Source organism: Cupriavidus necator (assembly GCF_040578825.1).
Classification (GTDB): Bacteria; Pseudomonadota; Gammaproteobacteria; order Burkholderiales; family Burkholderiaceae; genus Cupriavidus; species Cupriavidus necator_E.
Genome location: NZ_JBEFLI010000049.1, coordinates 1 through 55100, shown reverse-complemented (window position 1 = coordinate 55100; position 55100 = coordinate 1). Strand labels below are relative to the sequence as shown.

At 68.1% G+C, this 55100-nt stretch carries 56 protein-coding genes and 1 riboswitch (1 of these 57 running past the window's edge); of the genes, 21 read left to right on the top strand and 35 right to left on the bottom strand.

Annotated elements, in window-relative coordinates:
* The 5 genes from AB1I47_RS22440 to thiC form a co-directional block, all read right to left on the bottom strand.
* On the bottom strand, positions 1-571 hold the 5' portion of the coding sequence (locus AB1I47_RS22440; protein WP_354685916.1) for a thiamine phosphate synthase. The gene continues 566 nt to the left of window position 1, outside the view; 571 of the gene's 1137 nt are visible here — the first part of the coding sequence; the start codon lies at positions 569-571; the stop codon falls past the left edge of the window.
* Positions 568-1404: a thiazole synthase gene (locus AB1I47_RS22435; RefSeq protein WP_354685915.1), complete on the bottom strand. Its 837-nt coding sequence runs from the start codon at positions 1402-1404 to the stop codon at positions 568-570. The genes AB1I47_RS22440 and AB1I47_RS22435 overlap by 4 nt, the downstream gene beginning before the upstream one ends.
* Before the next feature lie 3 nt (positions 1405-1407).
* On the bottom strand, positions 1408-1605 hold the full coding sequence (gene thiS, locus AB1I47_RS22430) for a sulfur carrier protein ThiS (RefSeq protein WP_354685919.1): 198 nt from the start codon (positions 1603-1605) through the stop codon (positions 1408-1410).
* A gap of 12 nt (positions 1606-1617) precedes the next feature.
* The gene (locus tag AB1I47_RS22425) at positions 1618-2820 is read right to left on the bottom strand and encodes an FAD-dependent oxidoreductase (RefSeq protein ID WP_354685914.1); all 1203 of its coding nucleotides are present in this window, start codon (positions 2818-2820) and stop codon (positions 1618-1620) included.
* A 136-nt stretch (positions 2821-2956) separates the two neighbouring features.
* Positions 2957-4837, bottom strand: coding sequence for a phosphomethylpyrimidine synthase ThiC (gene thiC, locus AB1I47_RS22420; protein WP_354685913.1), 1881 nt, complete (start codon positions 4835-4837; stop codon positions 2957-2959).
* A 101-nt stretch (positions 4838-4938) separates the two neighbouring features.
* Positions 4939-5040, bottom strand: a riboswitch (TPP riboswitch).
* A gap of 216 nt (positions 5041-5256) precedes the next feature.
* On the opposite strand from thiC, the gene AB1I47_RS22415 reads away from it, so the two are divergent.
* A complete protein-coding gene (locus AB1I47_RS22415) occupies positions 5257-6918 on the top strand; it encodes an acyl-CoA dehydrogenase family protein (RefSeq protein ID WP_354685912.1) in 1662 nt (553 codons plus the stop codon).
* Between the two features lie 81 nt (positions 6919-6999).
* On the opposite strand, the gene AB1I47_RS22410 is transcribed toward AB1I47_RS22415, so the two are convergent.
* The gene (locus AB1I47_RS22410) at positions 7000-8679 is read right to left on the bottom strand and encodes a GMC family oxidoreductase (RefSeq protein WP_354685911.1); all 1680 of its coding nucleotides are present in this window, start codon (positions 8677-8679) and stop codon (positions 7000-7002) included.
* A 354-nt stretch (positions 8680-9033) separates the two neighbouring features.
* On the opposite strand from AB1I47_RS22410, the gene AB1I47_RS22405 reads away from it, so the two are divergent.
* Positions 9034-10440, top strand: a complete 1407-nt coding sequence (locus tag AB1I47_RS22405; protein ID WP_354685910.1) for a coniferyl aldehyde dehydrogenase — start codon at positions 9034-9036, stop codon at positions 10438-10440.
* A 21-nt stretch (positions 10441-10461) separates the two neighbouring features.
* Here the strand turns inward: AB1I47_RS22405 and AB1I47_RS22400 are convergent, their stop codons facing one another.
* Both AB1I47_RS22400 and metK read right to left on the bottom strand, forming a co-directional pair.
* On the bottom strand, positions 10462-11418 hold the full coding sequence (locus AB1I47_RS22400; protein ID WP_354685909.1) for a Kdo hydroxylase KdoO: 957 nt from the start codon (positions 11416-11418) through the stop codon (positions 10462-10464).
* 172 nt (positions 11419-11590) lie between these two features.
* Positions 11591-12754 (bottom strand): methionine adenosyltransferase, encoded by a 1164-nt coding sequence (gene metK / locus AB1I47_RS22395; RefSeq protein ID WP_029047350.1) that lies wholly within the window; start codon positions 12752-12754, stop codon positions 11591-11593.
* Between the two features lie 343 nt (positions 12755-13097).
* Between metK and AB1I47_RS22390 the strand changes: the two genes are divergently transcribed.
* The 4 genes from AB1I47_RS22390 (at position 13098) to AB1I47_RS22375 (ending at position 16701) form a co-directional block, all read left to right on the top strand.
* On the top strand, positions 13098-13985 hold the full coding sequence (locus AB1I47_RS22390) for a lysophospholipid acyltransferase family protein (protein WP_354685908.1): 888 nt from the start codon (positions 13098-13100) through the stop codon (positions 13983-13985).
* Entirely contained in the window at positions 13982-14875 is an 894-nt protein-coding gene (locus tag AB1I47_RS22385) for a lipid A biosynthesis lauroyl acyltransferase (protein WP_354685907.1), read from the top strand. The genes AB1I47_RS22390 and AB1I47_RS22385 overlap by 4 nt, the downstream gene beginning before the upstream one ends.
* 42 nt (positions 14876-14917) lie before the next feature.
* Complete coding sequence (dapF, locus tag AB1I47_RS22380) at positions 14918-15784, top strand: diaminopimelate epimerase (protein ID WP_354685906.1); 867 nt, start codon at positions 14918-14920, stop codon at positions 15782-15784.
* 107 nt (positions 15785-15891) lie between these two features.
* Positions 15892-16701 carry a polyphosphate kinase 2 family protein gene (locus tag AB1I47_RS22375; RefSeq protein WP_354685905.1) on the top strand — a complete coding sequence of 270 codons (810 nt, stop codon included), beginning with the start codon at positions 15892-15894 and terminating at the stop codon, positions 16699-16701.
* A 15-nt stretch (positions 16702-16716) separates the two neighbouring features.
* Here the strand turns inward: AB1I47_RS22375 and AB1I47_RS22370 are convergent, their stop codons facing one another.
* Together AB1I47_RS22370 and pyrE are read right to left on the bottom strand one after the other, a co-directional pair.
* Positions 16717-17991 (bottom strand): patatin-like phospholipase family protein, encoded by a 1275-nt coding sequence (locus AB1I47_RS22370; protein ID WP_354685904.1) that lies wholly within the window; start codon positions 17989-17991, stop codon positions 16717-16719.
* Positions 17992-18165: 174 nt separating this feature from the next.
* Positions 18166-18858 (bottom strand): orotate phosphoribosyltransferase, encoded by a 693-nt coding sequence (pyrE, locus tag AB1I47_RS22365; protein WP_407935883.1) that lies wholly within the window; start codon positions 18856-18858, stop codon positions 18166-18168.
* A gap of 30 nt (positions 18859-18888) precedes the next feature.
* Here pyrE and AB1I47_RS22360 point away from each other — a divergent pair, with 30 nt between their 5' ends.
* Complete coding sequence (locus AB1I47_RS22360) at positions 18889-19665, top strand: exodeoxyribonuclease III (RefSeq protein WP_011614408.1); 777 nt, start codon at positions 18889-18891, stop codon at positions 19663-19665.
* A gap of 9 nt (positions 19666-19674) precedes the next feature.
* Here the strand turns inward: AB1I47_RS22360 and AB1I47_RS22355 are convergent, their stop codons facing one another.
* Positions 19675-20076 carry a type II toxin-antitoxin system MqsA family antitoxin gene (locus AB1I47_RS22355; protein WP_354685902.1) on the bottom strand — a complete coding sequence of 134 codons (402 nt, stop codon included), beginning with the start codon at positions 20074-20076 and terminating at the stop codon, positions 19675-19677.
* Between the two features lie 31 nt (positions 20077-20107).
* Complete coding sequence (locus tag AB1I47_RS22350; protein WP_354685901.1) at positions 20108-20404, bottom strand: type II toxin-antitoxin system MqsR family toxin; 297 nt, start codon at positions 20402-20404, stop codon at positions 20108-20110.
* A 184-nt stretch (positions 20405-20588) separates the two neighbouring features.
* Here AB1I47_RS22350 and argC point away from each other — a divergent pair, with 184 nt between their 5' ends.
* The gene (gene argC, locus AB1I47_RS22345) at positions 20589-21536 is read left to right on the top strand and encodes an N-acetyl-gamma-glutamyl-phosphate reductase (RefSeq protein ID WP_354685900.1); all 948 of its coding nucleotides are present in this window, start codon (positions 20589-20591) and stop codon (positions 21534-21536) included.
* Positions 21537-21620: 84 nt separating this feature from the next.
* Here argC and AB1I47_RS22340 read toward each other — a convergent pair whose 3' ends face one another.
* Positions 21621-22583, bottom strand: coding sequence for a M48 family metallopeptidase (locus AB1I47_RS22340; RefSeq protein ID WP_354685899.1), 963 nt, complete (start codon positions 22581-22583; stop codon positions 21621-21623).
* Between the two features lie 98 nt (positions 22584-22681).
* On the opposite strand from AB1I47_RS22340, the gene AB1I47_RS22335 reads away from it, so the two are divergent.
* Entirely contained in the window at positions 22682-23941 is a 1260-nt protein-coding gene (locus AB1I47_RS22335; protein ID WP_354685898.1) for a muropeptide transporter, read from the top strand.
* Between the two features lie 12 nt (positions 23942-23953).
* On the opposite strand, the gene AB1I47_RS22330 is transcribed toward AB1I47_RS22335, so the two are convergent.
* Both AB1I47_RS22330 and AB1I47_RS22325 read right to left on the bottom strand, forming a co-directional pair.
* Entirely contained in the window at positions 23954-24796 is an 843-nt protein-coding gene (locus AB1I47_RS22330; RefSeq protein WP_354685897.1) for an acyl-CoA thioesterase, read from the bottom strand.
* 104 nt (positions 24797-24900) lie between these two features.
* Positions 24901-25791 (bottom strand): DMT family transporter, encoded by an 891-nt coding sequence (locus tag AB1I47_RS22325; RefSeq protein ID WP_354685896.1) that lies wholly within the window; start codon positions 25789-25791, stop codon positions 24901-24903.
* 112 nt (positions 25792-25903) lie between these two features.
* Between AB1I47_RS22325 and AB1I47_RS22320 the strand changes: the two genes are divergently transcribed.
* Positions 25904-26818 (top strand): LysR family transcriptional regulator, encoded by a 915-nt coding sequence (locus tag AB1I47_RS22320; RefSeq protein WP_354685895.1) that lies wholly within the window; start codon positions 25904-25906, stop codon positions 26816-26818.
* Position 26819: 1 nt separating this feature from the next.
* Here AB1I47_RS22320 and AB1I47_RS22315 read toward each other — a convergent pair whose 3' ends face one another.
* On the bottom strand, positions 26820-27407 hold the full coding sequence (locus tag AB1I47_RS22315) for a TetR family transcriptional regulator (protein ID WP_354685894.1): 588 nt from the start codon (positions 27405-27407) through the stop codon (positions 26820-26822).
* Between the two features lie 95 nt (positions 27408-27502).
* Here AB1I47_RS22315 and AB1I47_RS22310 point away from each other — a divergent pair, with 95 nt between their 5' ends.
* Positions 27503-27931, top strand: coding sequence for a VOC family protein (locus AB1I47_RS22310; protein WP_354685893.1), 429 nt, complete (start codon positions 27503-27505; stop codon positions 27929-27931).
* Between the two features lie 10 nt (positions 27932-27941).
* Here the strand turns inward: AB1I47_RS22310 and metW are convergent, their stop codons facing one another.
* From metW to argB, 5 genes are all read right to left on the bottom strand, one after another.
* Positions 27942-28553 carry a methionine biosynthesis protein MetW gene (gene metW / locus AB1I47_RS22305; RefSeq protein WP_354685892.1) on the bottom strand — a complete coding sequence of 204 codons (612 nt, stop codon included), beginning with the start codon at positions 28551-28553 and terminating at the stop codon, positions 27942-27944.
* A complete protein-coding gene (metX, locus tag AB1I47_RS22300; protein ID WP_354685891.1) occupies positions 28550-29731 on the bottom strand; it encodes a homoserine O-succinyltransferase MetX in 1182 nt (393 codons plus the stop codon). Before metX ends, metW begins: the two co-directional genes overlap by 4 nt.
* Positions 29732-30006: 275 nt before the next feature.
* Positions 30007-30675, bottom strand: a complete 669-nt coding sequence (gene slmA, locus AB1I47_RS22295; RefSeq protein WP_354685890.1) for a nucleoid occlusion factor SlmA — start codon at positions 30673-30675, stop codon at positions 30007-30009.
* The gene (locus tag AB1I47_RS22290) at positions 30672-31610 is read right to left on the bottom strand and encodes a pyrimidine 5'-nucleotidase (protein ID WP_354685889.1); all 939 of its coding nucleotides are present in this window, start codon (positions 31608-31610) and stop codon (positions 30672-30674) included. Before AB1I47_RS22290 ends, slmA begins: the two co-directional genes overlap by 4 nt.
* A 72-nt stretch (positions 31611-31682) precedes the next feature.
* On the bottom strand, positions 31683-32600 hold the full coding sequence (gene argB / locus AB1I47_RS22285) for an acetylglutamate kinase (RefSeq protein ID WP_080745243.1): 918 nt from the start codon (positions 32598-32600) through the stop codon (positions 31683-31685).
* A gap of 357 nt (positions 32601-32957) precedes the next feature.
* Between argB and AB1I47_RS22280 the strand changes: the two genes are divergently transcribed.
* Positions 32958-33188, top strand: a complete 231-nt coding sequence (locus AB1I47_RS22280) for a cysteine-rich CWC family protein (RefSeq protein ID WP_354685888.1) — start codon at positions 32958-32960, stop codon at positions 33186-33188.
* On the opposite strand, the gene AB1I47_RS22275 is transcribed toward AB1I47_RS22280, so the two are convergent.
* A complete protein-coding gene (locus AB1I47_RS22275; protein ID WP_354685887.1) occupies positions 33161-33709 on the bottom strand; it encodes a DMT family transporter in 549 nt (182 codons plus the stop codon). The two genes, AB1I47_RS22280 and AB1I47_RS22275, sit on opposite strands and share 28 nt — an antisense overlap.
* A 95-nt stretch (positions 33710-33804) precedes the next feature.
* On the opposite strand from AB1I47_RS22275, the gene AB1I47_RS22270 reads away from it, so the two are divergent.
* Complete coding sequence (locus AB1I47_RS22270; RefSeq protein ID WP_354685886.1) at positions 33805-34740, top strand: LysR family transcriptional regulator; 936 nt, start codon at positions 33805-33807, stop codon at positions 34738-34740.
* Between the two features lie 195 nt (positions 34741-34935).
* Here AB1I47_RS22270 and AB1I47_RS22265 read toward each other — a convergent pair whose 3' ends face one another.
* Positions 34936-35427: a copper chaperone PCu(A)C gene (locus AB1I47_RS22265; RefSeq protein ID WP_354685885.1), complete on the bottom strand. Its 492-nt coding sequence runs from the start codon at positions 35425-35427 to the stop codon at positions 34936-34938.
* A 182-nt stretch (positions 35428-35609) separates the two neighbouring features.
* Between AB1I47_RS22265 and AB1I47_RS22260 the strand changes: the two genes are divergently transcribed.
* Positions 35610-37004: an ATP-binding protein gene (locus tag AB1I47_RS22260; RefSeq protein WP_354685884.1), complete on the top strand. Its 1395-nt coding sequence runs from the start codon at positions 35610-35612 to the stop codon at positions 37002-37004.
* Complete coding sequence (locus AB1I47_RS22255; RefSeq protein ID WP_354685883.1) at positions 37001-37612, top strand: response regulator transcription factor; 612 nt, start codon at positions 37001-37003, stop codon at positions 37610-37612. Before AB1I47_RS22260 ends, AB1I47_RS22255 begins: the two co-directional genes overlap by 4 nt.
* A 139-nt stretch (positions 37613-37751) precedes the next feature.
* On the opposite strand, the gene AB1I47_RS22250 is transcribed toward AB1I47_RS22255, so the two are convergent.
* The 5 genes from AB1I47_RS22250 to AB1I47_RS22230 all read right to left on the bottom strand — a co-directional run bounded on the left by AB1I47_RS22250 (position 37752) and on the right by AB1I47_RS22230 (position 42600).
* Positions 37752-38060: a hypothetical protein gene (locus AB1I47_RS22250; protein ID WP_354685882.1), complete on the bottom strand. Its 309-nt coding sequence runs from the start codon at positions 38058-38060 to the stop codon at positions 37752-37754.
* Between the two features lie 209 nt (positions 38061-38269).
* Entirely contained in the window at positions 38270-39601 is a 1332-nt protein-coding gene (gene hslU / locus AB1I47_RS22245) for an ATP-dependent protease ATPase subunit HslU (protein ID WP_354685881.1), read from the bottom strand.
* Between the two features lie 56 nt (positions 39602-39657).
* Complete coding sequence (hslV, locus tag AB1I47_RS22240) at positions 39658-40194, bottom strand: ATP-dependent protease subunit HslV (protein WP_022533259.1); 537 nt, start codon at positions 40192-40194, stop codon at positions 39658-39660.
* Positions 40195-40423: 229 nt separating this feature from the next.
* A complete protein-coding gene (locus AB1I47_RS22235; RefSeq protein ID WP_354685880.1) occupies positions 40424-41410 on the bottom strand; it encodes a tripartite tricarboxylate transporter substrate-binding protein in 987 nt (328 codons plus the stop codon).
* Positions 41411-41700: 290 nt separating this feature from the next.
* Complete coding sequence (locus tag AB1I47_RS22230; protein ID WP_354685879.1) at positions 41701-42600, bottom strand: alpha/beta fold hydrolase; 900 nt, start codon at positions 42598-42600, stop codon at positions 41701-41703.
* A 179-nt stretch (positions 42601-42779) separates the two neighbouring features.
* On the opposite strand from AB1I47_RS22230, the gene AB1I47_RS22225 reads away from it, so the two are divergent.
* The 6 genes from AB1I47_RS22225 to AB1I47_RS22200 all read left to right on the top strand — a co-directional run bounded on the left by AB1I47_RS22225 (position 42780) and on the right by AB1I47_RS22200 (position 49744).
* Entirely contained in the window at positions 42780-43286 is a 507-nt protein-coding gene (locus tag AB1I47_RS22225) for a Fur family transcriptional regulator (protein ID WP_354685878.1), read from the top strand.
* 31 nt (positions 43287-43317) lie between these two features.
* Entirely contained in the window at positions 43318-44427 is a 1110-nt protein-coding gene (locus AB1I47_RS22220) for a CobW family GTP-binding protein (RefSeq protein ID WP_354685877.1), read from the top strand.
* Positions 44428-44765: 338 nt separating this feature from the next.
* A complete protein-coding gene (gene dksA / locus AB1I47_RS22215) occupies positions 44766-45452 on the top strand; it encodes an RNA polymerase-binding protein DksA (RefSeq protein WP_354685876.1) in 687 nt (228 codons plus the stop codon).
* A gap of 275 nt (positions 45453-45727) precedes the next feature.
* Complete coding sequence (locus AB1I47_RS22210) at positions 45728-46993, top strand: GTP-binding protein (RefSeq protein WP_354685875.1); 1266 nt, start codon at positions 45728-45730, stop codon at positions 46991-46993.
* Positions 46944-47384 carry a hypothetical protein gene (locus AB1I47_RS22205; protein ID WP_354685918.1) on the top strand — a complete coding sequence of 147 codons (441 nt, stop codon included), beginning with the start codon at positions 46944-46946 and terminating at the stop codon, positions 47382-47384. The genes AB1I47_RS22210 and AB1I47_RS22205 overlap by 50 nt, the downstream gene beginning before the upstream one ends.
* A gap of 161 nt (positions 47385-47545) precedes the next feature.
* A complete protein-coding gene (locus AB1I47_RS22200) occupies positions 47546-49744 on the top strand; it encodes a TonB-dependent receptor (RefSeq protein ID WP_354685874.1) in 2199 nt (732 codons plus the stop codon).
* A gap of 132 nt (positions 49745-49876) precedes the next feature.
* On the opposite strand, the gene AB1I47_RS22195 is transcribed toward AB1I47_RS22200, so the two are convergent.
* The 7 genes from AB1I47_RS22195 to AB1I47_RS22165 all read right to left on the bottom strand — a co-directional run.
* A complete protein-coding gene (locus AB1I47_RS22195) occupies positions 49877-50833 on the bottom strand; it encodes an MBL fold metallo-hydrolase (protein WP_354685873.1) in 957 nt (318 codons plus the stop codon).
* On the bottom strand, positions 50803-51063 hold the full coding sequence (locus AB1I47_RS22190) for a DUF1289 domain-containing protein (RefSeq protein WP_354685872.1): 261 nt from the start codon (positions 51061-51063) through the stop codon (positions 50803-50805). The genes AB1I47_RS22195 and AB1I47_RS22190 overlap by 31 nt, the downstream gene beginning before the upstream one ends.
* A complete protein-coding gene (locus AB1I47_RS22185; protein ID WP_354685871.1) occupies positions 51056-51490 on the bottom strand; it encodes a thioesterase family protein in 435 nt (144 codons plus the stop codon). The genes AB1I47_RS22190 and AB1I47_RS22185 overlap by 8 nt, the downstream gene beginning before the upstream one ends.
* On the bottom strand, positions 51487-51987 hold the full coding sequence (locus tag AB1I47_RS22180) for a YbaK/EbsC family protein (RefSeq protein WP_354685870.1): 501 nt from the start codon (positions 51985-51987) through the stop codon (positions 51487-51489). Before AB1I47_RS22180 ends, AB1I47_RS22185 begins: the two co-directional genes overlap by 4 nt.
* A 31-nt stretch (positions 51988-52018) precedes the next feature.
* Entirely contained in the window at positions 52019-52954 is a 936-nt protein-coding gene (locus tag AB1I47_RS22175; RefSeq protein WP_354685869.1) for a hydroxymethylglutaryl-CoA lyase, read from the bottom strand.
* A 37-nt stretch (positions 52955-52991) separates the two neighbouring features.
* Positions 52992-53933: a 2-hydroxyacid dehydrogenase gene (locus tag AB1I47_RS22170; RefSeq protein WP_354685868.1), complete on the bottom strand. Its 942-nt coding sequence runs from the start codon at positions 53931-53933 to the stop codon at positions 52992-52994.
* 133 nt (positions 53934-54066) lie between these two features.
* Positions 54067-55100 (bottom strand): biotin/lipoyl-containing protein (locus AB1I47_RS22165; RefSeq protein ID WP_354685867.1); only part of this gene is annotated, 1034 nt, incomplete at its 5' end.

Sequence of the window (55100 nt, the reverse complement as noted above, 5' to 3'; positions counted from 1 at the left end):
CGTTCAGCGGTGCCAGCCGCTCGATCCACTCCGCAGTCGGCACCACCACATACAGGCCCAGCGGGGGGCACGGCGCGAACGGCGCGACCGTTTGCTCCGGCGCGACCAGCGCGGGGTGCCGCACGTGCGGGAACCGGGCAAAGTCCGACGGCCAGTCCGCCGAGCCGGGCTCCCACGCGCGCGCCAGGCACAGGGCGTCGTGCGCCGGGAAATGCAGCGACAGGCAGGCCAGCAGTACCGCGACGAAGGCGGGCGAATGCGGCTGGTCGGTATCGGCCCTGACGCTGAACACCCACGTGCCCATCGGCGAGCGCACGGTGTCGACCCACTGCCCGCCTTCGCGATCGGTTTCGATCAGCGTGGCGCCGGTGGCGGCAATGCGCTCGATCGCCGCCTCGTTCGGTTCGCCGTCGGCCAGCAGCACGTCATGCGCGCCGGGATGCTCCGGCGCATCCTCCAGGCGCCAGGCCTGCCACGGCTTGTCGTCGATGCCGTAGGTCTCGCCATAGTGTTCGAGTACCGCCTGGCGCAGCGGGCCGTCACTGGCGGCATGCACGGGGCGGCGGGTCATGCTCGCTGCTCCGTGCTGTCGGCGTGCCAGAACGGCATGCCGACCACTGGCGTGCTGGCCTGCGCCACCTCGCGCTCGGGCATCGGTCCGGCCAGGTAGGCGGTGCGGCCGGCTTCGACGGCCTGCGCGAAGGCGCGCGCCATGTTGACCGGATAGGCGGCCTGCGCCACCGCGGTATTGAGCAGCACGCCGTCGTAGCCCCACTCCATCACCTGCGCCGCGTGCGACGGCAGGCCCAGGCCAGCGTCAACGATCAGCGGGGTATCGGGCAGGCGCTCGCGCAGCACGCGCATCGCATGCGGGTTGACCGCGCCGCGGCCGGTGCCGATCGGTGCGGCCCATGGCATCAGCGCCTGGCAGCCGACGTCGAGCAGGCGGCGGCACAGCACCAGGTCTTCGGTGCAGTACGGCAGCACCTTGAAGCCTTCCTTGATCAGCGTCTCGGCCACCGACGGCAGGTTGAGCGTATCGGGCTGCAGCGTGTAGTCGTCGCCGATCAGCTCGAGCTTGATCCACGGGGTCTCGAACACTTCGCGCGCCATCATCGCGGTGGTGATGACCTCCTGCGCGGTGAAGCAGCCAGCGGTGTTGGGCAGCACCGGCACGTTCAGCGCCTTGAGCATCTGCCAGAAAGCCTGGCCGCCTTCGCCGTTGCCCACCGCGCCCTGGCGGCGCAGCGCGACGGTGATCATGGCGGGCGTCGACGCCTGCACCGCGGCTTCCAGCGTAGCGGGCGACGGATAGCGCGCGGTGCCCAGCAGCAGGCGCGAGCCGAACGACTCGCCATACAGCACGAACGGATCGCGCAAGGTCTCGGAAGGTTCGAATGTCATGGGTCAGCCTCCCGTTACGGGTTGCACGAGGTCGATGCGGTCGCCGGCCGCAAGGGGGGTGTTGGCGTGCGCGGCGCGCGGCACGAACTGGCCGTTGACCGCCGCGGCAAAGGGGGGCGCGATCTGCGCCGCGGTCACCGCGTCCGCCAGCGTGGCGGAATCGGTGAGGGCGAGCGGTCGGCCGTTGAGCAGGATATCCATGTCAGTCATGCGTTAGTGCAGCAGCCCGCCGGGGGCGGCAACGGTGGCGACCCGCGTTTCGCCGGGCGCTTCGGTCACGGCCTCGATCATGCCAGGCCAGCGCAGCGCGGCCGGGACCGCATGCGCGGCGGGATCGCCCTTGAGCAGCGCATTGACCACCGCGCACGCGGCCTCGGTCACCGCCGGCGCGATCAGGAAGCCGTGGCGGTACAGGCCGTTGACGCGCACCACGCGGGTACGCTGGTCGACGCGGATCGCCGGCAGGTGGTCGGGCCGCGTCGGGCGGCGCTGCACGTTCAGTTCCAGCACGCGCGCCTCGCCGAAGGCGGGATGCAGCGAATGCGCCGCCGACAGCAGCTCCAGCGCGGAACGCACGCTCATCGGCGACTCGTCCTCGCTTTCCAGTTCGGTGGCGCCGATCACGTACAGGTCATTGGGCTTGGGCGCGATATAGATCGGGTAGCGCGGATGCAGCAGCCGCACCGGCCGGTGCAGCTTGACGTCGGGCGCATGCACGCGCACCACTTCGCCACGCAGGCCGCGCAGGCCCGGCTTGTCGCCGCCCGGCTGCGCGGGCCAGGCCGAGCGCGCCCCGAGGCCGCGGCAATCCAGCACCACGTCGGCGCGGATGCCGAGCCTGGGCAACGTCCCGGCATCGACTTCACCGGCTTCCCAGACGCAATGCACGCCTTCGCTGACCGCGCACGACAGCAGCGCGCGCAGCACGCCGCGGTTGTCGAGCTGGCCTTCGCCCGCCAGCAGCAGGCCCTGCGGGAAACGCCCCGCCAGCGCGGGCTCGACTTCGCCCACGCCCTTGCCATCGAGCGTGTGCAGGCGCTGCGCCACCAGTTCGGGCGGCGCCACCGCGCGCACGCGGCTGGTAAACAGCGACATCTCGCCGCGGTCGCGCGCATGCCAGACCACCAGCGTGCCGTCCTGCTGGAAGAAGACCGGCTCCGGCAGTTCGGCCAGCCACGCGCGCCACAGGTCGACGCTGGCGATGCCGAGGTCGACGATACGGCGCTCGGCAATGGCCGATTCCGCCAGCGGTGCCAGCATGGCCGCGGCCACATAAGCGGCCGAGCCCGCGCCGTCCGGCCCGGCCCGCTCCACCAGCGCCACGCGGGCGCCGCCGCGTACCAGTTGCCAGGCGGCCAGGCGGCCGGCAAGACCGGCCCCGAGGATGGCGACGTCAAACGACTGCACTGCTGTCATGAGGGGTGTTGTGCCGGACGGGGCGTGCGGCCGCGCCGGCCTCCTTGTTATCGGTGCCGCCGCGCGAGGCGCTGCGCGGCGGCGAAACACGAGCGGGCATGGGTGCGAAGCCATGCCCGTACTGCCAGTCACTGCATCACGAGTAGATCTTGCTGCCCTTCTTCAGGAACTCGATCGACTTCTCTTCCATGCCCTGCTGCGCTTCCTTGGGCAACGACGCCGCGTAGTCGCGCACTTCCTGCGTGATCTTCATCGAGCAGAACTTCGGCCCGCACATCGAGCAGAAGTGGGCGATCTTGGCGCCCTCGGCCGGCAGCGTGGCGTCGTGGTACGAACGCGCGCGTTCCGGATCGAGGCCCAGGTTGAACTGGTCTTCCCAGCGGAACTCGAAGCGTGCCTTGGACAGCGCGTTGTCGCGCAGCTGCGCGCCGGGCCACCCCTTGGCAAGGTCGGCAGCGTGGGCCGCGATCTTGTAGGTGATGATGCCTTCGCGCACGTCTTCCTTGTCCGGCAGGCCCAGGTGCTCCTTGGGCGTGACGTAGCACAGCATGGCGGTGCCCATCCAGCCGATATTGGCCGCGCCGATGCCGCTGGTGATGTGATCGTAGCCGGGGGCGATGTCCGTCACCAGCGGTCCCAGGGTGTAGAACGGCGCCTCGTAGCAATGCTTGAGCTCTTCGTCCATATTGGCCTGGATGCGCTGCAGCGGCACGTGGCCCGGGCCTTCGATCATCACCTGCACGTCGTGCTTCCACGCCTTGGCGGTCAGTTCGCCCAGCGTGCGCAGTTCGCCGAACTGGGCGTCGTCGTTCGAGTCGGCGATGCAACCCGGACGCAGGCCGTCGCCGAGGCTGAACGACACGTCATAGGCCTTCATGATCTCGCAGATCTCGTCGAAGTGCGTGTACAGGAAGTTTTCCTTGTGATGCGCCAGGCACCACTTGGCCATGATCGAACCGCCGCGCGAGACAATGCCCGTGACGCGGTCGGCGGTCAGCGGCACGTAGCGCAGCAGCACGCCCGCGTGGATGGTGAAGTAGTCCACGCCCTGCTCGGCCTGCTCGATCAGCGTGTCGCGGAACATCTCCCAGGTCAGGTCCTCGGCGATGCCGCCGGTCTTGTCCAGCGCCTGGTAGATCGGCACCGTGCCGATCGGTACCGGCGAGTTGCGCAGGATCCATTCGCGCGTTTCATGGATGTGCTTGCCAGTGGACAGGTCCATGATGGTGTCGGCGCCCCAGCGGATCGACCACACCATCTTTTCCACTTCCTCGGCCAGCGACGAGGTCACCGCCGAGTTGCCCAGGTTGCCGTTGATCTTGACGCGGAAATTGCGCCCGATCGCCATCGGCTCCAGTTCGGTGTGGTTGATGTTGGCGGGAATGATGGCGCGGCCGGAGGCGATTTCCTGGCGCACGAATTCCGGCGTGATGTCTTCCGGACGCAGCGGCAGGCCGGCGCCCAGCGCGTTGCCGGGGTGCTGGCGCAGCAGCGCCTTGTATTCGGGCTTGTCGTACAGCGCCTGCAGGTTCAGCGATTCGCGCAGCGCCACATATTCCATTTCCGGCGTGATGATGCCCTTGCGCGCATAGTGCATCTGCGAGACGTTGGCACCGGCCTTGGCGCGGCGCGGATTGGTCAGCTGGGCAAAGCGCAGGTGCGCGGTGGCGGGGTCGTTGGCACGGTCGCGGCCGTATTCCGACGACAGGCCCGGCAGCACTTCGGTGTCGCCGCGCTCCTCGATCCACTTCGCGCGAACCGGCGGCAGGCCTGCCTTCAGGTCGATATGCACGTCAGGGTCGCTGTACGGGCCCGAGGTGTCGTACACCGGGATCGGCGGATTCTGCATCTCGCCCTTATCGGTGCGCGTGGACGTCTGCAGGATCGTGCGCAGCGGCACGCGGATATCCGGGCGGCTGCCGGTCAGGTAGGTCTTGCTGGAAGCCGGGTAGGCGAATTTCTGGTCGAGATCGCTTTCAAGCGATTCGAAGGAAGCTGCGGGGGCAGTACGGGCCATGGGTGTCGTCCTCTCTCTTGCGGGGTGGACGAAACCAGGAGCCCTGTGAGCGCCGCCACGGCCACGGGGCCGGAGGAAGCGAGTCCCGGAGGGACAAGAGGCTTGGTCTTGCTGAAACTTCCCACGCCGGTACTAACCGGATCGGGTTCGAAGGGACTCTCTCAGCCGCACGGCCCATCCGTACGGCACCCCTGTTTCATCCAACGGGGTGAATTTAAGCACAAGCCCAAAGTGGGCGCCACCCCTAATTCGGTCGCAAGTGCCGTGCGGCAAGGTATCCAATGCAGCATGCTGCAATGCGTCATGCCGCGCGCGCCGCAGCTAAGGGCATCCCCCGGCACTCAAACGCGCGTCACGTGCTCTACCATGCAGTAACACGTGCTTGCCTCCAACGCCAGAACAGCCTGCAGGAATCCGCCATGACCGAAGCCGCCACCCACCGCGTATTCAACCAGGTGCCCGATCTCGCGCACTACAACCTGTTCGCCACCGATGCGGCGCTGCGTGGCGCGCTGCAACGGCTGGGTGGCGACTGGCACGCCGAGGCACTCGGCCAGTTCGGCGCGCGCCTGGGCGAGCCAGAAGTCCAGCAGTGGGCCGCGGACGCCAACCGCTACACGCCTGAGCTGCATACGCACAGCCGCACCGGCGACCGCATCGATCTGGTGGGTTTCCATCCGAGCTGGCATGCATTGCTGGGCCTGCTGCGCAGCCAGCAACTGCAGTCCCTGCCCTTTGCGCAGCCGCGCGCGGGCGCGTGGGTGGCGCGCACCGCCGGCTACTTCCTGCAGGCGCAGGTGGAATCCGGATCGCTGTGCCCGCCTACCATGACCTTCGCCAGCATCCCGGTACTGCGCAAGGAAACCGCACTGTTTGCCGAGTTGGAGCCGCGGCTGTACTCGGCCGAACACGATGCGCGCGACCTGCCCTGGCGCAACAAGACGGCGATCATGATCGGCATGGGCATGACCGAGAAACAGGGCGGCTCCGATGTGCGCGCCAACACCACCGTGGCGCGCGCGGTGAACGGCGAAGGCCGCGGCGCGGCATACGCGCTGACCGGGCACAAGTGGTTCTTCTCCGCGCCGATGTGCGATGCGCACCTGGTGGTCGCGCGCATGGGCGCCGAGGACGGGCCGCTGTCGTGCTTCTTCGTGCCGCGCTTTCGCGATGACGGCAGCAAGAACCCGATCCTGATCCAGCGCCTGAAGGACAAGCTCGGCAATCGCTCCAACTCGAGCAGCGAGGTCGAGTTCCGCGACGCCACCGGCATCCTGATCGGCGAGGAAGGCCGCGGCATCCCGACCATCATCGAGATGGCCACCAGCACGCGGCTGGATTGCGTGATCGGCAGCGCGGCGATCCTGCGCGCGGCCTTCGTGCAGGCGCTGCACCATACGCGCCATCGCAGCGCCTTCGGACGCCTGCTGGCGGACCAGCCGCTGATGCGCAACGTGCTGGCCGACCTGGCACTGGAATCCGAAGCGGCCACGCTGCTGATGATGGAACTGGGCCACGCCTTCGAGCACGCCGACGATGATCCGCTTGCCGCCGCATGGAAGCGCGTGGTCACGCCCGCGGCCAAGTTCTGGGTGTGCAAGCGCACGCTCGAAGCCACCGGCGAAGCGATGGAGGTATGGGGCGGCAACGGCTATGTCGAGGAAGGCCCGATGGCGCGGCTCTATCGCGAGGCCCCGGTCAACTCGATCTGGGAAGGCTCGGGCAACATCATGTGCCTGGACGTGCTGCGCGCGATCCAGCGCAATCCCGACGATGCCGCGCGGCTGCTGCAGGACCTGTCGCGCCGCGCCGGCGGCCATCCGGCGGTACGCGCCGAACTGGCGTCGCTGCAGGCGATGCTGCGCGAAGCGCCCGAGCACCTGGAGACGCATGCGCGCCGCTTTGCGCAGGGCCTGGTGCTGACCGCGCAGGCGGCGCTGATGCTGGCGCATGCCGAGGCAGAGAATGCGGAGCTGTTTGTCGCAAGCCGGCTCGGGCGGCAGCATGGGCGGGTATTCGGCACGCTGGATGCGGATGCCGATACGATGAAGCGGGTGTTTTCGCGCGGCTTCGAAGGCTGACCGGCGAGGCGCGGGAACGACAAGCCTTAACGCGCGTGATCCCCGCGAAAGCGGGGATCACGTGTCTTTCAAAGTCGCCCCTCAGGCCTCCATCGACTCCAGCACCCGCAACATCACGCGCGGCGCATAGCGGATCAGATCGTGCGCGCGCTCGCCGATCATGATCGCGGGCGCATTGGTATTGCCGCCGATCAGCGTCGGCATGATCGACGCATCGACCACGCGCAGGCCGTGCACACCGCGCACGCGCAGCTGCGGGTCGACCACCGCCATCGCATCCATGCCCATGCGGCAGGTGCCCACCGGATGGTAGATGGTGTCGGCGCGTTCACGGATCATCTCGCGCACGTCGGCGTCGTCGCTGCCGTCGGCGCGCAGGTGGGCGGAATAGAGCTCGCGCCCGCCGAAGCATGCCAGCTGCGGCTGCGCGAAGATCCGGCGAACAATGCGCACGCCGGCCACCATGTCGTCGAGGTCGCGCACATCACTCAGGTAGCGCGGGTCGATCAGCGGCGCGCGCCGGATATCGGCCGAGGCCAGGCGCACTTCGCCGCGGCTGCGCGGACGCAGCACGCACACATGGCAGGAATAGCCATGGCCGGCGTTGAGCCGGCGCATATGGTTGTCGCACATGCCGACCACGAAATGCAGTTGCAGGTCGGGCTCGGGCAAATCCGGGCGGGTGCGCACGAAGCCGCCGGCTTCGGCGAAATTGCTCGACAGCATGCCGGTGCGCTCGCGCCGGTAGCGCAGCATTTCCGACAGCAGCCGCGCGAGGCCGCCGAACGACACGCCGAACAGCTCGGGCGCGGCCACGCGCTTGTGCAGCACGATGTCGAGATGGTCCTGCAGGTTGGTGCCCACGCCAGGGAGGTCATGCACCACGCCGATGCCGAGCTCGCGCAGTTGCGCCGCGGGCCCGACGCCCGACACCATCAGCAGTTGCGGCGAGCCGAACGCGCCGGCGCAGACGATCACGTCGCGGCGCGCGCGCAGCAAATGCTGGCGGCCGTCGCGTACGACCAGCACGCCGGCCGCATGGCGGCCTTCGAACACGATGCGCAGCGCCTGCGTGCCGGTCAGCACATGCAGGCGCGCGCGGCCGCCGTTGCAGGCCTTGTCGCGCACGTTGCCGCCGTGCAGGTAGGCGCGCGCCGCGTTCCAGCGCTCGCCCGCATGCTGCGTGACCTGGTACCAGCCCACGCCCTCCTGCTCTTCGCCGTTGAAATCGTCGTTGCGCAAAAAGCCCGCCTGCTGCGCGGCCTCGATAAAGCGTTCGCCGAAGGGGTTGGGCGTGCGCAGGTCGGATACATGCAGCGGGCCATTGCCGCCGTGCAGCGGATCGTCGTCGCTGCCGGCCAGCCGTTCATTGCACTCGGCGCGGCGGAAGTACGGCAGCACGTCGTCCCACGACCAGCCGTCGCAGCCGGCCGCAGCCCAGTCGTCGTAGTCGGCGGGCCGGCCGCGCGTGTAGATCATCGCGTTGGTGGACGAGCAGCCGCCCAGCCCGCGTCCGCGCGGCTGGTAACCGCGGCGGCCGTTCAGGCCTGGCTGCGGTACCGTCTCGTAGGCGTAGTTGCGGGCTCCCGCGCGCCCCAGCATTGCGGCAACACCGGCGGGTGTGCGTACCAGCACATGATGGTCGTGGTGTCCGGCCTCTATGAGGGCAATGGTGTCGTCGCCGCTGTCGGCGAGCCGTCCGGCCAGCGCACAGCCAGCCGAGCCCGCGCCGACGATGACGTAGTCATAGGTGGTTTCCATCTGTCTCCCCGCGAGTCCGCAGGCGGCGCGCATGCGTGAGCCGGACGGGGCCAAGCCGGCCGGCCGCGCGCGCCCTGTCCGTCCAGCGGATGGCAAGCCGTGAAATCCAGTGTAGGCGCTAGCCGCAGGCGTGGAGAAGGACGTAGGGATGACCCGCAATGCCATGCGGACGGCCGTTTGAATCGGCCCGCTGGTAGGAAACTTCCATTGCCACGGCCGGCGCGCTACCTTATCGTGCGCGGGAACACGCGAATCGCATCCGATTGCGCCGGCTTGCGCGGCAAGGCGCGCGCGCTTGCGCAGCGGCCCGGCGAGATCCGACTCAATCCCCCTCAGGCTCCCAGGAACGCAGCGATGCGAGAAGTCCCCGATCTGTCTTCCGTCTTCGGCGCGATGCATGCGGCATCGCGGCGCGACCAGTTGCCGCCATGGACCGTGCGCGCCGACCGGCTGCAGCGCCTGCGCCGGCTGGTGATCGAGCACCAGGCCGCCATTGCCGGCGCGATCCACGACGATTTCACCAACCGGCCGCGGCAGGAAACCGCGCTGCTGGAGGTCTTCCCCAGCATCGCCGGCATCGATGACGCACTGCGCCACGGCAAGCGCTGGATGCGCGTGCGCCGTGCCGCCACTGGCTTCTGGTTCCGCCCGGGACGCTCACGGCTGGTGCCGCAGCCGCTGGGCGTGGTGGGCATCGTGGTGCCCTGGAACTACCCGCTGTACCTGACCATCGGGCCGCTGGCCGGCGCACTGGCCGCCGGCAACCGCGCCATGGTGAAGCTGTCGGAATACACGCCGCGCTTTGCCGCGCTGCTCGCGAAACTGGTACTGCAGCACTTTGCGCCGGACGAGATCGTGGTGGTCAACGGCGATGCCGAGGTGGCCAGCGCCTTTACCGCGCTGCCTTTCGACCACCTGCTGTTCACCGGCTCGACCGCGGTCGGCCACCATGTGATGCGCGCGGCGGCCGCCAACCTGACGCCGGTGACGCTGGAGCTGGGCGGCAAGTCGCCGGCCATCATCGGCGCCGGTGCGGACCTGCCGCGTGCGGTCGAACGCATCCTGGTGGGCAAGCTGATGAACGCCGGCCAGACCTGCATCGCGCCTGACTATGTGCTGGTGCCGGAAGACATGCGCGATGCCGTGGTGCAGGCCGCGCGCCAGTGCGTGAACCGGCTCTATCCCGAGCTGGCGCGCAACCCGCCGGACTACACCAGCATCATCAGCCCGCGCCATTTCGCGCGGCTGGCCGGGCTGGTCGACGAGGCCGCGGCGCAGGGCGCGACCGTGGTGCCGCTGTCGGATGCGCAACCTGACGCGCAGGCGCGCCGCCTGCCCCCGGTGCTGCTGCTGGATGCGCCCGGGAGCGTGACCGCGATGCGCGAGGAGATCTTCGGGCCGGTGCTGCCGGTGGTGACATACCGCACGCTGGACGAGGCGATCGACTACATCAATGCGCGCCCGCGCCCGCTGGCGCTCTATCTGTTCGAGCGCGACCGCGGCGCGATCGGCCATGTGATGCGCCAGACCGTTGCCGGCGGCGTCACCATCAACGACACGCTGTTCCATATCGCCCAGGACGGGCTGCCGTTCGGCGGCGTCGGCGCGAGCGGCATGGGCGCGTATCACGGCCAGGCGGGCTTCGACACCTTCTCCAAGCTGAAGCCGGTATTCCACCAGGCGGCGCTGAACGGCGCCGGCCTGCTCAAGCCGCCCTATGGCAAGACCTTCGAGACGATGCTGAAGCTGCTTCTGCGCTGATCGCGTGCTGATCGGCGCCGATCAGGACACCAGCATCGGCCGTCCGAGCATGCGCGACAGCACCGCCTCGGGCGAATGCGTATGGTCGGAGATCGCCTGCGGTTCGAGGTAGATGGTCTGCTCCATCATCGCGCGGCCGCGCATGGCGGCGTGCAGCAGCTGGTCGCTGAACACGATCCAGGTCGAACCCGGCGGGAAGTGGAATTCCTGCTGCGGCACGTCGCGCTGATAGTCCAGGTCGGCCTTGGCCAGGTCATGCAGCTGCAGCATGCGGTGGTCGTATTCCGAGCGCTTGCGCTTGGTGATATGCAGCAGCTTCATCAGCGACGCCTGTCCCGGCCACATGCCGTGCGTCTTCGGCACGAACTTCTGCGCAAAATCGGCGAACGGCTCGCCCACGCGCCACACCCGCGGCGCGGCCGGATCGATATTGTGGAACACGCGCAGCAGGCGCCTGCCCAGCATCGGGTTGGACGGGAACGAGTCGACGTGCAGGCGCGTGTCGTCCTTGCGCCAGCTCACCGGGCGCCCGGCGATCTCGCTGGGGCGCAGCGAGGTGCCGGCGCGCGTCATGTGCGGGATGTACTCCGGGAACAACGTCCGCACCAGCGTCTCGCTGTTGTCGGCGTAGCGGCGGATCAGCCTGTACAGGTCGGCCAGGTCCTGGGGCGTGCCCTGGGCGCCGCGCACCGCGGTGTCGTCGGCGCGCAGGTTGATGTTCTTGGACTTGCCGTCGGAATAGCGGCTGTCCAGGAAGCGCTCTTCGCCGGACTCGAAGCGGAATTTCAGGTCGGGGAAGTAGAGCACGGCGCCCTGCTCCAGCTCGCGGCGCAGCGTGGCGCGTTCCTCGGCCGTGACCTGCGGCGCCCAGTCGGTGTAGGGCTGCGGGCGGATCAGGTTGAGCTGGCTGGTGGAAGCCGATTGGGCAGCCGGTTGGCTCGACGATGCGGTGGTGGCAATGGCAGGCGCTTCGGGCATGGCATCCTCTGAAACAGTTACCCAGCACGTGGGTCGGCCGCCGGTGTGGCGGCACGGGATGGCGCGATTTTACTCCCTGCGGCTTACCGTGGCGCCGGCGTCACGCGAGCAAGAAAAAACCCCGCGGGCCCGGAGGGCCGGCGGGGTTTCTGTGCTGCGGGCTCAGCGTGGATTACAGGCCGGCCGCGGCGCGCAGCGCTGCCGCCTTGTCGGTGGCTTCCCACGAGAATTCCGGCTCTTCGCGGCCGAAGTGGCCGTAAGCGGCGGTCTTTTCGTAGATCGGGCGCAGCAGGTCCAGCATCTGCACGATGCCCTTCGGGCGCAGGTCGAAATGCTCCTGCACCAGCTCGGCGATCTTGGCGTCGGGGATCTTGCCGGTGCCTTCGGTGTAGACCGTCACGTTGATCGGGCGGGCCACGCCGATGGCGTAGCTCACCTGCACCTGGCACTGGCGCGCCAGGCCCGAGGCCACCACGTTCTTGGCGACGTAGCGCGCGGCGTAGGCGGCCGAGCGGTCGACCTTGGACGGGTCCTTGCCCGAGAACGCGCCGCCGCCGTGCGGCGAAGCGCCGCCGTAGGTATCGACGATGATCTTGCGGCCGGTCAGGCCGCAGTCGCCCTGCGGGCCGCCGATGACGAAGCGCCCGGTCGGGTTCACCAGGTACTTGGTTTCCTTCAGCATCTCGGCCGGCAGCACCGGCTTGATGATCTCTTCGATCACCGCTTCGCGGATCTGGGCCTGGGTGATATCGGGCGAATGCTGGGTCGACAGCACCACGGTGTCCACGCTGTGCGGCTTGCCGTCGACATAGCGCACCGTGACCTGCGACTTGGCGTCCGGGCGCAGCCAGGGCAGGCGGCCGTCGCGGCGCAGCAGCGACTGGCGCTCGACCAGGCGGTGGGCGTAGTAGATCGGGAACGGCATCAGCTCCGGGGTCTCGTCGCAGGCGTAGCCGAACATCAGGCCCTGGTCGCCGGCACCCTGGTTCAGGTAGTCGTCGGAAGCGCGGTCGACACCCTGGGCGATATCGGGCGATTGCTTGTCATAGGCGACCAGCACCGCGCAGCCCTTGTAGTCGATGCCGTACTCGGTATTGTCGTAGCCGATGCGCTTGATCGTGTCGCGCGCAATCTGGATGTAGTCGACGTTGGCGGTCGTGGTGATTTCCCCGGCCAGCACCACCAGACCGGTGTTGCAAAGCGTCTCGGCCGCCACACGCGCGTACTTGTCCTGCGCCAGGATGGCGTCCAGGACGGCGTCGGAAATCTGGTCGGCGACCTTATCGGGATGGCCTTCGGAGACGGATTCCGAAGTAAAAAGGAAGTCGTTTGCCACGAACTTATTCTCCAGGTTGGCTATTGCGTGCCAGCCTGTTCGGTTCATGGCGGCGACGCTTTAGCGGTATTTCAAGCTGCCCGGTGAGAGCGGCATCGCCCCGCAAGTTGTCAGTTAACTCGGCGATACACGCTATTATACGCGCCTGCCGGGCTCGTTGCAGCGCGTCATAGGGAACCAAACGGGACCAAAGCCACACAATGCCGCCCGTACCGGGCCGGTTCCACGATGACGGCACGTTGCGCGCGGAACTGAATACCGAAATCGAAAAAACGCTTGTTTGCCCGTCTGCTCCCCGGCACGGACCCGCGACGGACTCGCTACAGATTCGTTTTTAGCGCTGATGACCTTTCTTTTCTGGCTGATCTCCCGCCTTCCGCTGGGCCTGCTGCAAGCAGTCGGCGGCGCGCTCGGGCTGCTGGCGGGGCGGCTCCCCGGCCGCTATGGCCAGCGCCTGCGGGAAAACTTCCGCCACGCCTTTCCCGATGCCACCGACGCGATGATCGACGAAGCCGCGCGCTCGGCCGGACGCATGATCGTCGAGATGCCCTACTTCTGGAGCCGGCGCAAGATCGGCGCGCGCCTGTACGGCTTTGACGACTACATGTGGCCCGAGCTGGAACAGCTGCAGTCGCGCGGCAAGGGCCTCATCATCCTGACCCCGCACCTGGGCTGCTTTGAAGTGCTGCCGCAATCGCACGCACTGCTGCGCCCCGTCACCGCGCTGTTCAAGCCGCCGCACCAGCCCTGGCTGCGCGACTGGATCGAGAAGATGCGCACCCGCCCCAATATGCATATGGCGCCGGCCACCCCGCGCGGGGTGCGCATGCTGGTCAAGGCGCTCAAGCGCGGCCAGGCGGTGGGCATCCTGCCGGACCAGGTGCCCAGCGGCGGCGAGGGCCACTGGGCGCCGTTCTTCGGCAAGCCCGCCTATACGATGGCGCTGGTGCACCGGCTGCAGCAACTGACCGGCGCGCCGGTGGTGGCGGTGTTTGCCGAGCGGCTCCCGCGCGGCGCCGGCTATCGCGCCCACCTGCGCGTGATCCACGGCGGGGGCATGCTGCCGGACGATCCCGCCGAAGCCGCCGCGGTCATTAACCAGACCATTGAGGAGCTGGTGGCGCTGTGCCCGACGCAATACCTGTGGGCCTACAACCGCTACAAGCATCCCGCCGGTGCGGGCGCTCCCGGCGACAGCGCCGTGCCGGCCACTGATCAATCGATTTCATGAGCCGTTTGTTCACGTGGCTCGGCATCGGACTGCTGACGGTGCTGGGCAAACTGCCATATCCGTTTGTCGCCCGCTTCGGCGAGGCCCTGGGCAGCCTGCTCTACCTGGTGCCAAGCGGGCGCCGCGGCGTGGTGCGGGCGAACCTGCGCCTGTGCTTTCCGGACCGGACCGAGGCCGAGATCGACGCGCTGACGCGCCAGAGCTTCCGTACGCTGTTCCGCAGCTTTGCCGAGCGCGGCATCTTCTGGACCGGCAGCGAGGCGCAGATGCGCCGCTGGGTGCAGATCGACGACCAGGCCGGCCTGGTGGCGCTGGACGGCACCCCGCATATCCTGGTGACGCTGCACCTGTCGGGCGTGGAAGCCGGCGCCATCCGGCTGACCATCCATCTGCGCGAGCACGTCGGGCGCTCCGGCGCATCGCTCTATACGAAACAGAAGAACGACCTCTTCGACGTCTTCCTCAAGCACGCGCGCGGGCGCTTTGGCGCCAACATGATCTCGCGCAACGACAGCGCGCGCGACATCCTGCGCTGCCTGAAGAAGGGCGAGGCGCTGCAGCTGATCGCCGACATGGACTTCGGCGAGCGCGATTCTGAGTTCGTGCCGTTCTTCGGCGTGCAGGCGCTGACACTGACCTCGGTGTCGCGGCTGGCGCGGCTGACCGGGGCTAAGGTGGTGCCGATCTATACCGAGATGCTGCCCGACTACCAGGGCTACGTGCTGCGCATCCTGCCGGCCTGGGACGGCTATCCCGGCGAAAGCGTCACCGACGACACGCGCCGCATGAACGCGTTCTTCGAGGACTGCATCCGCCCGCGCGTGCCGGAATACTACTGGGTGCACAAGCGCTTCAAGCACCGCCCGCCGGGCGAGCCCGAGATCTACTGAGCGCGCCGGCACGTCCGGCGCCCCACGGCTACAATCCCCCTCATGAAACTCCAGTTCACCAAGATGCATGGCGCCGGCAACGACTTTGTCGTGCTCGACGGCATCCACCAGCAGATCGACCTGACGCCCGCGCAGTGGCGCGCGCTCGCCAGCCGGCATTTCGGCGTGGGCGCCGACCAGATGCTGGTGGTCGAGAAGCCCTCGCGCGCGGATGTCGATTTCCGCTACCGCATCTTCAATGCCGATGGCAGCGAGGTGGAGCACTGCGGCAACGGCGCGCGCTGCTTCGTGCGCTTTGTCACCGACAAGGGCATGACCGACAAGCGCTCGGTGCGCGTCGAGGTGATGAACGGGGTGATCACGCTGACGCTGCAGGACGACGGCCAGGTCACGGTCGACATGGGCGCGCCCGAGCTGGAACCGGCGCGCGTGCCGTTGCGCGCTGAAGGCCTGCCGACCCGCACGGAAGGCGCCGACACGCTCTACGGTCTGGAAGTCAACGGCCGCAGGGAATGGATCTCGGCGGTGTCGATGGGCAATCCGCACGCGGTGCAGGTGGTGGCCGATGTGGAAAACTTCCCGGTGCTGCAGGATGGCCCGGTGATCGAACACCATCCCGCCTTCCCCAACCGCGTCAATGCCGGCTTCATGCAGGTCGAGGACCGCCACACCATCCGCCTGCGCGTCTTCGAGCGCGGCGCCGGCGAAACGCTGGCCTGCGGCACTGGCGCGTGCGCGGCGGTCGTGGCAGGCATCCGGCGCGGGCTGCTGGACTCGCCGGTGCGGGTGCACACCCACGGCGGCGAACTGAGCATCGCCTGGGATGGCGGTTCGGAGCCGGTGCGCATGACCGGTCCGGCGACCACCGTGTTCGAAGGCAGCATTGACCTGGCAGCCCTGCCGGCCTGACCATAGGGGCTGCGCGCCCCGGTCACATTCCTTAGCTTTCCTCGCAACGGAAGATCCGCGGGGCGCCCAATCCCTTTGATCGTGCAGGTCAGACCGATGGAGCGCCCATGCCGCTGGACGATTTCCGCATCACCTCGGACAAGCACTTCCGCCTTGCCGACTTCGACGCCGGCAGCAAGCCGCTGTCGTGCGGCAACAAGGAAGAAGATCTTGCCCGCCTGACCGAACTGAGCAACGCCCTCGACGCGCAGCAGGACATCTTCTATGCCGAGCACCGCCGCAAGCTGCTGGTGGTGCTGCAGGGCATGGACACCAGCGGCAAGGACGGCACCGTGCGCGGCGTGTTCCGCAGCTTCGATCCGCTCGGCATCCGCGTGGTCGGCTTCAAGGCACCGTCGCCGGAAGAGCTGGCGCGCGACTATCTGTGGCGCATCCACCTGCAGGTGCCCAGGGCGGGCGAGATCGTGGTGTTCAACCGCAGCCATTACGAGGACGTGCTGATCACGCGCGTGCATGGCTGGATCGACAATGCCGAGGCCGAACGGCGCTTCCGCCAGATCCGCGCATTCGAGACGATGCTGACCGAGACCGGCACCACCATCGTCAAATGCTACCTGCATATTTCGCGCGACGAGCAGAAGGAACGGCTGGAAGCGCGGCTGGCCGACCCGGAAAAGCACTGGAAATTCGACACCACCGACCTGGCCGAGCGCAAGCACTGGAAAGCCTATATGGACGCCTACGAGGCGGCCATCATGGCCACCAGCACACCCGAATGCCCGTGGTACGTGGTGCCGGCCAACTCCAAGACGCACCGCAACCTGATGGTCGCGGAGATCCTGACGAAAGTCTTCGAGGACCTGAAGCCGGCCTATCCGCCGGCGCGGCCGGAGCTGGCGAAGGTGAAAGTCGAATAAGGCTGTCGGGTTGGCTCAGCCGCCGTTGCCGCGGTGCACGTCGTGCGTGACGAAGGGCTTTTCCCGGCTGGGCATCGCCAGCCATTGCGGGTGGCGCAGCGTCTGGCGGATATCGTCCAGCCCGCTGGTCCAGTGCTCCTGCATGGTCAGCGCGCTGAACTGGTAGTCCTTGGCCATGTTCTCGAACGACTTGTCGCGGTAGATCAGCTGGATCACGTTGCGGCGCGCGTCGCAGGCCTGCTCGGCGGCGCGGCGGTACTGCTCGTGGTCGCGCTTTGACGGCGGCACCAGCGCCATCACTTCATTGAGCATGCGGCGCATGTTCTGCTGCTCGCGCATGTAGTCGGTAATGGCGCGCGTGCGGCTGGAATAGCGGATCTCCTTCTCGCGCTCGGCCACGTCGATCAGGTCGTGCGGCAGCTTGCCGCGCGCGCTCCACAGGTCGACCTGGAAGATCAGCGCGTCGCGCCGCGGCTGCGCGGTCAGCACCTCGGCCAGCGGCGTGTTCGAGACCAGGCCGCCGTCCCAGTAATACTCGCCGTCGATCTCCACCGCCGGGAAGCCAGGCGGCAAGGCGCCCGAGGCCATGAAATGCTCGGGGCAGAGCTTGTCGCGGGTGTTGTCGAAATACGCGAAGTTGCCGGTGCGCACATTGACCGCGCCCACCGACACACGCATCAGGTCGGGCCGGTGGTTGATCAGGTCGAAGTCGGCAAAGCGCTCCAGGGTCGCCTTCAGCGGCGTGGTGTCGTAGAAGCTGGCGCGGGTGGGTTCGGCATAGCGCGACAACAGCTCGGGCCAGCTGCGCGGCTGGTAGAAGCCGCGCTGGCCTTCGAACATCGCGCGCGCGGCGTGCAGGCCGTCGAACCAGATGCGCAGCGGCTCGGGCCAGCGTTCGGCATCGTCGGTGAGCCAGTCAGGCGCCAGGGCAGGCAGCCACGGCTGCGCGCAGATGTGCTTCCAGAAGGCGCATAGCTGCTCGACGCGCCGCTCGGGGGGGTTGCCGGCGATCACCGCGGCGTTGAGCGCGCCGATGGAAATGCCGGCGACCCAGTTCGGGTAGATGCCGCCTTCGGCCAGCCCCTGGTACACGCCGGCCTGGTAGGCGCCAAGCGCGCCGCCGCCCTGCAGCACCAGCGCGCGCACGGCATAGGCCTCGTGCGGCGGCCGGTCCGGAGCCTTGGCGGCTTCGCGCACCGGCTTGCGCGGCCGCACCTGGGCGCCACGCTCGGCCAGGGAATCGGCATTGGCGCCGTTTTCGGCTTTGGCCTGCGTTGGCTGCCGTGCCATCTGCCGTGCAGTCTTTTCCTGCCGCTCTTGCGGCACTTGCCGTTCTTGCCGCTCCTGCCGTTCTTTTTCCGCCACGCCGCGCTCCCTGCCGTTTGGAAAGTCCGCCTGCCCTGCCGCCTGTCCGCTAAACGCGGAACGGGCGCCGGTTGGCGGCGCCCCTTGTCATCAACGGTTTCAGACGCCGTAGCGCTGACGATAGGCCGCCACCGCTTCGCGCGAAGCCGACAGCGCGGGGTCCTGCGACGCATCGAGGTAAGCCAGCAGGTCCCTCAGGCTGGCGATGGCGATCACCGGGATGCCGTATTCCCGCTGAACGTCCTGCACGGCCGAATGCGTGCCGACCTGCTCGGCGGTGCCGCTTTTTTCCATACGGTCCAGCGCGATCAGCACCGCAGCCGGCTCGGCGCCGGCGGCGCGGATCAGGTTCACCGACTCGCGCACCGAGGTGCCGGCCGAGATCACGTCATCGACGATCACGACCTTGCCCTGCAGCCTGGCGCCGACCAGCGTGCCGCCCTCGCCGTGGTCCTTGGCTTCCTTGCGGTTGTAGGCGAAGCCGACGTCACGTCCCATGCCCGCCAGCGCCACCGCGGTGGCCGACGCTAGCGTGATGCCCTTGTACGCGGGCCCGAACAGCACGTCGAACTGCACGCCCGAGGCCAGCAGGGTTTTCGCATAGAATTGCGCCACCTGGCCGAGCATCGCGCCCTGGTTGAACAGGCCGGCGTTGAAGAAATACGGCGACTTGCGGCCGGCCTTGGTGACGAACTCGCCAAACGACAGCACGCCGGCATCGAGCGCAAAGCGGATAAAGGTCTGGCTGAGGTCGGCGCCCTCTTGCGTGCTTCCAGGCGTGTTCTGCGTCATCATTTCTCTCTGAATTCAAAATTTCCCGAGATGTTACGGATTATCAGCGCCAACCTCAACGGCATACGCTCCGCCTCAAAGAAGGGCTTTTTCGACTGGATGGGCAAGCAGGATGCGGACATGGTCTGCGTGCAGGAACTGAAGGCCCAGGAGGCCGACATGACCGAAGCGTTCCTGGCGCCACATGGCTACCACGGTTTCTTCCATTACGCCGAGAAGAAGGGCTACAGCGGCGTGGGCCTGTACACGCGGCACAAGCCGGAGCGGGTGGTCACTGGCTTCGGTAATTCCGAGTTCGACAGCGAAGGCCGCTACGTCGAAGTGCAGTATCCGCACCTGGCGGTAATCTCGGTCTACGTGCCGTCGGGTTCCAGCGGCGAGGAACGCCAGCTTGCCAAGTTCCGTTTCATGGAAGCGTTCCTGCCGCACTTGTTGCAACTCAAGGCGAGCGGGCGCGAGATCGTGCTGTGCGGGGACGTCAACATCGCGCACAAGGAAATCGACATCAAGAACTGGAAAGGCAACCTGAAGAACTCAGGGTTCCTGCCGGAGGAGCGCGCCTGGATCGGCGAATTGTTCGACGTCCATGGCTATGTGGACGTGTTCCGCAAGCTGGATCCGCGCCCCGAGCAGTACACGTGGTGGAGCAACCGCGGCCAGGCCTATGCCAAGAACGTGGGGTGGCGGATCGATTACCATCTCGCCACGCCGAAGATTGCCGACACGGCGCGGCTGTGCTCGATCTACAAGGATGAGAAGTTCAGCGACCACGCGCCGCTGTCGATCGATTACGACTACCCGCTCTGAGCGCAGCCATCAGGCCGCCCGGACTTCCTCGAGCAGTTCCGGGTGGCGGTCCAGCAGCTTGAGCAGTTTTACCAGCGCAAGCGGCGGCTTGGTCCGGCCAGTCTCGTAGCGCGAGAATGCATTGACCCCGCCGCCGAAGATCTCTGCGGCTTCGCGCTGGTCGAGGTGGAGTTTCTTGCGGACTTGCATAATGTAAGTCGGATCGACAAGCGAGGCGTTGACTTGCTTGTTGAAGGCGAGCGCCAGCGGTCCGATCCGCTCTTCCTCTTCCTGACCCAGCACACCTTCCCCGCACTGAGGACACCAGTCGGCTAGGACCGCTTCGATTACCGTGGACTCGCCACGGTAGGTATAGACAAAGTCCTTCCGCCCCCTTTCGAGTTCGGCGCCTCCACATACTGGGCATCGCATAGAGAGCTCCTCTGGCAAGGCGGCGCACGCGCTAGCGTGCCTTGAACGACACAATCAGGACTTCCTCGGTCACCGTCAGCTTGAGGTAGATCGCTCCATACGATGTACATGGGCGATACACATCCTGCCAGACGGTATGGTCGACGTAGGTCGTCATGCTTTTGTAGAAGTCGGCGGACTGGATCCTGGCGACTACATCAAGGACGTCGCCGCGCGTGAGACACCTGTTCCTGGCGCCCTGGAACGCTGACATCGTCAAGCTGACCCGCCCTGCCGCAATCAACTCCCGGACCCGCCACAGCGGGTAATGCGCCGTTCCCTTCTCCATGCAAATTAACCTACTTGGTTAGATGCTGCAAGCGCTGAACTGTGCCAAATCGCAATAATCCAATCCGTACAAACCCCTGCGACCGGCCCCCATCCCCGCTACAATGCAGGTTCCCCACAGCGCCCGGCAGGGGAGATTTCTCATATCCAAAGCATTCCCCCGCACTTCATTGAGTGAGTCCGCCATGGTTTTCAAAGTGTTCGTCGATGGTCAGGAAGGCACTACCGGTCTCCGGCTGCTTGACTATCTTTCCGGTCGTTCCGACGTGGAACTGCTGCGCATTGCCGATGACAAGCGCAAGGACCCGGCCGAGCGAGCACGCTTCCTGAACGCGGCCGACGTTGCCTTCCTGTGCCTGCCCGACGTGGCCTCGCGCGAGGCGGTGTCGCTGGTGACCAACCCCAATACCTGCGTGATCGACGCCAGCACGGCGTTCCGCACTGCAGACAACTGGGCCTACGGCCTGCCCGAGCTGGTGCGCGGCCAGCGCGAGAAGATCCGCGCCAGCAAGCGCATCGCGGTGCCGGGCTGCCATGCCAGCGCCTTCGTGATGGCGGTGCGCCCGCTGGTGGACGCTGGCGTGCTGCCAGCCGACTACCCGCTGAGCGCGTTCTCGCTGACCGGCTACAGCGGCGGCGGCAAGAAGATGATTGCCGAGTTCGAAGCCGGCGGTAACCCGAAGCTGGAAAGCCCGCGTCCGTACGCGCTCGGCCTGGAGCACAAGCACCTGCCGGAAATGCGCGTGCAGGCAGGCCTGGCGCAGGCGCCGATCTTCAACCCGATCGTCGGCAACTTCCTGAAGGGCCTGGCAGTGACGGTGCCGGTGTTCGCGGACCGGCTGGCGCGCAAGGTCAGCCCGGACCAGATCCTGGAGATCTACCGCAAGCACTATGAAGGCGAGCAGTTCGTGCGCGTGCTGCCGTACAACAGCGACGACAACCTCGACGGCGGCTTCTTCGACGTGCAGGCCAACAACGACACCAACCGCGTCGACCTGTTCGTGTTCGGCAATGCCGAGCGCCTGAACCTGGTGGCACGCCTGGACAACCTGGGCAAGGGCGCGGCCGGCGCGGCGGTGCAATGCATGAACGTGCATATCGGCGCCGACGAGGCCACCGGGCTGCGCGCCTGACGGGTCAGGGTCAGGTACCGCTGAAGGTGAAAAAGCCGGCAATTTGCCGGCTTTTTTTTGGTGCCTGTTTTCGCGATGGCGCCGTCAGCGCTTCAGCGGTTTCTGTTTGTCGTCGTCGCCGCTGTCCACCGGCGCACCGCCCAGGCCTGCCACATTGGTCCGGTACGGCGGCAGCTTGTCCACGGTGGTGTTGATGGCCCGCGCGTAAAGCGGCAGCACCTCGGGCAGGTGCTTCTCCAGGTCGGCGATCCGGCTGCGGCCGGACGGGTGCGTCGACAGGAACTCGGCGCCGGACTGCGACACCTTGCCCATCTTCTGCCACAGCGTCACCGCGGCGCGCGGATCATAGCCGGCGCGTGCGGCGACATCCATGCCGATCAGGTCCGCTTCGGACTCATCCGCGCGCGAGAAGCGCAGCGTCAGCAGGTGCGCGCCGGTGCCCAGCGCCATATTGCCGAGGTTGCCGAAGCCGAACAGCTGCGAAATCACGTTGGCGCCCAGGTTGGTGATCTCGGATTTGGCGGCGCGCTCGCGCGCGTGCTCCTGCAAGGCGTGCGCGATCTCGTGACCCATCACCATCGCGACCTCGTCGTCGGTCAGCTTGAGCTGGTCGAGCAGGCCGGTAAAGATCGCGATCTTGCCGCCGGGCATGCAGAAGGCATTGACCTGCTTGGAGCCGATCAGGTTGATCTCCCACTGCCACTGCCGCGCACGCTCGTTCCAGCGGCCGGTCTGCGGCAGCAGCCGCTTGCCGATGGCGCGCAGGCGGATCAGTTGCGGGTGGCTGTCAGGGGCGAGGGCGCGCTTGGCGATGGCCTCCTGCTTGAGCTGCTCGTATTCCTGCGTGGCCTGCTGTTCGATGGCCTCGGCCGGCACGATATTGCGCACCGCGGAGCCGCCCGGGTTCAGCCGGATGCCGCCGGCATCGCTGTTCTGCGCCTGCGCCGGCACGCCCCAGCCAAGCGGCAAGGCTACCGCGGCCAGCGCCAGCGCGCGGGCCAGCCGGAGACGGGTGGGACGCTGAACACCTTGCAGGCGGCGGAGCATGTGCGGTTCCTCGGGCGCAATCAGGGAATGGGCAATCAGGTGATGCAATAATACACGGCGCCCGCGCAGCCGCGCGGCGGCACACGCCTGCCCCGTCCATGAATTTCCAGACCTATCTCGATATCTTCCGCAACCGCCGCATCGGCGCCATGCTGATGCTGGGCTTTGCCTCCGGCCTGCCGCTGGCGCTGACTTCGGGCACCTTGCAGGCGTGGATGACGGTCGAGGGGCTCGATATCAAGACCATCGGCTTTTTCTCGCTGGTCGGCCAGGCCTATATCTTCAAGTTCCTGTGGGCGCCGCTGATGGACCGCTACACGCCGCCGCTGATGGGGCGCCGCCGCGGCTGGCTGCTGGTGACGCAGATTGCTCTGGTGCTGGGCATTGCCGGCATGGCCTTCTGCCCGCCGCGCGAGGCGTTGTGGACACTGGCCGCGCTGGCCACGCTGGTGGCCTTCCTGTCGGCTTCGCAGGACATCGTGTTCGACGCCTACAGCACCGACGTGCTGCGCCCGCCCGAACGCGGCGCCGGCGCGGGGGTCAAGGTGCTGGGCTACCGGCTCGCCATGCTGGTGTCGGGCGGCCTGGCGCTGTGGCTGGCCGACCGCGTGCTCGGCTGGCAGCAGACCTACCTGCTGATGGCGGCGCTGATGGGCGTAGGCATCGTCACGCTGCTGTGGGCGCCGGAGCCGGACGTGCCCGCGCGCGCGCCGCGCTCGCTGGAAGAAGCCATCCTGGGCCCGCTGCGCGACTTCTTCGCACGCCCGGGTGCATGGTGGCTCCTGCTGCTGATCGTGCTGTACAAGCTCGGCGACGCCTTCGCCGGCAGCCTGTCGACCACCTTCCTGATCCGCGGCGTGGGTTTCTCCGCGGGCGAGGTCGGCATCGTCAACAAGACGCTGGGGCTGGCGGCGACCATCATCGGCGCGCTGTTCGGCGGCACGCTGATGGTGCGCCTGGGGCTGTACCGCTCGCTGATGGTGTTCGGCGTGCTGCAGGCGGTGTCGAACCTGGGCTACTGGATCCTGGCGGTGACGCCGCCGCACTTGTGGACCATGGGCGCGACCATCGCCGTGGAGAACCTGTGCGGCGGCATGGGCACGGCGGCCTTCGTGGCGCTGCTGATGACGCTGTGCAACCGCTCGTTCTCGGCCACGCAGTACGCGCTGCTGTCGGCGCTGGCCTCGGTGGGCCGGGTCTATGTGGGGCCCACGTCCGGCTATATGGTCGAGGCCTGGGGCTGGGCGCCCTTCTACCTGGGCACCGTGGCGGTGGCGCTGCCAGGCGTGATGCTGCTCTGGGTCATGCGCAACACCGTTCACCGCTACGAGGCCCAGGCGCGCGAAGCGATCGCCTGAGCCCGCCCCGGCTCATTCCTTGTAGTAGACGATCTGGTGCGAGCTGGCGATCAGCGCGCCGTCCGCGCTCCATAGCTGCGCGCGCTGGTCAAAGAAGCCCTGGCGGAACACCTGCGCCTGCGCGCTGGCCAGCACGTGGCTGTCGCCGATGGCGGCGAGCGTGCCGGCATCGGCATGGAAGTAGGTGGTCATCGACACCGTGCCGGCCGGCACGAAGCCCGCGCGCTTGAGGAAGATGCGCGGGTAAAAGCTGTCGGCCCATGCCGCCACGGCGGCAAAGTCAGGGGTGCGCGCCGGCGCATCGCGCAGCCAGAATTGCGTCAGGCTGTCCGGGTGCTCCGTTCCGGGCTCGGCAGTCGGCTTGGCGCCGCGCACCGGGCGCATGTCGTAAGACTTGAGCCAGCGCACCGGCGCAAACCCGCCCATCCCCGGCAGCGTCTCGGCCGCAGGCACTTGCGGCATCGCCGCCTCGCCGCAGGCCCAGGTCTCGCGCCGCACGGCAAAGACCGCGGTGGCCGTGGTCGCCACGGCATCGCCCTGGCGCAGTTCCAGGTTCCAGTGCTGGGTCGAGCGGTTGGTGCGCACCGGCCGCGCCTCGATCTCGAACGGCCCCTCGGCGATCGGCCCGGCAAAGTTGACCGTCAGCGAGATCGGGTCCCCCAGCCGCTGCGGATGGTCCAGCGCCGCCTGCAGCAGCGTCGCGGCGGTGATGCCGCCGAAGGGCCCGATCATGTTCCAGTACGCAGGCGTGGTGCGGCCCAGAAAGCGATGCTCGCCCGCAGCCTCCAGCGCGATTGCATCGTCAAAGGAATGGAGCGTGCCGGCGGCGGCGGTCAGGGGGGCGTTGGCGGTCATAGCGAGGGCAGTGAATAGCACGATCGTTCGATGAGCTGCCTACACTAATCGTAGTCAGGCCTCAGGTCAACACGATCGTGCAGACGGCATCCTCCGGTGCGGCATCAGCCCTCCACCCGCCGCCGCCGCAGCGGCAGGCTCCAGCCGAGCTGGTTGGCGATCACGCCCAGCAGCACCAGCGCCATGCCCGCGATCTGCAGCGGGCCCAGCACCACGCCGAACACCATCACGTCGATCACGATCGCCACCAGCGGATAGACGAACGACAGCGTCGCGATCGACACCACGTTGAGCCGCTGGAAGGCGCCGTACAACAGGGTGTACATCACGCCGGTGTGGACCAGTCCGAGCGCCAGCAGCGTGGCCCAGGTGCCGGTGCCATAGCTGCCGGCAGCGGGATGCGCCAGCGGTGCCAGCATCAGCACGCCCAGCACCATCTGCAGGCCGGCGATCTGGGCTGGCGGAATCGCCTGCAACCGCCGCGTGGCCATGGTGGTGACCGCGTACAGCAGCGCGGCCAACAGGCCCAGGCCGACGCCGGCCAGCATGCCGGCCCCGGTCGCGCCGTGCTCCAGGCCGGTGATCAGCATCACGCCGGCAAAGGCCAGCAGCAGCCACGGCAGCCGCGCGAACGGGAACGGCTCGCGCTGCATCACCGAGGTCAGCAGCAGCAGGAAGAACGGCTGCGTGTGATAGACCACCGTGGCGATCGCGATGCCGCTGTAGGCGTAGGCCGAGAACAGCGCCAGCCAGTTGAGCACCAGCGTGACGCCGCCCAGCACCAGCCAGCCGGTCTGGGCGCGGCTCATGCGCACCCAGCCGCGCTGCAGCGTCAGCACGCCAAGCAGCGCCGCGCCGCCGAACAGACAGCGGAAAAAGACCACGTCCAGCGGCGGCTGGCCGCTGGTGACGACGAACCAGCCGATGGTGCCCGACAGCACCATGGCCGCGACCATGCGCCAGGCGCCGCCGGGCAGGGGTAGTTGTGAAGGCATCAGGGACTCCGGCAATACGAATGTCCGCAATTGTTCCACCATGCAATTCACTCAACAATGCTGTCCGCGCTCAATTAATATTTGACTTGTGATCATAAGCAGGAGCTGCGGCATGCAGAATGCACCACTCAATGCGATGGCCGTGTTTGCGCGCGTGGTCGAGTGCGGCAGCTTCTCGGCGGCGGCGCAGGACCTGGGCATGACGCCGTCGGCGGTCAGCCGCCATGTGTCCCGGCTGGAAGCAGCGCTGGGCGCGAGCCTGCTGCAGCGGACCACGCGCGCCTTCGCGCTGACCGAACTGGGCCAGTCGGCCTACGCGGCCTGCGCGCGCATGACCGCCGCCGCGCGCGAAGTGACCGCGCTGGCGAGCGAGCATGGCGGCACCCCGCACGGCGTGCTGCGCGTGACCGCACCGGTATCGTTCGGGCAGGCCTGGCTGGCGCCGCGGCTGCCGGCATTGCTGGCGAAGTACCCGGCGCTGGACCTGCAACTGACGCTGGCCGACCGGATGGTCGACCTGGTCGAGGAAGGCCTCGACGTGGCCGTGCGCATTGCGCGCGAGCTTGCGCCCGGGCTCGCCGCACGGCCGCTGCGTGAGGTGCGCTACCGGCTGGTGGCATCGCCCGCCTACCTGGACCGGCACGGCACCCCGGTCACGCCCGCCGAACTGCCGGCCGCGCGCTGTCTCTACCTCGGCTACGGCAACTTCGGCGAGCGCTGGACACTGCGCCACCGCGCCGGCGGCGAAACCGTGGTGGTACGCATCCCGCCGCGGCTGACGCTGAACAACAGCCTGGCGATCATGACCATGGTGGAGCGCGATGCCGGCATCGGGCTGGTGCCGGATTTCTCGCTGGGAAGCGCGCCGGACGATGGCAAGGTAGTGACGGTGCTGCCCGACTGGGACATCCTCGAGGCCTATATCGGCACCGCCTATGCGGTCTACACGCCGACGCGGCATGTCCCGCCCAAGGTGCGCGCCTTTGTCGATCACCTCGCGGCGACCGCGGGCGACGCGCCGCGCTGAACTAGTCCGGGCCCGGGCCCTGGCCCAGGACCTGCCGCAACAGCCACAGCACCGCCCCGCGCACGCGCGCGGCATCGGCGCCGGCCTCGATCTCCAGCGCGGCACGGTCAAACGCCGCTGACAGCAGCGGCGCCAGCGCGCCCGCCACCCCGCCGTGCCGGCCTACGCCCGCAGCATCCAGCCCGTCGCGCAGCGTGCGCGCGGCGTGGGCTTCGTCCAGCGCCAGCGCTTCGCGCCACCCGAGCACCGCGGGACCTTCAATCAGCAACAGCCGCGTTCGGCCCGGCACCGTCATCGCGTCCAGGTATGCCTGTGCGCCGGCGATCAGCGCCTCGGCACCCTCCAGCCCTTCGGGCGCCGCCGCTTCGATCTCCGCGGCCACCGCTGCGGCCTCCTCCGCCAGCACGTGGCGGAACAGGTCGCGCTTGTCCGCAAAGTGGTGGTACAGCGCCCCGCGCGTAATGCCGCCGGCGGCGCAAACGTCGGGCGTCGAGGTCTCGCCATAGCCCCGGCTGACAAACAGGACGCGTGCGGCGTCGAGCAACGCCTGGCGCGTCGCCTCGGTACGTTCGCGGTTGGATCGGGCCACCTTACCTCCTGCAAAGATCCTTGCATACATGCAGCCTGTATCTTAATATGGATCTACATGCAGGCTGTATGTTTCCGAAAGCGAGGCGTCCTCCCGTGAAAGTCACCAGCTACTACCCCGTCCTGATGACCGGCGATGTCGCCGGCACTGTCGCCTTCTACCAGCGGCTTTTCGGCTTCGCCGCACTGTTCACCAGCGACTGGTACGTGCACTTGCAGCTTGCCGACGATCCGTCGGTCAACCTCGCAGTGCTGGACCACAGCCACGAAACCATCCCTGCCCCGGCGCGTGGCCACAGCGCGCAGGGCCTGCTGCTGAATTTCGAAGTGGAAGACCCGGATGCGGTCCACGACCGCCTGCAGGCGGCCGGGCTGCCGATCCTGCTGCCGCTGCGCGACGAGGCTTTCGGCCAGCGGCATTTCATCACCGCCGACCCTAACGGCGTGCTGATCGACGTCATCAAGCCGATCCCGCCATCCGCGGAATTTGCCGCGCAGTACGAGGCCGGGGCGCTGCCCGGCTGAAGCGCTGGCGTCAGGCCGCGCAGACCCGGTACACCGCCAGGCTGCCGCGCCAGTTGACGCCCCAGTTGACGGTGATGCCCTCGTGCATCACCACGCGGTCAACCACGCGCAGGCCGACCTTCGGCGCCAGCGCCTCGAAGTCGCTGATGGTCAGCACGCGCACATTGGGCGTGTTGTACCACTGGTAAGGCAGCGCTTCCGACACCGGCATGCGCCCGCGGAACACCGACAGCCGGTGCGGCCAGTAGCCGAAATTCGGAAACGACACGATGCACTCGCGCCCAACGCGCAGCGTGTCGCGCAGCACCTGAGCGGTGTTGTGGATGGTCTGCAGCGTCTGCGACAGGATCACGGTGTCGAAGCTCTTGTCCTCGAACAGCGCCAGCCCGCCCTCCAGATCCTGCTGGATGACATGCACGCCCTTCTGCGCGCACGCCAGCACGCCTTCGTCGCGGATCTCGATGCCGTAGGCCTGCACGTCGAGCTCGTCCTGCAGTACGCGCAGCAGGCTGCCGTCGCCGCAGCCCAGGTCGAGCACGGTGGAGTTGGGTTCGATCCAGCGCGCGATTGCGCGGAAGTCGGGGCGCAGCGCCAGGATATTGGGATTGGCCAGGGCGTTCATGCGCCGATCTCCTCTGCGATGCGGTCGTAATAGGCGCGCATCAGGTTGTGATAGCGCGGGTCGTCGAGCAGGAAGGCGTCGTGGCCGTGCGGCGCGTCGATCTCGGCGTACGAGACCGGGCGCTTGTTGTCCAGCAGCGCCTTGACCAGCTCGCGGCTGCGGCTGGGCGCGAAGCGCCAGTCGGTGCCGAAGCTCGCCACCAGAAAGCTCGCCTGCGTCTGCGCCATCGCGCGCGTGAGGTCGCCGCCGTGGGCCAGCGCCGGGTCGAAGTAGTCGAGCGCGCGCGTGATCAGCAGGTAGGTGTTGGCGTCGAAGTACTCGGCGAACTTGTCGCCCTGGTAGCGCAGGTAGCTCTCCACCTGGAACTCGACATCGAACGAGAAGCGGATGTCGTCGGTCTTCAGCTCGCGGCCGAATTTCTCGGCCATGTCCTCGTCCGACAGGTAGGTGATATGGCCGATCATGCGCGCCACGCGCAGGCCGCGCTTGGGCTTGACGCCATGCGCGTAGTAGTTGCCGCCATGGAAATCGGGATCGGACAGGATCGCGCTGCGCGCGACCTCGTTGAAGGCGATGTTCTGCGCCGACAGCTTGGGCGTGGAGGCGACCACGATGCAGTGGCGCAGCCGGTCCGGGTACATCAGGCTCCAGGCCACCGCCTGCATGCCGCCCAGGCTGCCACCCATCACCGCGGCGAATTGCGTGATGCCGAACGCGTCGGCCACGCGCGCCTGCGCATTGACCCAGTCTTCCACCGTCACCACCGGGAAGCTCGCGCCATAGGGCTGGCCGGTGGCCGGGTTCAGGCTCATCGGCCCGGTCGAGCCGAAGCAAGAGCCCAGGTTGTTCACGCCGATGACGAAGAAGCGGTCGGTATCGAGCGGCTTGCCGGGCCCGACCATGTTGTCCCACCAGCCCACCTCGCGCGGATTGTCGGCGTAGACCCCGGCCACATGGTGCGAGGCATTGAGCGCGTGGCAGACCAGCACCGCGTTGGAGCGGGCCGCGTTGAGCGTGCCGTAGGTCTCGACCATCAGGTCGTAGCCGGCGATGGAGGTGCCGTTGCGCAGCTTCAGCGGCTCGGCGAAATGCATGCGCTGCGGCGTGACCACGCCGACCGAATCGGGCGGCAGGGCGAGCGCGCTGGGCGCGGCAGACGGCAGGGCGACATCAGTCATGGAATCCGGGCCCGTGGCAAACGGGCATAAAAAAACCCGACCGGCATTTGCGTATGCAGCATCGCAGCCAAGTCGGGATTCACTGGATTCCTTGCGGGATTCCGCGTGCCGGCGCCATCCATTGCAGTGGTGACATGGGGCGCCGACCCAACCTCTTTAGCCGCATTTATAGTGGCAACCCGGACCTTGGTCCCGTGGCTGCCGCGCGCCCGCAAGCCAGTCATCAAATCGGCGCGACCGGGCAATTATAGAGCAATCGGCCCGGCATGTTGATTTCACCCCAGCAACACCCTCAGATGCGCGTCGGCATGGTCCGACGGCGACTTGCGGAAGCCGCTCTTGGCATAGCGGTGCCACTGCCCCTGCACCGCCGCCATGATCAGCGCCGCGCGCGCCGGGATATCGGCGTCCGCGGGAAACGCGCCCTGCGTCACCGCCATCTTCAGGCACTGGCGCAGCGACGCCTCGATGCGGTCCACCACCTGGTTGATGCGCTCCTGCAGCCGTTCGTGCTCGCCCACCAGCGCCTCGCCGGTCAGCACGCGCGTCATGCCCGGGTTCTTCTCGGCAAACGACAGCAGCATGCGCACGATCATTTGGGCCTGGCGCAGGCCGTGCTCTTCCTTGTCGACGATCTGGTTGATCAGGCCGAACACGGTCTGCTCGATAAAGCCGATCAGGCCTTCGTACATCTGCGCCTTGCTGGCGAAGTGGCGGTACAGCGCCGCCTCGGACACGCTCAGCCGCGCCGCCAGCGCGGCGGTGGTGATTTTTTCCCCGCGCGGGTGCTCCAGCATGGTGGCCAGTGTCTGCAGGATCTGGATGCGGCGCTCGCCCGGGCGCGGGCGCTTGCGCGCCGGTGTGGCCGGCGCCGCCGCTGTGTCGATATCGTCGGCGCTCCCTGCAATGACCGCCTCCGGCTGGTCCCCGTTGCTTTGCGTCATGACCCGAGTCTCCGCATTCGTCGTTGGAGTTGATGCATCGATTGTACTTTTATGTCCACATAGGCCGGGCGATTCGGCACGCGGGCGCGCACGCGCGGCACGTGGTCGGGCTGCGCCTGCGGGGCCGGGGTCTCTGCCGCCACCAGCGTCACCGACTGTTCCTGCGCGGCGTGGCCGACATGGTGCCGGTCCTCCGCCTCCAGCGTCGAGCGTACCGCGGCATCGCGCCGGCTGCCGTCGTCGCGCTCGGCGGGTTTCTCATGCGGGCGCGACGGCGCGATGGTGCGGAGGTAGCCCGTCACCCATGCCGTGCGGATACCGGTGCCGGCATAGCGCTTCAGGTGCGACACGGTATCTTCCACCAGCACCGCGCGATGCGGCGCAATGCCCGTCTGCGCCAGCAGCCGGCGCAGCATGCGGCGGTCCGGCTTGGGCCGCAGGTGGCCGTGCACCCACATCTGCTCGATCGCCACCACGCGCTCGAAGCAATGGCGGATGCCGGCGATATCCAGCACCGCCTGCGCATAGTCCTGCGGCGCGTTGGTGACCAGGATCTTGCGCCCGGGCAGGTGCCGCAGGTGCGCGGCCAGCCCGCGCCGCACGCGCACCATGTCGGCCAGCCGCGGGAATTCATGCGCGGCGCGCAGGAAGTCGGCGGGATCGACGCCATGGTGGCGGATCATGCCGAGCAGCGTGGCGCCGTAGCGCTGCCAGTAATCCACGCGCACGCGGCTGGCGGTGGCCTCGTCGCAGTCGAGCACGCGCGCCACGTAGGCGGTCATCAGCCGGTTGATTGCCGGGAAGATCGCATGCGAGGCGTCGTGCAGCGTGTTGTCGAGATCGAACAGCCAGACCGTGCCGCCCGAGTTGTTGCCGGACGGGCGGCGGCGCAGGCGAGCGCGGACACGGCGCGGAGGAGGAAGACTGGAAGGCACGCCGGGCAACTCGGAGGTGATGGGGTGTTCCGGGGCGGCTGGCCGTGGCCAGCGCCGCCCCGGCAGCTCCGCTCAGTGCGAGCGGATCATGGTGCCGAACGCCTGCTCGGTCAGGATTTCCAGCAGCAGCGAATGCTCGATGCGGCCATCGACGATGTGCACCGAATGCACGCCGCTCTTGGCCGCGTCCAGCGCCGAGGAGATCTTCGGCAGCATGCCGCCCGAGATGGTGCCGTCGGCGAACAGCTCTTCGATCTCGCGCGCGGTCAGGTCGGTCAGCAGGTTGCCCTTCTTGTCCATCACGCCGGGGATGTTGGTCATCATCACCAGCTTCTCGGCCTTGAGGATCTCGGCCATCTTGCCGGCGACCACGTCGGCGTTGATGTTGTAGGCCTGGCCGTCGTCGGAGAAGCCGATCGGCGAGATCACCGGGATAAAGGCGTCGTCCTGCAGCGCCTTGACCACCGCCGGGTTGATCGCCTCGATATCGCCCACGTAGCCGATATCGATGAAGGCGCCCGGGTTCTCGCGATCCGGCATCTGCAGGCGCTTGGCGCGGATCAGGCCGCCGTCCTTGCCGGTCAGGCCCACGGCCTGGCCGCCGTACTGGTTGATCAGCATCACGATGTCCTGCTGGACTTCGCCGCCCAGCACCCACTCGACCACTTCCATGGTCTCTTCGTCGGTGACGCGCATGCCCTGCACGAAGGTGCCGACCTTGCCGACCTTCTTCAGCGCCTCATCGATCTGCGGACCGCCGCCGTGCACCACCACCGGATTCATGCCGACCAGCTTCAGCAGGATCACGTCGCGCGCGAAGCCGTGCTTGAGCTTCTCTTCGGTCATGGCATTGCCGCCATACTTCACCACGATGGTCTTGCCGTGGAACTTGCGGATATACGGCAGCGCCTCGGCGAGGATCTCGGCTTTCAGCGCGGGGGCAATGGCGGCCACCGTCGTTGCGGCAGGCCCGGGGTTGTCGGCGTTCATGGGGGACATCCGTGAGATTCAACAGGTATGATGGCTAATCGATGGCGTACCCGGGGGAAAACCAACGGGGATCGCCCGAAAGTGCGCCATCCGGCCACGGCAGGCGCCGATTTTACAAGAAACCGCGCGAGGCGCGAGCCTGCTGCTCGCAGGGGCCGGCGCAAGCCGCCAGCAAGCGCCCCACGGGGCACCAGAGGGCGCGCCGGCGTTCCGTCCACGCAACAGCGCACGCCACAGCGCGATGCCACCTGAGCCGTTTGGCCCGTACCCGGCGCTGCGGTTCCCCGTATCGACCACCATGCCCGACGCCCACCGCGCCGCACCTGCCGCCGCCACGCCAACGCCGCGGAGCCGCCGATGAGCGACGCCCGCACCGTCCTCACCGGCCAGCTCCGTCCGGTCGAGCATTGCAGCCGCTGCGGCGCCGGCTTCGTCTGCGGCTATGCGGCCGGCCTGCCGGAGTGCTGGTGCGCCAGCCAGCCGCTGCTGCCGGCGCGGCAGCTCGTGCCCGGGCAGCACTGCCTGTGCCCTGCTTGCCTGGCGGCGCGCCGCGGCGACGCTCAGGCGCCGGATTCGGCCGCCGGCTGACTTGCCGATGCCGCTGGCCTGGCGGGCGCACTGCCCCACTGCATCACCATCATCCCCATGACGATCAGCAAGGCACCCGCCAGCCGCGCCGGCGTCAGCGCGCGCATGGCAAACCCGGCCAGCCCGAACTGGTCCACCAGCAGCGCGGCCAGCACCTGCCCCGCCACCACCGCGGCGATAAACCCCGCGGCGCCGAGCTTCGGCGCCATTGTCAGCGCCGCGGAGATGTAGAACACCCCCAGCACCCCGCCGATCCAGACCCAGCCCGGCGCGCGTACCAGCAGCGACGGCGCCGGCAGTGGCACCCGCAGCAGCCACAACACCGGCAGCAGCGCCGCCAGGCTGACCAGCAAGGACACCAGCGTGGCCGACAGCGGATGGCCCAGCGTGCGCCCCAGCGCGGCGTTGGCACCGGCCTGGAAGGGGATCACGGCGCCGGCCAGCACCGCGGTGGCGAGTGGCAGCAATAGCGGCAGCAACAACGGCGCTGACAGCGAAAATGGGAACTGAGTGCCTGACATGGCGCGCTCCGTAAGGCAATAATGCGATGCCTGCCAGTGTGGAATGTCGCCAAGCGAATTGCCAATTCTGCTTTCGCACGTTTAATATTCGCCGAATGAATAGCCTACGCGGAATCGACCTGAACCTGCTGGTGGTGCTTGAAGCACTGCTGGCCGAGCGCCATATCTCCCGCGCCGCGCTGCGGCTGCATCTGAGCCAGCCGGCAGTCAGCCACGCGCTCGGGCGCCTGCGGCAATTGCTCGACGATCCCATCCTGGTGCGCGGCAAGGGCGGCCTGGTGCTGAGCGCGCGCGCACATGAACTGGCCGGCCCGCTGGCCGAGGCGCTGGCCCAGGTGCGCATCCTGCTGGGACCGAGCGGCTTCCAGCCCGCCACCACGCGCCGCACCTTCCGGCTGGCGATGTCCGACTACGGCGCGCTGGTGGTGCTGCCGCGGCTGCTGCGCGCGGTGCGCAAGGCCGCGCCCAATATCGACCTGGTGGTGTCGCAGGCCAGCCGCGAAGGCATGACCGCGCAGGTGGCCGACGGCGAAATCGACATGGCGCTGGGCGTGTTCAGCTACCAGCCCGAAGGCGTCAAATCCGCCGAGCTGTTCCGCGAGAGCTATGCCTGCGCGGTGGATGCGGCGACCGTGCGCGATACCGGCCGGCTCGACCAGGTGGCGTATCTCGCGCGCTCGCACGTGCTGGTGGCCACGCACAGCGAACGGATGGATGCGATCGACGCGGCCGTGGCCAAGCTCGGCGGGCGCCGCAAGATCGCCTGCGTGGTGCCGCACTGGAGCGTGGCGCCGGCGCTGATCGCCGGGACCAACCTGGTGCTGACCACGGCGCGGCGCAGCCTGGCCGCACTGGAGGGCGACCCGCGCTACGCCGTGTTCACGCCGCCGTTTGCGCTGGACGACTTCACCTTCAGCATGATCTGGCACGAGCGCACCGATGCCGATCCGGCGCACGCGTGGCTGCGCGAACGCGTGCTGGCGGCGGCGGCCAGTCAGGAATCGGAAGAGCCGATCAGCTTGCGCGGATGACGGCGGGTGGCGGGCTTGCCGCCGGCGGGCGCCGGCGGCTGTGGCCTGGCGTCACGGCGCTGAACCGGGCCGGCGGGTGGCCGGGTGGCACGCGTGTCCCCGCAAAAAACCAGCTTCTGGCGGGTGCCGTGTTGCTTGTTGGCCATGGTTGAGAGGAGGAGCGGCCCGGCTTCGACGGGCCTGTCAGCACGAGGATCAGTGCTTGTGCTCGCCGTGGCCCGCATGGCCACCGGCGGCAGCAGGCACCATGTCGCGCACTTCGGCCGTGACCTTCTGCTCGGTCACCTTGCCGCCCTGCTCGATCTTCAGGGTCAGGGGCACGGTGTCGCCCTTCTTGAGCTGCTGCTTCAGGTCCACCAGCATCACGTGGTAGCCGCCCGGCTTGAGCTCAACGTTCTGCATCCTGGGCAGGTCCAGCGACTTGACCTGGCGCATCCGCATCACATTGCCTTCCATCTTCATCTCGTGCAGCTCGGCCGTGCCGACCGGCGACGATACGCCAACCAGCTTCGCGTTGTCGTGCGCGTGCAGCACCATGAAGGCGCCCGATGCGGTCTGGGTCGGCACCGTGCCGCGCACCCACGCATTGCTGACATCGACCTGGGCCAGCGCGGCCCCCGACGCCAGCATGGCGCCGAGCGCGGCGAACGATGCGGCCACCGTGGCCGCGCGGATCTTGGCTTGCATGAAAGGCTCTCCTGAAAGCAGACATTAGACCATGCCGATGCCTGGCCGTGCGCGTGCTCGGCAAGGGGGGACGCCGGCGCGGCATACAGCCGGCTAGTCTGGCAGGCGCCGCCGCGCGCCGCCAATGCGGCAAGGTGTCGCACGCGCCGGTGCCCTCGCGGCCGCATTGATACACTCGCGCCATGACCCGCCCCACCGTCGTGCCCCGCCTGCCCGATATCCCCTTCCTGACGCCCTTGCCGGCCGGCTCCTCCGCCCGCCACGGCCAGGTGACGCTGCGCCGGCTGTTCTGGCTGCGCTGGGCGCTGCTGTCCGGCGAGGCGCTGACGCTGCTGATCTGCGATCCCATCGCCGGCATCCGGCTGCCGTACGGTCCGCTGCTGGTGGTGTTCGGGCTGCAGGCGCTGTTCAACCTGCTGACCGGCCTGCGCCTGCGCCAGCACACGCGGCGTAACAGCGCCCCCCGCGAGGCCGAGCTGATGGGCCAGCTGCTGGTGGACCTGACCGCACTGTCGGCGATCCTGTTCTACACCGGCGGGGCCACCAACCCCTTCGTGTCGTTCTACCTGCCCGGGCTGGCCATCGCCGCGGCGATCCTGCCGTGGCGGCAGGTGATCGCGCTGGCGGTGTACGCGCTCGCCTGCTACACCGTGCTGCTGTTCGAATACGTGCCGCTGGACCTGCACAACCCGGACAACGCAGTGAACTACCACCTGGCCGGCATGTGGCTGAATTTTGTCGCCAGCGCGGTGATGATCGCGCTGTTCGTGGCACGGCTGTCGGGCGTGCTGCGCCAGCGCGAGGCGCAGCTCAACCTGGCGCGCGAACAGTTGCTGCGCGAGGCCCGCGTCGAAGACCTGAACGGCCAGGCCGCCGCGGTCGCGCACGAGATCGGCACGCCGCTGGCGACGCTCGCGGTCATTGCCGGCGAGCTGCGCGCCGATGCCTCCGACCCCGGCCGCGGCGCCACCACGATCCACGACTACCTGGCCGACCTGCAGACCATGGAGCAGCAGCTCGCGCTGTGCCGCACCACGCTGGCGCGACTGCGCGAGGATCCCGCCACGCTGGCCCCGCAGCGCATCGACGGCTGGCTGCCGGCCTTTGCCGAGCGCTGGCAGTTGCGCCATCCTGGCGCCGGACTGCAGGCCGGCACTACCCCCGGCGCCGGCGCGCAGGCGGTGGAAACCGCGCGCGTGGGCCAGATCCTGACCATCCTGCTGGACAATGCCGCGCGCAGCCAGCAAACCGCCGGCCGCGGCAACGAACCGCTGCAGTTGCAGATCGCGATGGAGCCCGGCAATACCGCACCGTGGCTGTCGTTCCGCGTCGCCGACCACGGCGACGGCATCCCCGAATCCCTGCGCGGCCAGCTCGGCGAAACCCCGGTAACCAGCCAGCACGGCGGCCAGGGCATCGGCCTGTACCTGGCGCAGAGCGCCGCCCGCCAGATGGGCGGCGAGCTGGCCTGGCACGACCGCCCCGGCGGCGGCACCGTGGCCGAACTGCGCCTGCCCGCGCTGGCCGCGCTGGCGACGTTTGCCGCGCGCACCGCCAATCCCGAACCACAGCCATGACCGACACCAACCATCCCGTACCCGAAGCCACCGCACCGGCGGGCACGCCTTTCCTGGTCATCGACGACGATGAAGTCTTCGCCGGCACGCTGGCGCGCGCGCTGACCCGCCGCGGCTACGCGGTGCAGGTGGCGCACGACGGCCGCACCGCGCTGGCGCTGGCCGCGCGCACCGCCTTCGCCTACGTCACGCTCGACCTGCACCTGGAGCCGCCGCCCGAGGCCGGCAGCACCGCGCCGGCTGAATCCGGCCTGCAACTGGTGTCGCCACTGCGCCAGGCGCTGCCCGACGCGCGCATCCTGATCCTGACCGGCTACGCCAGCATTGCCACGGCGGTCGCGGCGGTCAAGCAGGGGGCGGACGAGTACCTGGCCAAGCCGGCCAATGTCGATTCGATCCTGACCGCGCTGATGGCGGGGGTGTCAGAGGATGCGGCGCAGGCTGCGATGGAAGAGCCGGTGCCGCTGTCGGTGGCGCGGCTGGAGTGGGAGCATATCCAGCGCGTGCTGGCCGAGCATGGCGGCAATATCTCGGCCACCGCGCGGGCGCTGAACATGCATCGGCGCACCTTGCAGCGCAAGCTGGGGAAGCGGCCGGTGTCGCGGTAAAAGACGAGGGCCCGCGGTTTTCTCCCCACCCCTCTCCCGCAGGCGTCGCAGGCGGGAGAGGGGAGCGTTCACCGGGGATGGCGGCTGCAGTGCAGATGACTACTGCGCAGGCATCACAGTTGTCGCAACTCTGAAAGCGTTACAGCCGCAACTGGACATAGTCCCAGTCCAGCCCATCGGCACTGTCCTGCGGCGTGCTGCTTTTCGCGACGATGCGCATGGCATCGCCGGCATGCCGGTCGGCCAGGTTGAACAGGCCGCCGGCATCCAGCGCCAGCTTCGCTGCCGCGGCGGTGGCCGCGCCACGCGCGCCCGATTGCGTGGCTGCGGCGGCGGCTTCGGCGGCGGGTGCGGCGGGACGGATGCAAAGAAAGGCCGTGGCGGCGGCCAGTGCGGCCAGCAGGCCTGCGGTGGCGAGCACCACGCGGCGGGTCTTGTATTGGACCATTCGATTTCTCCTGCCAGTGAGTTGAGTGGGATGCGGTGGCTCCCGCACCGGTCAATCGACCGTCAAGGTGACGAAGGGTCGCATTGACGCGCCCTGGCGCGCCAGCGTGCTTACCAATGCTTACGCTCCTTACCGGGATGTGCCAGGCGGATACGTACGGACGCAAAAAGGGCGCACCGTGGTGCGCCCTTTTTTGCATGAAAGTCGCCTTACAACACGTACCGCGACAAATCCTCATTCCCCGCCAGATCGCCCAGCCGCTCTTCCACATAAGCCGCATCGATCGTCACGGTCTCGCCCGACGACTTGGTGGCGTGAAACGACAGATCCTCCAGCAAGCGCTCCATCACCGTGTAAAGCCGGCGCGCACCGATGTTCTCCACCTTCTCATTGACCGAGAACGCGATCTCCGCCAGCCGGCGGATGCCATCCGGCGCAAACACCAGGCTGACCTCTTCCGTGTTGAGCAGCGCCTGATACTGCTTGGTCAGGCTCGCGTCGGTCTGCGTCAGGATCGCCTCGAAGTCCTGCACCGACAGCGAGTCCAGCTCCACGCGGATCGGGAAGCGGCCCTGCAGTTCGGGGATCAGGTCGCTCGGCTTGGACAGGTGGAACGCTCCCGAGGCAATGAACAGGATATGGTCCGTCTTGATCATGCCGTACTTGGTGCTCACCGTGGTGCCTTCCACCAGGGGCAGCAGGTCGCGCTGCACGCCCTGGCGCGACACCTCGCCGCCGCCGATATCGCTGCGGCTGGCGATCTTGTCGATCTCGTCCAGGAACACGATGCCGTTCTGCTCGACATTGGTGATGGCCTTGTGCTTGAGCTCGTCGTCATTGACAAGCTTGGCGGCCTCTTCGTCGATCAGCAGCTTGAAGGCTTCCTTGACCTTCATCTTGCGGCGCGCCTTCTTGCCCTGGCCCAGGCCGGCGAACATCGAGCGGATCTGCTCGGTCATGTCTTCCATGCCCGGCGGGCCCATGATGTCCATGCTGGGCATGCCCGCGGCCAGTTCCAGCTCGATTTCCTTGTCGTCGAGCTGGCCTTCGCGCAACTTCTTGCGGAACACCTGGCGCGTGTTGGAATCCTTCTCTTCCGGCTGCGTAAAGCCGATATCGCGCGGCGGCGGCAGCAGCACGTCGAGCAGGCGGTCCTCGGCCGCATCCTCGGCCTTGGCGCGCACCTTCTTCATCTCGGATTCGCGCGTCTGCTTGATCGCCATCTCGGCCAGGTCGCGCACGATGGTATCGACGTCGCGGCCGACGTAGCCCACCTCGGTGAACTTGGTCGCTTCGATCTTGATGAAAGGCGCGTCGGCCAGCTTGGCCAGGCGGCGCGCGATCTCGGTCTTGCCGACGCCGGTCGGTCCGATCATCAGGATGTTCTTGGGAGTGATTTCCTGGCGCAGGGGCTCGGCCACCTGCTGGCGGCGCCAGCGGTTGCGCAGCGCCACGGCCACGGCCTTCTTGGCCTTGTTCTGGCCGATGATGTGCTTGTCGAGTTCGGAAACGATTTCCGACGGGGTCATGGTGTGCGACATGGTATCCGTTCAGTAGGGGCGCGGTGGGGCGAGAAGGGGCGCGGGCCGGCCTTCGCTTATTCCAGCGTCTCGATGACGAAGTTGGTGTTGGTGTAGATGCAGAGCTCGCCGGCGATGGTCAGCGCTTTCTCGACCACGTCCTTGGGCGGCAGTTCGGTGTTTTCCACCAGCGCCTTGGCGGCCGACTGCGCATACGCGCCGCCCGAGCCGATCGCGGCGATGCCACCCTCGGGGTCGAGCACGTCGCCGTTGCCGGTGATGACCAGCGTGGTGTCGCGGTCGGCGGTGATCAGCATGGCTTCCAGCCGGCGCAGCGCACGGTCCGAGCGCCAGTCCTTGGCGAGGTCGACCGCGGCGCGCGTGAGGTTGCCCTGGTACTTCTCCAGCTTGGCCTCGAAGCGGTCCAGCAGCGAGAAGGCGTCGGCGGTGCTGCCGGCAAACCCGACCAGCACCTTGCCGTTGTAGATGCGGCGCACCTTGCGAGCGGTGCCCTTCATCACGATATTGCCGAGAGTGACCTGACCATCACCGCCAAGTGCGACCTGATTGCCGCGGCGAACGCTGACGATGGTAGTGCCGTGATACTGTTCCATGGTGGCTTCCGTGAATATGTCAGGACCGTACTTGGCGACGCCCCCGGCCGGTTTCAAGGCCCTCGCGTGCGCCGGGCGCGGTCTGACCAATATAGGATGCCTGCCGCCACGTTGCCCGGCGCCGCGCCCAGACAAAAAGGGCCCTGCGTTGCCGCATGGCCCTTGTCCGCAACGCGCGGAGCCACCGGCCCGCGCGCTTCGCGCATCACTCCTGCATCACTCCACGAGATCAGTCCGCATACACGCCGGCCTTCTTGATCACCGGGGTCCACTTGTTGATCTCGGCGCTCAGGTGGGTGCGCAGCGAATCCGGCGTGGCGCGCTGTGCCGGCGCGGCTTCGGCGCCCAGCTCGGCCATCTTGGAGCGGAAGGTCGGGTCGGCCACGGCCTTCTGCAGCGCAGCCGACAGCTTGTCGATCACCGGCTTGGGCGTGCCCTTGGGCGCGTACATGGCGTGCCAGACCTTCACTTCCACGCCCGGCAGGCCTTGCTCGGCCGCCGTCGGGATATCCTTGAACGCTTCCACGCGGCGTGCCTGCATGGCCGCGTACGGCTTGACCGAGTTGGCCTTCAGATGGCCTGCGAGATTGGTGGTCTGGTCGCACAGCAGGTTGACCTGGCCGCCCAGGATATCGGTCAGTGCGGGCGCGGCGCCCTTGTAGGGCACGGTGGTCAGCTCGGTCTGGATCGCGCTCTGGAACAGCAGGCCGCACAGGTGTGAGGCCGAGCCGATGCCGGCATTGGCCAGCGTCAGCTTGCTGGCGTTGGCCTTGAGGTACGGCATCAGGTCCTTGAAGCTGTTCGGCGGCAGCGACTTGTTGCCGACCAGGATCATCGGCACGTCGGCGATTTCGCCGACCATCTCGAAGTCCTTGAGCGGATCGAAGCCCAGGTTGCGGTACAGCGCCGGGGCCGTGGCCATGCCGATATGGTGGATCAGCAGGGTGTGGCCGTCGTTCTTGGCCTGTGCCACCTTTTTGGCGCCGATGGTGCCGCCGGCGCCGCCGAGGTTCTCGATGATCATGGTCGCGCCCAGATGCTTGGACATGATCGCGGTCAGCTCGCGCGAGAGCTTGTCGGTCGGACCACCTGCGGCAAACGGCACCACCGCCGACACCGGCTTGCTGCCGGGATATTCCTGGGCATACGCGCCCGACACCACACCCATTGCGCTGACTGCCAGCGCTGCCGCGACCATCTTTGCCACTCGTTTCATGCTCTCTTCTCCTGGTTCCCTTCAATACCCGTCTGCAAGGCGTTGCTGCCGGCCCGGCCCCGGCTGTGGGGGGCCCTGTTTTGCGCTGGCTCTTTGACCGCGCTTTGGCCTGCCGGCAGGCACGCCCCCCGCCCCACGCAGCAGCATGGGCGGGGGGATGATGTTAGCAACCGCAGACAATGTGCAGGTATAGGGGCTAACCCGCCTGCAACGCGGGATATATACCGGGATACGGCGAAGATATGGGAGATATGCGCGGAAAACGCGTGGTTCGCGCCGGTGCGGGCCCGCTAGCGGAAGAAGCCGAGCATTTCCTCCAGCAGCGGCTCGGGGGCTTCCTCGGGGATGTAATGTCCGCATGGCAGCGCGCGGCCGCTGGCGTCGGTGGCCACCTCCTGCCACAGCGCCATCGGCTCGAAGCAACGCGCCACCACGCCGTGCTCGCCCCACAGCACGCGCAGCGGCAGGTCCAGCCGGCGCCCGGCCTCGCGGTCGGCGCGGTCGTGTTCCAGGTCGATGGTGGCGGCGGCGCGGTAGTCCTCGCACATCGCATGCACGCGCGCGGGGTCGCGCATCGCGGCCACGTAGGCGGCCATGGCATCGGGCGCGAACGGGCTGGGACCGGGCTGGCGCAGCCCCACCAGCTTCTGCAGGTAGAACTCGGGCTCGGCGTTGATCAGCGTTTCCGGGAACGGCGCGGGCTGGATCAGGAAAAACCAGTGCCAGTAGGCCGCGGCAAAGGCCATGCTGGTGCGCTCGTACATCGCCAGCGTGGGCGCGATGTCGAGCAGCATGGCGCGGCTGACCGCTTCCGGATGGTCCGCGCACAGCCGGTGCGCCACGCGCGCGCCGCGGTCATGCCCGCACAGCGCGAAGCGCTGGAAGCCGAACGCCGCCATCAGGTCAACCTGGTCCTGCGCCATGGTGCGCTTGCTGTAGCGCTCGTGCCCCGGGTTGCCCGCGGGGGCCGAGCTGCTGCCGTAGCCGCGCAGGTCGGTGGCGATCACGGTGAAGTGGTCGGCCAGCGCGGGCGCCACGCGATGCCAGATCAGGTGGCTCTGCGGATGGCCGTGCAACAGCAGCAACGGCGGTCCTGAACCGCCCTGCACGCCGGCGATCTCCACCTCGCCGAGCTGGCGCCGGAAGGGTTCGAAGTTGGGGAACAGCAGCGCGCTGGCGTCGTTCAGCATGGGGGGTCTCCGCTTGGTCTGCTTGGTTTTCGAGGGCGTCTTTGTGCCGATCATAGGCGCAAACAGCACCTTCGGCATGACGGGCCCGGGTGGCGCCGGCAATACAAGGCCACCGCCGTGGAAGACGGCGTTGACGCAACTGAATTGCATCAACCGTGCCCCTATGGTTAAATCGCCCCATGACCCGTCCCAGCCCGGACCGGCCGGCCGCTGCGCCGGAACCGGCGATACTTGAAGCCGCCCACGAACGCCTGCGCCAGCTCGGCGCGCGCGTGACGCAGCCGCGGCTGTGCATCCTGGCCTGCCTGATCGGCAGCGACGAAGCGCTGACGCACCAGGCCGTGATCGACCGCCTGCCCGAGCAGGGCGAGACCGTCGACCGCGTCACCGTCTACCGCGTGCTGGACTGGCTGGTGGACCAGGGCGTCGCGCAGAAGCGCGCCGGCAACGACCGCGTATTCCGCTTCAGCCTGATCGAGCGCGAGGCTGCGCGCGCGCAGGAGCACCGCCAGCACAGCCATTTCCACTGCACGCGCTGCGACCGCACCTTCTGCCTGGACGCCAGCGCGCCCGCACAGCCGGCCGTGCCGCGCGTGCCCAGCGGCTTTGCCATCGAACATGTCGAACTGACCGTGAACGGCGTCTGCGCCGAATGCGGCAAGCGCGCGCCCGCCGGCCAGCATTGAACGGCCTTCTCAAATTCCCGGAGAACAACAAATGTCCAAACTGATCCCGGTCACGATCCTGACCGGCTTCCTCGGCAGCGGCAAGACCACCCTGCTCAAGCGCATCCTGAACGAGCAGCACGGCATGAAGATCGCCGTCATCGAGAACGAGTTCGGCGAGGAGAACATCGACAACGAGATCCTCGTGCAGGACGGCCGCGAGCAGATCGTGCAGATGAGCAACGGCTGCATCTGCTGCACCATCCGCGGCGACCTGGTGCAGGCGCTGTCCGGGCTGCTGACGCGCCGCGACGCCGGCGAGATCGACTTCGACCGCGTGGTGATCGAGACCACCGGCGTGGCCAACCCGGGCCCGGTGGCGCAGACCTTCTTCATGGACGAGGAGATCGCCTCGCGCTACCTGCTCGACGCGGTGATCACGCTGGTCGACGCCAAGCACGCGCATATGCAGCTCGACAAGCAGGAAGAGGCGCAGCGCCAGGTGGGCTTTGCCGACGCCCTGTTCATCACCAAGTCCGACCTGGTGAGCAAGGAGGACGTGGCCGAACTGCGCCACCGGCTGGTGCATATGAACCCGCGCGCGCCGATCCGCCTGGTCAACTTCGGCGAGGCGCCGCTCGACACCATCTTCGACCTGCGCGGCTTCAACCTGAACGCCAAGCTGGAGCTCGACCCGGAATTCCTGCGCGAGGACGACCATGACCACGCGCACGACCACGACCACGAGCACGGCGAGCACTGCGGCACCGACTGCGGCCACGATCACGATCACGATCACGATCACGATCACGATCACGGCCATGGGCACGGGCACGGGCACAACCACCACCATCACCACCACCATGCCGACCGCATCGCGTCGTTCGTCTTCCGCAGCGACAAGCCGTTCCACTACGGCAAGCTGGAGGAATTCCTGTCGGGGATCCTGGCGGTGTACGGCGAAAAACTGCTGCGCTACAAGGGCGTACTATATATGGATGGTGTGGACCGCAAAGTGGTGTTCCAGGGGGTCCACCAGCTGATGGGCAGCGATATCGGCGCCAAGTGGGAAGACGAGACGCCCGGCACCCGTATGGTGTTCATCGGCGTGGACCTGCCTCGCGATGCCATTCTCAAGGGCCTGGAGAACTGCCTGGCCTGAGTGAGCCTGCCGCCCCTCGGGCGGCACCCTCCCAGACACCGCCCCGCGGCCGCCCCCCGTTCGGGGTACCGGGGAAATACCAAGTGCTGGCTGGCTTTCCCCCGTATCTCGGAAAAATTTGTTCAAGTACAATAGGCCGGATTTGATACCGGTGGCGCACCTTTTTTCCGCTGCCGGTATTTGGTCCACGGAATTGGTGGACCGAAGGGCGGCGGTTGTCGTCAGCATGAGGCAGGCCGCCGGCAGGTGCGGTCGCAGTGCTTCGTGCGGAGACCGCCTTTCCGCTTGGGGTACCCGGCGCGCGCCGTCACTGACTGACGCGAGAGAGAGGTGTCCCCATGACAGCCGCAACGAAGACCAAAGAAAGCCGCAGCAAGACTGGTACTGCAGCGGCAGAGACGCTCAAGGCGCAGCCTGTGAAGGCCGCGCCCGCTCCCCGCGGCAGTACGGCGAACGCCGAAGCGGGCGCAACGAAGGGAGGCCCGCGAAGCAGCAAGACTGCAGCCAGCCAGAGTGAAACAACCGAGGCGCGCAAGCGCGCGGACAGCGCACCCGAGCGGCCCCAGACGCCGCCGGCCGCATCAACAAGAGAATCAGCAGCAACCATGAGCAGCAACAAACTTCTGACTGAAGCTGAAATCCTGAAGATGAGCGACAAGGATTACATGAACGAAGCGCAGCTCGCCTTCTTCAAGCATCGCCTGGAGCAGCTGCGCGACGAAATCCTGAAGAACGCTGACCAGACCACGGAACACCTGCGCGAAACGGTCATCGTGCCGGATCCGGCCGACCGCGCCACCATCGAGGAAGAGCATGCGCTGGAACTGCGCACGCGCGACCGCGAGCGCAAGCTGCTGAAGAAGGTCGAGCAGTCGCTGCAGCGCATTGAGTCCGGCGACTACGGCTGGTGCGAGGAAACCGGCGAGCCGATCGGCGTGCCGCGCCTGCTGGCCCGGCCCACCGCCACGCTGTCGCTGGAAGCGCAGCAGCGCCGCGAACTGCGCCAGAAGCTGTTCGGCGACTGATGCTGGACGCCTGAGCCAGTGCGCCGGCACTGCCGGTGCGCCAGGCGCAACATGACGGCCCGGGGATCCGGGCCGTTTGTGTTTCTCCGCACGGCGATACCGGCGCCGGGCAGCGGCCGGTGCTTTGTCTCGCGGTCACCACGGCACTACCATAGTCAGAATCCTCTGGCTGTCGCCGGCCCGGCCTTTCTGGTAAATTCGCAACCTTGTTGCAACAACGGGCGCCACACCGGCCCGGTTCTGTTGCTTGCCGGTAATTTCCTCCCCTTCCGCCCATGGCTGATCGCCTGCCTGTGACTGTGCTGTCCGGTTTTCCCGGCGCCGGCAAGACCACGCTGCTGAACCACCTGCTCGCGCAAGGCGCGGGCGGTCGCGTGGCCGTGCTGGTTTGCGGTGAGCAAGGCGGGCAGACCCTGGCGCCACTGCCTGCCGGCTGCGAGGCCACCGTGCTGCCGTCGGGCGAAGACCTGCTTGCCGAAGCCGCGCGGCTTGCCGCCGAAGGCCGCTTCGATGCGCTGCTGGTGGAAGCCGATGGGCTGGACGACCCGCTCGCCATCGCCGAAGGCTTCCTGTTCGAGGCCGAGCACGGCGCCGGCCCGGACGCCGCGCCGCAGCCCGACACGTTGGTGACTGTCGTGGATGCCGCCAGCTTCCTGCGCGACCTCAACGAGGCCGAGTTCCTGGCCGACCGCGGACTGTCGCAAGCGGAAGACGACGACCGTACCGTCGCCGAACTGCTGGTCGCGCAGGTGGAGTTCTGCGACGTCATCGTGCTGAACAAGGCCGACCTGGCCGGCGCCGCGGAACTGCCGCGGCTGCGCGCGGTGCTGCACGCACTCAACCCGCGCGCCGACATCGTCGAGGCCGTCTACGGGAAGGTGCCGCCGCAGCGTGTGCAGGACACCGGCCGCTTCGACTTCGAAGCCAACGCCGACGCCCCCGGCTGGCTCGCCGCGCTGCGCGGCGAGGCGCCGGCTGCCGACACCACCAGCGGCGTGTCGACGCTGGTCTACCGGCAACGCCGCCCGTTCCACCCGCAACGCTTTGCCGACCTGATCCATACCGAGTGGCTGCGCGAGCACGGCAGCGTGCTGCGATCCAGGGGCCTGTTCTGGCTGGCCAGCCGCATGGACACCGCCGGCGACTGGAACCAGGCCGGCGGCGTCTGCCGCCACGGCGGCGCCGGCGCCTGGTGGGCCGCGCTGGATCCGGCCGAATGGCCGGCCGATGCCGCCGAGCGCGCCGAGATCGAAGCCGACATGCGCGTCGACGGCGCCCCGGCGCGGTTCGGCGACCGCCGCCAGGAACTGGTGCTGACCGGCCTGGACCTGGACCATGCCGCGCTGCAAGATCGTCTCGATGCCTGCCTGCTGAGCGACGCCGAGATGGCGGCGGGCGTGGACGCGTGGGCGGCTTATCCGGACCCCTTCCCCGCCTGGGTCGACGACTTCGATGACGACCATGGCCACGATCATGGCCACAGCCATGGCGATGACTGCGGCTGCGGCCATCCCGACCACCACCACGGCCATGCGCACTGACTGGTTCAGCCGCCTGCGCGCGCACGGCCCGGGCCTGTGGTCCGCGCTGTGGCTGGCGCTGTGCCTGCTGCTGGCGCAGCATGCCGGGCTGAGCCACCGCATCGTGCACGGCGGCCTGCTGCTGTCTGCCAGCGCGACCACTGCCACGGTGGCTGCGGCTGACGCCGACCAGCACCCGCTGGCGCCAACATTCACCGGCCACTCGTGCGTGCTGTTCGACGGCGCCACCGTGGCCGATTCCGTTTGCGGCAAGCTGCCGCTGCCCGACCTCGCCTTCGGCAAACCGGTCAAGCCGGCCAACCTGGCCTGGCGCTGGCCCGACCTGCCCGCGGCCCACCCCTTCCACTCGCGCGCGCCACCGGCGCCGGCCATCGCCCTTTCCCTCGCTTGATCGGGACGCGGGACGCGGCGCTCGCCGCGCACCCGGCCCATGAGTTTCCGAGCTGTACGCCTGCCGTTTCCGGCTGCGCGGCCCTGCCCATTGCGGGCGGGCCGGCGCCGGGCGGCTGCCGTGCCAGCCGGCCCGATTGCCACTGCCTCACTCCGCGCGCCATGTCCAACCGCTCACACTCACAAACCAGCGCACCGCGCCTGACCCCGCTGGCGGCCCTTGCCGCTTCGCTGTTCGCCACCATGGCGACTGCCTTCGTCGCGCCTGCCGCGCTGGCGCAAACCGCCACCCCGCCCGCCGCTGCCGACACGGCACCCGCCACGCCTGCCACGCCTGCCACCGTCGCCGCTCCCGCTGCCGGCACGCTGCGCGAAGTCGTGGTCACCGCCAACCCGCTCGGCAGCGACCTCAACGACATGGTGGCGCCGGTGTCGACGCTGGGCGGCGACTCGCTGGCCGTGCGCCAGAACAGCACGCTGGGCGAAACCCTCGACAAGCTGCCCGGGGTGTCGTCCACCAATTTCGGCCCCAACGCCAACCGCCCGGTCATCCGCGGCCTGGACGGCGACCGCATCAAGGTGCTGCAGAACGGCGGCAGCACGGTCGATGCCTCCACGCTGTCGTATGACCACGCGGTGCCGGTGGACCCGCTGGTGGCCGAGCGCATCGAGGTCGTGCGCGGCCCGGCGGCGCTGATGTACGGCGGCAACGCCATCGGCGGCGTGGTCAACGTGATCGACAACCGCATCCCCAAGGAGCCGATCGAAGGCGTCGGCGGCGCGGTCGACGCCAGCGGCACCATCGGCGGCGACCAGGCGCGCAATGCCAGCGCGCTGATCGAGGCCGGCAACGGCAAGTTCGCGGTGCACGCCGACGCCTTCGCGCGCAAGACCAGCGACCTGCGCATCCCTGGCTTCGCCCGCAGCGACCGCCTGCGCGCCGCCGAGCCGCTGCCCGACGGCGAGAGCGAGCCCCACGGCCGCTTGCCCAACACCAGCGCCGACCAGCAAGGCGGCTCGCTGGGCGGCTCCTATACCTGGGCCGACGGCTTCGTGGGCGCCAACTACAGCGCCTACCGCAACGAGTACGGCACGCCCGCCGAGGACGACGTGCGGCTGAAGATGAAGCAGGACCGCTTCGCGCTGGAAGGCGAGGCGCGCAACCTGGCCGGCAACACCGGCGGCTGGATCGAATCGGTCAAGGGCAAGTTCAGCTACACCGACTACGAGCACAAGGAAATCGAGGGCGGCGAGACCGGCACCATCTTCAAGAACCGCGGCTGGGATGCGCGGCTGGAAGCCAGGCACGCCAGGATCGGCAACATGACCGGCGTGCTCGGCACGCAGTTCGGCCATACCGATTTCTCGGCGCTGGGCGAAGAGGCCTTTGTGCCGAGCACCACTACCGACAACGCCGCGCTGTTCGTGTTCGAGGAACTGCCGCTGACCGCGTCCGGCGACCTCAAGCTGAACCTGGGCGGACGGCTGGACCACAGCAGCATCAAGGCCAGCGCCAACGGCAACGACCGTTTTGCCGACGCCAACCGCAGCTTCAACGCCACCAGCGCGTCGGCGGGGCTGCTGTACAAGGTCAACCCGCTGTGGTCGCTGACCAGCAACCTGTCGTACACCGAGCGCGCGCCGACCTTCTACGAGCTGTATGCCAACGGCCCGCACGTCGCCACCGGTTCGTGGGAGATGGGCGATCCCAACGCCAACAAGGAGCGCGCCACCTCGATCGACCTGGGCGTGCGCTTCAAGTCGGGGGCGCACAGCGCGAGCGTGTCGGGCTACTACAGCCGCTTCGCCAACTACCTGGCGCTGACCAATACCGGCCGTGCGCGTGACGAGGCGGGCGATGTGGTCGCTCCCGGCAGCCCGGATTCGCTGCCGGAATTCCAGTACCTGGGCGTGCCGGCCACGCTGTACGGCTTCGAGGCCGAAGGCAAGGCGCGGCTGTGGCAGAAGATGCTGACCGCCAGCGACACGCTCGACTTCGAGGCGCGCGCCGACTACGTCCGCGGCGAAAACCGCGACACCGGCGAGCCGCTGCCGCGGCTGGCGCCGCTGCGCCTGGGCGGCGGGCTGGTGTATGGCGCGGGCCCGTGGGGTGCGCGCGTGGATGTCACGTACGTAGCCAGGCAGACGCGCGTGCCGGCCAACGACACGCCGACCGACGCCTATACGCTGCTGAGCCTGGCGCTGACGTACAAGTTCAAGACGGCGAAGACGCAGACGCTGGTGTACCTGCGTGGCGACAACCTGACCAACCAGGATGCGCGCAATGCGACCTCGATCCTGCGGGATATTGCACCGTTGGCCGGGCGGAGTGTGAAGGTGGGGTTCAGGACGACGTTCTGAGGTGATGTCGGCATAGCAGCGGACGGTACTTCGTTGCTATGCCCGCCCTCTCCCCCGCCCCTCCCCCGCCCCTCTCCCGCAGGCGGGAGAGGGGCCGGGGGAGAGGGCAGGCGCATCCATACCGCGGCGCGCTCAATCCCGATTCACCACCCGCTCCCCTTCCACCGCCAGCGCCCCCACCCCCGCCAGCGCGCGCACCGTCTGCGCACAAATTTCCGCCATCGTCTGCGACGGCATAAACCGCTCGCGGATGCGCACCATCAGCGGCGCCGCCTCCATCCACGCCACCAGCTCGCCCAACGCCATGCGTTGCTGCTCCAGCAGCTTGAACTTCACCAGCACCTTGACCGCATGGCTGGCATTGCGCGCAGGATCGGCACGCAGATAACCAAGCCGCCCCTTGGCGCGTTCGACCGCGGCGGCCACCTCGGTAAACATCCGCCCGTGCCCCGGAATCACCAGCCGCACATCAAGCTGCGCGATCCGCTCCAGCACCGCCGCCTGCTCGGCAAATCCGCTCTCGCCGTCGAGCTCGGGAAAGATCACCCCAAACCCGTTCTCCCACAACGCATCCCCTGAAATCAGGATGCGCGGCAGCGGCGCGAACAGCATCACCGCATGCGGATCGTGCCCCGGCGCGGCCACCACCTGCCAGTCGATGCCGCCGAGACGCAGCGTATCGCCATCGTGCAGCACGCTGTCGAAGCGAAAGCGCTCGCACTGCTGCCCGGTCGCCTTATAGGTGAGCGCATCGGTATCCCATGCCGCCACCGCATCGGCCTCCGCGGCGGGGATCGCGGTATGCGGCTGCCAGCGCGCCTGCAGCGCGGCATTGCCGCCGCAGTGGTCGGAGTGCAGATGCGTGTTGACGATGCGCGCCAGCGGCCGGCCCTGCAGCGCGGCCTCCACCAGCGCCACCGTCTGCGGCGCGTGGGTGAGGTAGCCGGTGTCGACCAGCACCGTGTCATCGCCATCGGCAAACAGGATATTGTTGGCCGACAGCCAGCCGCGCTCGAACACGCGCATGGTCGCCGGCAACTGCGGCACGGATGCTTCGCTCAAGGGGATGTCTCCTCGCCTGCCAGCCATGCGGCTCGCCGCGGCAGCTGCGCCCAGATGCGGCGCTTGTCTTCGTCGCTGGCGGACGACCAGCCGGCGATCTCGTCGATGGTGCGCAGGCAGCCCTCGCAGTAGCCGCTGGCCGCGTCCATGCGGCACACGTTGCGGCAGGGCGAAGGCACCGGCGACGCCAGCCGCGCCGCCTCGGCCCGGACCGCGAGTTCCGCGGCGGATACGGCGGGCACGCGTGCGTCAGGCATGCCGCTGCTGGCGCGCAACCTTGGCCGCCACCTTCTCGTTGAAGCGGCCGGCGTCGATCAGGTGGCGCTCATGGACGCCTTCGGAGATCTTGTCCTCGCCGTCCCACGCGCTCAGCTGGAAGCGCAAACGGCGGCCGTCCACTTCCACCAGCTCGCCTTTCACTGTCACCGTCATGCCCGGCGGCGTCGGCGCCAGGTGCGAAAAGCTGACCAGCGTGCCAAGCGACTGCTCGCGCGGCCAGTCCAGGTGCTCGCGCAGCATCTGCAGGCAGGCGCATTCCATGATGCCGACCATATAGCCGGTGGCCAGCACGTCGGGCATTTCCACGCAGCCGGGGATATCGTCGTAGAGCCGCGGCACGGTGGCCTTGGGCGGCACCGTGTACTGCCAGCTGAAAGTCCGCCCGGGGCGCAGGTCGGGACTCATGCCACGGAGCCTGCCGCCACGTCGGCCACGTCGGCGCCGGTCATCTGCTGGAGCTGGTGCGGCGTCAGGTTGAACACCGCATGCGGATGGCCCGCCGCGGCCCACAGGCTGTCATAGCGGAACAGGTCCTGGTCCAGCAGCATCACCGGTGCCACCGCATGGCCGATCGGGCAGACCCCGCCGATGGCATAGCCGGTCTTCTCGCGCACGAAGCGCGCATCGGCCTTGCCCAGCGCACCGACGCGCGCGGCCACCTTGGCTTCGTCGACGCGGTTGCTGCCGCTGGCGATCACCAGCACCGGCGCATCGTCGGCCACGCGCCGGAAGATGATCGACTTGGCGATCTCGGCCACCCTGCAGCCCAGCCCCGCGGCCGCCTCGGCGGAGGTCTTGCCGGTGGCGGGCAGCATCACCACCGGCCGGTCGTGGCCGAGTTCGGCCAGCAGGTCCGCCACGCGCTGCGCGGACTCGGGCAGCGCTTCGTCATTCGCCGTCATGCGTTCTTTCTCCTTGTTATGCGGCCCGCGCTCAGACGCAGGCGGGCGCCGCATCGCTGGCGGCGGCCCATTTGGTCAGCAGCGCGCGGCCCACGCGCGAGCTGTTGGCGCGGCCGATCGCCTGCGAGATATAGTCGCCGGTGCGCACCACCGCTTCCAGGTCGATGCCGGTGTGGAGGCCCATGCCGTGCAGCATGTACAGCACGTCCTCGGTGGCCACGTTGCCGGTCGCGCCCTTGGCATAGGGGCAGCCGCCCAGCCCCGCCACCGACGCGTGGAAGATCGAGATGCCCACTTCCAGGCTGGCGAGGATGTTGGACAGCGCCTGCCCGTAGGTATCGTGGAAATGGCCCGACAGCCGGTCGGCCGCAAACTCGGCCGCCGCGGCGCGCATCACTTCCTGCACGCGGCCAGGGGTACCGACGCCGATGGTGTCGGCAATATCGATCTCGTCGCAGCCTAGCTCGCGCATGCGCCGCACCACGTCGACCACCGCATGCACCGGCACTTCGCCCTGGTACGGGCACCCCAGCGCGCACGAGATGCTGGCGCGCAGCCGCACGCCCTTTTCCTTCGCCGCCGCGGCCACCGGTTCGAAGCGCGCGATCGACTCGGCGATCGAGCAGTTGATGTTCTTCTGCGAGAACGCCTCGCTGGCGGCGCCGAAGATCACCACCTCATCGGCGCCGGCCGCGATCGCGCCCTCGAAGCCCTTCATGTTGGGCGTCAGCGCGGAATACAGCGTGCCCGGACGGCGCTGGATGCGCGCCATCACCTCGGCACCATCGGCCATCTGCGGCACCCACTTGGGCGATACGAACGAAGCGGCCTCGATATTGACGAAGCCCGCATCGGTAAGCTGGTTGATCAGCGCGACCTTGACGTCGGTCGGCACCATCGCCTTTTCGTTCTGCAAGCCGTCGCGGGGACCGACTTCAACGATCTTCACGTAGTTCGGGATGGTCATGACTGTCTCCTTTCCGTTGTTCGATATGTTCGTGCACTCAGTAGCCGCGCCCCACGTCGACCACGCCCGCGATCGGCTGGCCCGCGCGCATTGCGCGAATCTTGCCGGCGATCTGGGCGATGCTGTCCTCGCGCAGCGTCAGCGCCGAGATATGCGGCGTGATGGTGATGCGCGGCTCCTGCCAGAACGGGTGCTCCGCGGGGAGCGGCTCGGTGCGGAATACGTCGAGCGTGGCGCCGGCGACCTGCCCCGACTGCACCGCCGCCAGCAGGTCTTCCTCAACGAGGTGCGGGCCGCGCGCCACGTTGATCACATAAGCGCCTTGCGCCAGCCGTGCGAACAGGCCTGCGTTGAGGATGTTCTCGGTTTCCGGTGTCAGCGGCAGCACATTGACCAGCACGCGCAGCCCGTCGAGGAACGGCGCCTGGCCGGCATCGCCATAGAAACCGCTGACGCCTTCGATCGCGCGCGCGGTGCGGCTCCAGCCGCGCACCGGGAAGCCAAAGCCCGCCAGCGTGCGCGCGATGTGCGTGCCCAGCGTGCCCACGCCCATCACGCCGATGGTGAACTCGGCGCGGCGATGCGGCTTGAGGAACTTCCAGTTGCCGGCGCGCTGCTGCGCTTCATAGGCATCGAGCTTGCGGAAATAGCGCAGCACCGCGTGGGTGACGTACTCGGCCATCTGCGCGGCCATGCCGGCATCGTCCAGGCGCACGATCGGCACGCCGGCGGGCAAGGCCTCCGGGTCCTGGTCGCGCAGCCGCAGGATGCCGTCGACCCCGGCCCCCAGGTTGAACACCGCCTTCAGGTCGGTACGGCCTTTCAGCATCTCCACCGGCGGGCGCCAGACCACGGCGTAGTCGGCGGGTTCGCCACGGCTGTCTTCCCAGGTCACGCACTGGGCTTCAGGGAGTGCTTCGGCGAAGCCTGCGATCCACGGATCGTAGCGGCCGTCGGGGACGTACAACTGCAACTTCATTTTGTCTCCAGGGGGATTCTGGTCGTGGGGTAATAGAGTATTTTGGCAGAGTAATGCGGTTGGCGTTCGCGGTGCCCAACCGCCGTGGCCGGCGCGGGACCGCCGTGGGGCGGGCCCCGCCCCACGGCCCGGCTTACTTCCCTTCGAACGCCAGCAGTTGGGCCCCTTCGGCCACCTGCTCGCCCACGCCATACAGCACTTCGCTGACCACGCCATCGGCCGGCGCACTGATGGTGTGCTCCATCTTCATCGCTTCCATCACCAGCAGCGGCGCGCCGCGCGTGACGGTGCTGCCGGGCTCGACCATCACCGCGATGACCTTGCCCGGCATCGGCGCGGTGAGCTTGCCGCCCTCGCTTTCGGTTTCACCGGCGTGCGCGAGCGGATCGATCCAGGTCAGGCTGACATGGCGCCCGGCATTGAACACATGGAAGGCCTCGCCATCGATATGCACCTGCCCGTGCGCGCGGCGCGTGCCGAGGTCGACGAGGATATCGCCGGCCTGGCAAGTACAGGTGAACGGCGCGGCCTGGTCGGCGTAGATCAGCGTGCTGCCGCGCTCATTGATGTGCAGCGTCACGTCGAGCACCTGCTCGCCGTAGCCGAAGCGCAACTGGCGCGTCGCGCCACCGTTCAGCCGCCACGCGCCGGCGTGGGTCCATGGCGAATGCTGGTCAGCGGCATCGATGCGGCGCTCGCGATTCTCGAGGTCGAACAGCGCCGCCACCGCCAGCGCAATGATCTCCAGACCGACCGGCGCCGGCTGCGGAAACAGGATCTTCTCGTTGCGCTCGATCAGGCCGGTATCGAGATCGGCGGTGCGGAACGCTTCGGACGACACCAGCCGCTGCAGGAAGGCAACGTTGGTCGACAGCCCCACCACGTGATACGACGCCAGCGCCTGGCGCATCCGTGCCAGCGCTTCGTCGCGGTCCTTGCCCCAGACGATCAGCTTGGCGATCATCGGGTCGTAGAACGGGCTGATGCTGTCGCCTTCGCGCACACCGGCGTCGATGCGGATGCCGGCCGGGCCGTGCATATCGCCGCCGCGCATGAATTGCACCGCCGGTGGCGTGCGCAGGAAGCGCAGCGTGCCGGTGGACGGCAGGAACTGCTTGTCGGGATTCTCGGCGTAGATGCGCGCTTCCAGCGCATGGCCGTCGATGC

Coding starts and splice junctions, on each gene's coding strand:
- AB1I47_RS22435 (WP_354685915.1), bottom strand. CDS start 1,404: ATGACATTCGAACCTTCCGAGACCTTGCGCGATCCGTTCGTGCTGTAT.
- thiS (WP_354685919.1), bottom strand. CDS start 1,605: ATGGATATCCTGCTCAACGGCCGACCGCTCGCCCTCACCGATTCCGCC.
- AB1I47_RS22425 (WP_354685914.1), bottom strand. CDS start 2,820: ATGACAGCAGTGCAGTCGTTTGACGTCGCCATCCTCGGGGCCGGTCTT.
- thiC (WP_354685913.1), bottom strand. CDS start 4,837: ATGGCCCGTACTGCCCCCGCAGCTTCCTTCGAATCGCTTGAAAGCGAT.
- AB1I47_RS22415 (WP_354685912.1), top strand. CDS start 5,257: ATGACCGAAGCCGCCACCCACCGCGTATTCAACCAGGTGCCCGATCTC.
- AB1I47_RS22410 (WP_354685911.1), bottom strand. CDS start 8,679: ATGGAAACCACCTATGACTACGTCATCGTCGGCGCGGGCTCGGCTGGC.
- AB1I47_RS22405 (WP_354685910.1), top strand. CDS start 9,034: ATGCGAGAAGTCCCCGATCTGTCTTCCGTCTTCGGCGCGATGCATGCG.
- AB1I47_RS22400 (WP_354685909.1), bottom strand. CDS start 11,418: ATGCCCGAAGCGCCTGCCATTGCCACCACCGCATCGTCGAGCCAACCG.
- AB1I47_RS22390 (WP_354685908.1), top strand. CDS start 13,098: ATGACCTTTCTTTTCTGGCTGATCTCCCGCCTTCCGCTGGGCCTGCTG.
- AB1I47_RS22385 (WP_354685907.1), top strand. CDS start 13,982: ATGAGCCGTTTGTTCACGTGGCTCGGCATCGGACTGCTGACGGTGCTG.
- dapF (WP_354685906.1), top strand. CDS start 14,918: ATGAAACTCCAGTTCACCAAGATGCATGGCGCCGGCAACGACTTTGTC.
- AB1I47_RS22375 (WP_354685905.1), top strand. CDS start 15,892: ATGCCGCTGGACGATTTCCGCATCACCTCGGACAAGCACTTCCGCCTT.
- AB1I47_RS22370 (WP_354685904.1), bottom strand. CDS start 17,991: ATGGCACGGCAGCCAACGCAGGCCAAAGCCGAAAACGGCGCCAATGCC.
- pyrE (WP_407935883.1), bottom strand. CDS start 18,858: ATGACGCAGAACACGCCTGGAAGCACGCAAGAGGGCGCCGACCTCAGC.
- AB1I47_RS22360 (WP_011614408.1), top strand. CDS start 18,889: ATGTTACGGATTATCAGCGCCAACCTCAACGGCATACGCTCCGCCTCA.
- AB1I47_RS22355 (WP_354685902.1), bottom strand. CDS start 20,076: ATGCGATGCCCAGTATGTGGAGGCGCCGAACTCGAAAGGGGGCGGAAG.
- AB1I47_RS22350 (WP_354685901.1), bottom strand. CDS start 20,404: ATGGAGAAGGGAACGGCGCATTACCCGCTGTGGCGGGTCCGGGAGTTG.
- argC (WP_354685900.1), top strand. CDS start 20,589: ATGGTTTTCAAAGTGTTCGTCGATGGTCAGGAAGGCACTACCGGTCTC.
- AB1I47_RS22340 (WP_354685899.1), bottom strand. CDS start 22,583: ATGCTCCGCCGCCTGCAAGGTGTTCAGCGTCCCACCCGTCTCCGGCTG.
- AB1I47_RS22335 (WP_354685898.1), top strand. CDS start 22,682: ATGAATTTCCAGACCTATCTCGATATCTTCCGCAACCGCCGCATCGGC.
- AB1I47_RS22330 (WP_354685897.1), bottom strand. CDS start 24,796: ATGACCGCCAACGCCCCCCTGACCGCCGCCGCCGGCACGCTCCATTCC.
- AB1I47_RS22325 (WP_354685896.1), bottom strand. CDS start 25,791: ATGCCTTCACAACTACCCCTGCCCGGCGGCGCCTGGCGCATGGTCGCG.
- AB1I47_RS22320 (WP_354685895.1), top strand. CDS start 25,904: ATGCAGAATGCACCACTCAATGCGATGGCCGTGTTTGCGCGCGTGGTC.
- metW (WP_354685892.1), bottom strand. CDS start 28,553: ATGAACGCCCTGGCCAATCCCAATATCCTGGCGCTGCGCCCCGACTTC.
- metX (WP_354685891.1), bottom strand. CDS start 29,731: ATGACTGATGTCGCCCTGCCGTCTGCCGCGCCCAGCGCGCTCGCCCTG.
- slmA (WP_354685890.1), bottom strand. CDS start 30,675: ATGACGCAAAGCAACGGGGACCAGCCGGAGGCGGTCATTGCAGGGAGC.
- argB (WP_080745243.1), bottom strand. CDS start 32,600: ATGAACGCCGACAACCCCGGGCCTGCCGCAACGACGGTGGCCGCCATT.
- AB1I47_RS22280 (WP_354685888.1), top strand. CDS start 32,958: ATGAGCGACGCCCGCACCGTCCTCACCGGCCAGCTCCGTCCGGTCGAG.
- AB1I47_RS22275 (WP_354685887.1), bottom strand. CDS start 33,709: ATGTCAGGCACTCAGTTCCCATTTTCGCTGTCAGCGCCGTTGTTGCTG.
- AB1I47_RS22270 (WP_354685886.1), top strand. CDS start 33,805: ATGAATAGCCTACGCGGAATCGACCTGAACCTGCTGGTGGTGCTTGAA.
- AB1I47_RS22265 (WP_354685885.1), bottom strand. CDS start 35,427: ATGCAAGCCAAGATCCGCGCGGCCACGGTGGCCGCATCGTTCGCCGCG.
- AB1I47_RS22260 (WP_354685884.1), top strand. CDS start 35,610: ATGACCCGCCCCACCGTCGTGCCCCGCCTGCCCGATATCCCCTTCCTG.
- AB1I47_RS22255 (WP_354685883.1), top strand. CDS start 37,001: ATGACCGACACCAACCATCCCGTACCCGAAGCCACCGCACCGGCGGGC.
- AB1I47_RS22250 (WP_354685882.1), bottom strand. CDS start 38,060: ATGGTCCAATACAAGACCCGCCGCGTGGTGCTCGCCACCGCAGGCCTG.
- hslU (WP_354685881.1), bottom strand. CDS start 39,601: ATGTCGCACACCATGACCCCGTCGGAAATCGTTTCCGAACTCGACAAG.
- hslV (WP_022533259.1), bottom strand. CDS start 40,194: ATGGAACAGTATCACGGCACTACCATCGTCAGCGTTCGCCGCGGCAAT.
- AB1I47_RS22235 (WP_354685880.1), bottom strand. CDS start 41,410: ATGAAACGAGTGGCAAAGATGGTCGCGGCAGCGCTGGCAGTCAGCGCA.
- AB1I47_RS22230 (WP_354685879.1), bottom strand. CDS start 42,600: ATGCTGAACGACGCCAGCGCGCTGCTGTTCCCCAACTTCGAACCCTTC.
- AB1I47_RS22225 (WP_354685878.1), top strand. CDS start 42,780: ATGACCCGTCCCAGCCCGGACCGGCCGGCCGCTGCGCCGGAACCGGCG.
- AB1I47_RS22220 (WP_354685877.1), top strand. CDS start 43,318: ATGTCCAAACTGATCCCGGTCACGATCCTGACCGGCTTCCTCGGCAGC.
- dksA (WP_354685876.1), top strand. CDS start 44,766: ATGACAGCCGCAACGAAGACCAAAGAAAGCCGCAGCAAGACTGGTACT.
- AB1I47_RS22210 (WP_354685875.1), top strand. CDS start 45,728: ATGGCTGATCGCCTGCCTGTGACTGTGCTGTCCGGTTTTCCCGGCGCC.
- AB1I47_RS22205 (WP_354685918.1), top strand. CDS start 46,944: ATGACTGCGGCTGCGGCCATCCCGACCACCACCACGGCCATGCGCACT.
- AB1I47_RS22200 (WP_354685874.1), top strand. CDS start 47,546: ATGTCCAACCGCTCACACTCACAAACCAGCGCACCGCGCCTGACCCCG.
- AB1I47_RS22195 (WP_354685873.1), bottom strand. CDS start 50,833: ATGGCTGGCAGGCGAGGAGACATCCCCTTGAGCGAAGCATCCGTGCCG.
- AB1I47_RS22190 (WP_354685872.1), bottom strand. CDS start 51,063: ATGCCTGACGCACGCGTGCCCGCCGTATCCGCCGCGGAACTCGCGGTC.
- AB1I47_RS22185 (WP_354685871.1), bottom strand. CDS start 51,490: ATGAGTCCCGACCTGCGCCCCGGGCGGACTTTCAGCTGGCAGTACACG.
- AB1I47_RS22180 (WP_354685870.1), bottom strand. CDS start 51,987: ATGACGGCGAATGACGAAGCGCTGCCCGAGTCCGCGCAGCGCGTGGCG.
- AB1I47_RS22175 (WP_354685869.1), bottom strand. CDS start 52,954: ATGACCATCCCGAACTACGTGAAGATCGTTGAAGTCGGTCCCCGCGAC.
- AB1I47_RS22170 (WP_354685868.1), bottom strand. CDS start 53,933: ATGAAGTTGCAGTTGTACGTCCCCGACGGCCGCTACGATCCGTGGATC.